50 protein-coding genes and 2 pseudogenes (2 of these 52 running past the window's edge) are annotated in these 57,671 nt (G+C 59.2%); 8 read left to right on the top strand and 44 right to left on the bottom strand.

The genetic code is table 11. The annotated features are described in order from the left end of the window. From IPM84_13835 to IPM84_13815, 5 genes are all read right to left on the bottom strand, one after another. Window positions 1–1,098 carry the 5' portion of a hypothetical protein gene (locus IPM84_13835; protein ID MBK9093823.1) on the bottom strand. Its footprint begins 885 nt before the window's first position, so only the first 1,098 of its 1,983 coding nucleotides appear in the window; the start codon lies at window positions 1,096–1,098; its stop codon lies beyond the left edge, outside the window. 115 nt (window positions 1,099–1,213) lie between these two features. Continuing rightward, window positions 1,214–3,205, bottom strand: coding sequence for a hypothetical protein (locus IPM84_13830; GenBank protein MBK9093822.1), 1,992 nt, complete (start codon window positions 3,203–3,205; stop codon window positions 1,214–1,216). Between the two features lie 111 nt (window positions 3,206–3,316). Continuing rightward, window positions 3,317–4,273, bottom strand: a complete 957-nt coding sequence (locus tag IPM84_13825) for a hypothetical protein (GenBank protein MBK9093821.1) — start codon at window positions 4,271–4,273, stop codon at window positions 3,317–3,319. 30 nt (window positions 4,274–4,303) lie between these two features. Continuing rightward, complete coding sequence (locus tag IPM84_13820; GenBank protein ID MBK9093820.1) at window positions 4,304–5,233, bottom strand: hypothetical protein; 930 nt, start codon at window positions 5,231–5,233, stop codon at window positions 4,304–4,306. Between the two features lie 128 nt (window positions 5,234–5,361). Next, window positions 5,362–6,849, bottom strand: a complete 1,488-nt coding sequence (locus tag IPM84_13815; GenBank protein MBK9093819.1) for a VWA domain-containing protein — start codon at window positions 6,847–6,849, stop codon at window positions 5,362–5,364. Between the two features lie 223 nt (window positions 6,850–7,072). On the opposite strand from IPM84_13815, the gene IPM84_13810 reads away from it, so the two are divergent. The 4 genes from IPM84_13810 (at window position 7,073) to IPM84_13795 (ending at window position 14,054) form a co-directional block, all read left to right on the top strand. Continuing rightward, a complete protein-coding gene (locus IPM84_13810; GenBank protein MBK9093818.1) occupies window positions 7,073–8,614 on the top strand; it encodes a hypothetical protein in 1,542 nt (513 codons plus the stop codon). A gap of 5 nt (window positions 8,615–8,619) precedes the next feature. After that, entirely contained in the window at window positions 8,620–9,675 is a 1,056-nt protein-coding gene (locus IPM84_13805; GenBank protein MBK9093817.1) for a hypothetical protein, read from the top strand. A 44-nt stretch (window positions 9,676–9,719) separates the two neighbouring features. After that, the gene (locus tag IPM84_13800; protein ID MBK9093816.1) at window positions 9,720–10,523 is read left to right on the top strand and encodes a class I SAM-dependent methyltransferase; all 804 of its coding nucleotides are present in this window, start codon (window positions 9,720–9,722) and stop codon (window positions 10,521–10,523) included. 282 nt (window positions 10,524–10,805) lie between these two features. Beyond that, window positions 10,806–14,054 (top strand): hypothetical protein, encoded by a 3,249-nt coding sequence (locus IPM84_13795; GenBank protein MBK9093815.1) that lies wholly within the window; start codon window positions 10,806–10,808, stop codon window positions 14,052–14,054. A 227-nt stretch (window positions 14,055–14,281) separates the two neighbouring features. Here IPM84_13795 and IPM84_13790 read toward each other — a convergent pair whose 3' ends face one another. The 36 genes and pseudogenes from IPM84_13790 to IPM84_13615 all read right to left on the bottom strand — a co-directional run bounded on the left by IPM84_13790 (window position 14,282) and on the right by IPM84_13615 (window position 52,127). Continuing rightward, window positions 14,282–14,674 carry a response regulator gene (locus IPM84_13790; protein MBK9093814.1) on the bottom strand — a complete coding sequence of 131 codons (393 nt, stop codon included), beginning with the start codon at window positions 14,672–14,674 and terminating at the stop codon, window positions 14,282–14,284. Between the two features lie 8 nt (window positions 14,675–14,682). Beyond that, on the bottom strand, window positions 14,683–16,560 hold the full coding sequence (locus IPM84_13785) for a PAS domain S-box protein (GenBank protein ID MBK9093813.1): 1,878 nt from the start codon (window positions 16,558–16,560) through the stop codon (window positions 14,683–14,685). A gap of 129 nt (window positions 16,561–16,689) precedes the next feature. Beyond that, a complete protein-coding gene (locus IPM84_13780; protein ID MBK9093812.1) occupies window positions 16,690–21,585 on the bottom strand; it encodes a hypothetical protein in 4,896 nt (1,631 codons plus the stop codon). A gap of 77 nt (window positions 21,586–21,662) precedes the next feature. Beyond that, complete coding sequence (locus IPM84_13775; protein ID MBK9093811.1) at window positions 21,663–26,792, bottom strand: hypothetical protein; 5,130 nt, start codon at window positions 26,790–26,792, stop codon at window positions 21,663–21,665. Next, on the bottom strand, window positions 26,789–28,006 hold the full coding sequence (locus tag IPM84_13770) for a hypothetical protein (GenBank protein ID MBK9093810.1): 1,218 nt from the start codon (window positions 28,004–28,006) through the stop codon (window positions 26,789–26,791). Before IPM84_13770 ends, IPM84_13775 begins: the two co-directional genes overlap by 4 nt. Before the next feature lie 601 nt (window positions 28,007–28,607). Beyond that, window positions 28,608–29,189: a DUF1003 domain-containing protein gene (locus IPM84_13765; protein ID MBK9093809.1), complete on the bottom strand. Its 582-nt coding sequence runs from the start codon at window positions 29,187–29,189 to the stop codon at window positions 28,608–28,610. 152 nt (window positions 29,190–29,341) lie between these two features. Continuing rightward, on the bottom strand, window positions 29,342–30,214 hold the full coding sequence (locus IPM84_13760; GenBank protein ID MBK9093808.1) for a DUF1295 domain-containing protein: 873 nt from the start codon (window positions 30,212–30,214) through the stop codon (window positions 29,342–29,344). A gap of 38 nt (window positions 30,215–30,252) precedes the next feature. Then, window positions 30,253–30,927, bottom strand: coding sequence for a DUF3159 domain-containing protein (locus tag IPM84_13755; protein MBK9093807.1), 675 nt, complete (start codon window positions 30,925–30,927; stop codon window positions 30,253–30,255). Continuing rightward, a complete protein-coding gene (locus tag IPM84_13750) occupies window positions 30,917–31,246 on the bottom strand; it encodes a DUF1475 family protein (protein MBK9093806.1) in 330 nt (109 codons plus the stop codon). The genes IPM84_13755 and IPM84_13750 overlap by 11 nt, the downstream gene beginning before the upstream one ends. Before the next feature lie 3 nt (window positions 31,247–31,249). Continuing rightward, the gene (locus IPM84_13745) at window positions 31,250–32,095 is read right to left on the bottom strand and encodes a DegV family protein (GenBank protein MBK9093805.1); all 846 of its coding nucleotides are present in this window, start codon (window positions 32,093–32,095) and stop codon (window positions 31,250–31,252) included. A gap of 112 nt (window positions 32,096–32,207) precedes the next feature. After that, on the bottom strand, window positions 32,208–32,516 hold the full coding sequence (locus IPM84_13740; protein ID MBK9093804.1) for a cupin domain-containing protein: 309 nt from the start codon (window positions 32,514–32,516) through the stop codon (window positions 32,208–32,210). Window positions 32,517–32,783: 267 nt separating this feature from the next. Beyond that, complete coding sequence (locus IPM84_13735) at window positions 32,784–33,461, bottom strand: hypothetical protein (protein MBK9093803.1); 678 nt, start codon at window positions 33,459–33,461, stop codon at window positions 32,784–32,786. A gap of 378 nt (window positions 33,462–33,839) precedes the next feature. After that, window positions 33,840–36,381 (bottom strand): annotated as a pseudogene (locus tag IPM84_13730) (restriction endonuclease). Continuing rightward, window positions 36,378–37,400: a Fic family protein gene (locus tag IPM84_13725; protein MBK9093802.1), complete on the bottom strand. Its 1,023-nt coding sequence runs from the start codon at window positions 37,398–37,400 to the stop codon at window positions 36,378–36,380. The pseudogene IPM84_13730 and the gene IPM84_13725 overlap by 4 nt, the downstream one beginning before the upstream one ends. Before the next feature lie 42 nt (window positions 37,401–37,442). Next, window positions 37,443–39,068: an Eco57I restriction-modification methylase domain-containing protein gene (locus IPM84_13720; GenBank protein ID MBK9093801.1), complete on the bottom strand. Its 1,626-nt coding sequence runs from the start codon at window positions 39,066–39,068 to the stop codon at window positions 37,443–37,445. Next, window positions 39,065–39,718, bottom strand: a complete 654-nt coding sequence (locus IPM84_13715; protein ID MBK9093800.1) for an N-6 DNA methylase — start codon at window positions 39,716–39,718, stop codon at window positions 39,065–39,067. Before IPM84_13715 ends, IPM84_13720 begins: the two co-directional genes overlap by 4 nt. Window positions 39,719–39,922: 204 nt before the next feature. After that, window positions 39,923–40,258, bottom strand: a complete 336-nt coding sequence (locus IPM84_13710; GenBank protein MBK9093799.1) for a XisI protein — start codon at window positions 40,256–40,258, stop codon at window positions 39,923–39,925. After that, entirely contained in the window at window positions 40,246–40,662 is a 417-nt protein-coding gene (locus tag IPM84_13705; protein ID MBK9093798.1) for a XisH family protein, read from the bottom strand. Before IPM84_13705 ends, IPM84_13710 begins: the two co-directional genes overlap by 13 nt. Window positions 40,663–40,941: 279 nt before the next feature. Continuing rightward, on the bottom strand, window positions 40,942–41,202 hold the full coding sequence (locus IPM84_13700) for a hypothetical protein (protein MBK9093797.1): 261 nt from the start codon (window positions 41,200–41,202) through the stop codon (window positions 40,942–40,944). 92 nt (window positions 41,203–41,294) lie between these two features. Beyond that, window positions 41,295–41,609: a DUF2442 domain-containing protein gene (locus IPM84_13695; protein ID MBK9093796.1), complete on the bottom strand. Its 315-nt coding sequence runs from the start codon at window positions 41,607–41,609 to the stop codon at window positions 41,295–41,297. 87 nt (window positions 41,610–41,696) lie between these two features. Further along, window positions 41,697–41,825 carry a DUF4160 domain-containing protein gene (locus IPM84_13690; GenBank protein ID MBK9093795.1) on the bottom strand — a complete coding sequence of 43 codons (129 nt, stop codon included), beginning with the start codon at window positions 41,823–41,825 and terminating at the stop codon, window positions 41,697–41,699. 289 nt (window positions 41,826–42,114) lie between these two features. Further along, entirely contained in the window at window positions 42,115–42,342 is a 228-nt protein-coding gene (locus IPM84_13685; GenBank protein MBK9093794.1) for a type II toxin-antitoxin system MqsA family antitoxin, read from the bottom strand. Window positions 42,343–42,403: 61 nt separating this feature from the next. Further along, a complete protein-coding gene (locus IPM84_13680) occupies window positions 42,404–42,550 on the bottom strand; it encodes a DUF4258 domain-containing protein (GenBank protein ID MBK9093793.1) in 147 nt (48 codons plus the stop codon). A 470-nt stretch (window positions 42,551–43,020) separates the two neighbouring features. Beyond that, the gene (locus tag IPM84_13675; GenBank protein MBK9093792.1) at window positions 43,021–43,779 is read right to left on the bottom strand and encodes a hypothetical protein; all 759 of its coding nucleotides are present in this window, start codon (window positions 43,777–43,779) and stop codon (window positions 43,021–43,023) included. Window positions 43,780–43,784: 5 nt separating this feature from the next. Beyond that, window positions 43,785–44,792 (bottom strand): site-specific DNA-methyltransferase, encoded by a 1,008-nt coding sequence (locus IPM84_13670; GenBank protein ID MBK9093791.1) that lies wholly within the window; start codon window positions 44,790–44,792, stop codon window positions 43,785–43,787. Between the two features lie 270 nt (window positions 44,793–45,062). Then, entirely contained in the window at window positions 45,063–45,467 is a 405-nt protein-coding gene (locus IPM84_13665; GenBank protein ID MBK9093790.1) for a nuclear transport factor 2 family protein, read from the bottom strand. A 221-nt stretch (window positions 45,468–45,688) separates the two neighbouring features. Beyond that, window positions 45,689–45,910, bottom strand: a complete 222-nt coding sequence (locus IPM84_13660; GenBank protein MBK9093789.1) for a type II toxin-antitoxin system HicA family toxin — start codon at window positions 45,908–45,910, stop codon at window positions 45,689–45,691. After that, the gene (locus tag IPM84_13655) at window positions 45,903–46,109 is read right to left on the bottom strand and encodes a type II toxin-antitoxin system HicB family antitoxin (protein ID MBK9093788.1); all 207 of its coding nucleotides are present in this window, start codon (window positions 46,107–46,109) and stop codon (window positions 45,903–45,905) included. The genes IPM84_13660 and IPM84_13655 overlap by 8 nt, the downstream gene beginning before the upstream one ends. A 386-nt stretch (window positions 46,110–46,495) precedes the next feature. Continuing rightward, window positions 46,496–46,705 (bottom strand): hypothetical protein, encoded by a 210-nt coding sequence (locus tag IPM84_13650; protein MBK9093787.1) that lies wholly within the window; start codon window positions 46,703–46,705, stop codon window positions 46,496–46,498. A gap of 223 nt (window positions 46,706–46,928) precedes the next feature. Beyond that, complete coding sequence (locus IPM84_13645; protein MBK9093786.1) at window positions 46,929–47,225, bottom strand: hypothetical protein; 297 nt, start codon at window positions 47,223–47,225, stop codon at window positions 46,929–46,931. 755 nt (window positions 47,226–47,980) lie between these two features. Further along, window positions 47,981–48,313 carry a DUF2442 domain-containing protein gene (locus IPM84_13640; protein MBK9093785.1) on the bottom strand — a complete coding sequence of 111 codons (333 nt, stop codon included), beginning with the start codon at window positions 48,311–48,313 and terminating at the stop codon, window positions 47,981–47,983. Beyond that, window positions 48,276–48,533: a DUF4160 domain-containing protein gene (locus tag IPM84_13635; protein MBK9093784.1), complete on the bottom strand. Its 258-nt coding sequence runs from the start codon at window positions 48,531–48,533 to the stop codon at window positions 48,276–48,278. Before IPM84_13635 ends, IPM84_13640 begins: the two co-directional genes overlap by 38 nt. Window positions 48,534–48,972: 439 nt before the next feature. Continuing rightward, window positions 48,973–49,287 carry a DUF2442 domain-containing protein gene (locus IPM84_13630; protein ID MBK9093783.1) on the bottom strand — a complete coding sequence of 105 codons (315 nt, stop codon included), beginning with the start codon at window positions 49,285–49,287 and terminating at the stop codon, window positions 48,973–48,975. Between the two features lie 11 nt (window positions 49,288–49,298). Further along, window positions 49,299–49,499, bottom strand: coding sequence for a DUF4160 domain-containing protein (locus IPM84_13625; protein ID MBK9093782.1), 201 nt, complete (start codon window positions 49,497–49,499; stop codon window positions 49,299–49,301). Between the two features lie 161 nt (window positions 49,500–49,660). Continuing rightward, window positions 49,661–49,990, bottom strand: a complete 330-nt coding sequence (locus tag IPM84_13620) for a nucleotidyltransferase domain-containing protein (GenBank protein MBK9093781.1) — start codon at window positions 49,988–49,990, stop codon at window positions 49,661–49,663. 168 nt (window positions 49,991–50,158) lie between these two features. Further along, window positions 50,159–52,127 (bottom strand): annotated as a pseudogene (locus IPM84_13615) (DUF262 domain-containing protein). A gap of 980 nt (window positions 52,128–53,107) precedes the next feature. Here IPM84_13615 and IPM84_13610 point away from each other — a divergent pair. Genes IPM84_13610 through IPM84_13600 form a run of 3 tightly spaced genes read left to right on the top strand, consistent with a single transcriptional unit; the run spans window position 53,108 to window position 55,329 of the window. After that, window positions 53,108–54,316 carry an ATP-grasp domain-containing protein gene (locus IPM84_13610; GenBank protein ID MBK9093780.1) on the top strand — a complete coding sequence of 403 codons (1,209 nt, stop codon included), beginning with the start codon at window positions 53,108–53,110 and terminating at the stop codon, window positions 54,314–54,316. A 5-nt stretch (window positions 54,317–54,321) separates the two neighbouring features. Next, the gene (locus IPM84_13605) at window positions 54,322–54,567 is read left to right on the top strand and encodes a hypothetical protein (GenBank protein MBK9093779.1); all 246 of its coding nucleotides are present in this window, start codon (window positions 54,322–54,324) and stop codon (window positions 54,565–54,567) included. Further along, on the top strand, window positions 54,568–55,329 hold the full coding sequence (locus IPM84_13600) for a hypothetical protein (protein MBK9093778.1): 762 nt from the start codon (window positions 54,568–54,570) through the stop codon (window positions 55,327–55,329). It abuts the gene before it with no gap. A gap of 118 nt (window positions 55,330–55,447) precedes the next feature. Here IPM84_13600 and IPM84_13595 read toward each other — a convergent pair whose 3' ends face one another. Continuing rightward, on the bottom strand, window positions 55,448–55,636 hold the full coding sequence (locus IPM84_13595; protein MBK9093777.1) for a hypothetical protein: 189 nt from the start codon (window positions 55,634–55,636) through the stop codon (window positions 55,448–55,450). Between the two features lie 50 nt (window positions 55,637–55,686). On the opposite strand from IPM84_13595, the gene IPM84_13590 reads away from it, so the two are divergent. Beyond that, on the top strand, window positions 55,687–56,073 hold the full coding sequence (locus IPM84_13590; protein MBK9093776.1) for a DedA family protein: 387 nt from the start codon (window positions 55,687–55,689) through the stop codon (window positions 56,071–56,073). 26 nt (window positions 56,074–56,099) lie between these two features. Here the strand turns inward: IPM84_13590 and IPM84_13585 are convergent, their stop codons facing one another. Beyond that, on the bottom strand, window positions 56,100–56,780 hold the full coding sequence (locus IPM84_13585; protein MBK9093775.1) for a hypothetical protein: 681 nt from the start codon (window positions 56,778–56,780) through the stop codon (window positions 56,100–56,102). Window positions 56,781–56,844: 64 nt separating this feature from the next. After that, window positions 56,845–57,671, bottom strand: the 3' portion of a protein-coding gene (locus tag IPM84_13580) for a PrsW family intramembrane metalloprotease (protein MBK9093774.1). Its footprint extends 394 nt past the window's final position; the window shows 827 of its 1,221 coding nt (coding positions 395–1,221); its start codon lies beyond the right edge, outside the window — the gene reads right to left on this strand; it ends in the stop codon at window positions 56,845–56,847.

Here is a 57,671-nt window from a genome sequence, read left to right as displayed (position 1 = left end):
ATTGCTGACGTCAATGATCTGCAGACCGATATGCTTGTCGGCCAAATAGGCCAGATCACCCACAACATCTACACCGTAGACCTCACCCGGCGTGTCGTACGTGCCGCGCCAGATGGGGTTAGCTGGATCTCCGACGTCAAGAATTAGCAGGCCACTACCCCAGTTGGCCACATAAGCCAGGCTGCCTACTACACTCACACCAAAGGCCGGTTCTGACGTTTCATAGGCGCCGCGCAGGGTGGGCTTGGCCGGATCGCTGACGGCGATGATCTGCAGACCCGCCTCAAGTGCGGCCACATAGGCCAGGCTGCCTGCCACGCTCACGCCGTAGGCATACCCTGGCGTATCGTACGCGCCGAGCAGGAGAGGGTTGGCCGGATTGCTGACTTCGATGATCTGAAGACCGCTGCTTCCATCGGCCACATAGGCCAGGCTGCCCACCACACTCACGCCAATGGCCTCCGGCGTGTCGTATGCGCCGCGCAGGATGGGATTGGCTGGATCGTTGACATCAATGATCTGCAAACCATTCCACCCATCGGCCACATGGGCCAGGCCGTCCACTACGCTTACGCCATAAGCAGTTCCCGGCGTATCGTACGCGCCGCGCAGGAAGGGCGTGACTGGATTGCTGACATCAATGACCTGCAGACCGGCCGAACCAGCAGCCACGTAAGCCAGACCACCCAGCACGTGTACGGCCCACACCATCCCAGGCAGGGCAGGACTCTGTCCAATCCGAACTGGATGAGCCGGGTCACTCACATCCAGGATCACCAGCCAGGAGCTGCTGCCAACATAGGCGTAGCTCCCCTGCACATCCACAGCCATGATGGCCCCGCCGATTTGCCCGACCAACTCGATCCACGCGGCAGGCGTTGGCGTTGGCGTCGCCTGGCGCGGCACATGAGGCAAGAACACCTGCGCCGCGCCAGGCGTGCTGGCACCCACGGCCCGGTCAACGGGCGAAGCCGCCAGCAGAGGCGTCTGCATCCTGCTCGCCAACAGCAGCATCGCCATCCCGGCGATGGCAGCCGCCACCGCCAACGATCCCCCCTTGCGGCCGCACACGCCAGGCATCAACGGCAACTGGTTCATACTGTTCCTCCTCTTCCTTGTCAGATGTCAGTCAGTCAGTTCATTCATTCATTCATGGGCGGGCACTTCCGCGCCATCCAGGAAACCCCGCGGCAGGCCGCTCGCTAACTATGCATCAGTGGATTCGCAGAATCAACAGGCCTCCCTCCCTGGCAGTCAAATAGACCAGGTCGCCCACCGCGCTGACATCAGCTGATTCTCCCGGGGTATCGTACGCACCGCGCAGGATGGGGTTGGACGGGTCGCTGACGTCAACAATCTGTAAGCCGCTCGATCCATCCGCCACAAAGGCCAGATTGCCCACCACACTCACGCCAACGGCAGTCCCCGGCGTATCGTACTCGCCGAGCAGCAAGGGGTTGGCCGGATTGTTGACATCTATGATCTGCAGGCCGCTTTTGCCAGCGGCCACGTAAGCCAGACTTCCCACCACACTCACGCGAGCGGCGCCCCCCGGCGTATTGTACTCGCCGAGCAGGGTGGGGTTGAACGGATTGCCGACATCAATGATCCACAGACCACTTTCATGATCGGCCGTATAGACCAGGTAGGCTAGGCTGTCCACCACGCTCACATCCTGGACAGATCCCGGCGCGCCGATCACGCAACACAAGGTGGGATTGCCCGGGTCGCTGACCTCAATGATCTGCAGGTCGCCCAAACCATCGGCCACATAAGCCAGGCTGCCCACCACACTCACGCCAATAGCCTCACCCGACGTATCATATTCGCCACGCCAGATGAGGTTGGTTGGGTTGCCCACGTCAATGATCTGCAGGCCGCCGTAGTTCCCATCGGCCACATAAGCTAGGCTTCCCACCACGCTGACATCGTAGGCCTCCCCCGGTGTAGCGTACGCGCCGCGCAGGGTGGAGTTAGCCGGATTGCTGACATCTATGATCTGCAAGCCATTGTGATAATCGGCCACATAGGCAAGGCTGCCTACCACCCTCACGCCCCAAATATACCCCGGCGAATTGTAAGCACCACGTAGGGTGGGATTGGCCGGGTTGCGGACGTTGATGATCTGAAGACCGCTGTATTTATCGGTAACATAGGCCAGGGTGCCCTCCACATTGACGCCATAGGCGCCGCCCGGCGTGTCGTACGTGCCGCGCCAGATGGGGTTGGCCGGATTCTTGACGTCAATGATCTGCAGGCCGCTATTCCAATCGGTGACAAACGCCAGACTGCCTTTCACGCTCACGCGAAAAGCAATCCCCGGCGTATCGTACGCGCCGCGCAGGGTGGGATTGGCCGGATCGCTGACATCTATGATCCGCAGACCAGCGTCACGTGCGGCCACATAGGCCAGGCTCTCCGCCACGCTCACGTCGCTGGCATACCCCGGCGCACTGTACTCGCCGAGCAGGAGGGGATTGGCCGGGTCGCTGACATCTATGATCTGCAGACCATCCCATTCATCAGCCACATAAGCCAGACTGCCCACCACACTCACGCCAACAGCCTCACCCAGCGTATCGTATGCACCGAGCAGGAAGGGGTTGGCCGGGTTGCTGGCCTCGATAATCTGCAGACTGGCCCCATCAGCCACATAAGCCAGACTTCCCGTCACGCTGACGCCTACGGCAAACCTCGGCGTATCGTACGCGCCGCGCAGGATGGGATTGGCCGGATTGCTGACCTCGATGATCTGCAGGCCGCTACTGCCATCGGCCACATAGGCCAGGCTGCCCACCACACTCACGCCCTGCACAAGCGCGGGTAGGGCAGGACTTTGTCCAACAAGCACAGGATGAGCCGGGTCACTGACGTTTAGAATCACCAAGCGAGGCCCAACGCCGACATAGGCGTAGCTCCCCTGCACATCCACGGCCATGATAACCCCGCCGATCTGCCCGACCAGCTCGATCCACGACGTAGGCGTTGGCGTTGGCGTCGCCTGGCGCGGCACATGAGGCAAGAACACCTGCGCGGCGCCAGGCGTGCTGGCAACCACGGCCCGGTCAACGGGCGTAGCCGCCAGCAGCGGCGTCTGCATCCCGCTCGCCAACAGCAGCATTGCCATCCCGGCGATGACAGCCGCCACCGCCAACGATCCCCCCTTGCGGCCGCGCACGCCAGGCGTGATAGACAAGTGGTTCATACTGTTCCTCCTCTTCCTTGTCAGATGTCAGTTCATTCATTCATTCATTCATGGGCGGGCACTTCAGGGTCATCCGGGAAACCCCCCAACAGGCCGCACCCTAACCATACGTCAATGGATTCGCAGAATCAGCAGGCCACCCTCCCTGGCAGTCAAATAGACCAGGTCGCCCACCGCGCTGACATCAGCTGATTCTCCCGGGGTATCGTACGCACCGCGCAGGATTGGATTAGCCGGGTCGCTGACCTCGATAATCTGCAGACCGGCCTCATCGGCCACATAGGCCAGACTTCCCGCCACGCTAACGCTTTCGGCAAACCTCGGCGTATCGTACTCGCCGAGCAGGAAGGGGTTGGCCGGATTGCTGACATCAATGATCTGCAGGCCGCTACTGCCATCGGCCACATAGGCAAAATTGTTCAGAAGACTGATCCCTTGCGCAAACCCCGGCGTATCGTACGCGCTGCGCAAGTATGGCAAGTCCGGGTTACTCACGTCAATGATCTGCAAGCCGTAATCCCATGCAACCACATAGGCCAGGCTCCCCACAACGCTGACATTCTGCGTCGTCCCCAGCGTATCGCACCTGCCGCGCAGGAACGGATTGGTCGGGTCAGTTACATCAATGATCTGCAGACCTCCCCCATCAGTCACATAGGCCAGGCCATTCATGACGTCAACACCATTCACGCTTCCCTGGACAATCGCTTCACCGCGCGAGGTGGGATTGGCCGGGTTGCTGACGTCAATGATCTGCAAGCCGCTCCCATCGGCTACATAAGCCAGACTGCCCACCACGCTTACGGCCATGGCATATCCCGGCGTATCGTACACGCCGCGCCAAATGGGATTGGCCGGGTTACTCAGGTCAATGATCTGTAGCCCGCTGGCCTCATCGGTCACATAGGCCAGGCTGCTCACTACGCTGACAGCGCTAACATGCCCCAACGAATCGTACTTGCCCCGCCATGCAGGTTCACCAGGATCGCTGACATCAATGATTTGTAGGCGGCTCTCTGCGTCGGGCAGAGGCCGCGTGTGTGACCAAGTGGGAAGTACATTGCCCAAACCACCAATGCGAGTTGCGGCGCCCCTCGCTCAGCGTGCCAACGACGGTGAGTATAGACTCAGGTCCAGGGATTGGCTTGTTCCGATGGCGAGCCGTGATACAGAGCCAACCGATCCGGTTTCCGATACAACCGCTCGCACGCCGCCTTCCCCAGCGGCCGTTGCTATCAGGGTCACATAAAACGAGTAGGTCTGCTGGCGTTTCATGGGACCAAACCAGCGATACACGCCATCCTCATGACTAGAGAATTCGAAGACTGCCGCCAGAGCAGCATCCTCCGCTTCTACGCACGGCTCACCTGATTCCAGACCGCCAGTCGGGACTGTAAGCCCTACCGTGGCAAGCTGAAGGTCTACCAACGGCGTTACTTCATAGACCAGGGTCACCGGTTGGTTCAAGGCCAGGGCGCCTGACAAATACAACCGGTTCTGAACCAGTTCCGGTTGGAACTGTACGACTGATACGTTTGGATTTGCGAGGTTCCAGTGATTAGGCGGTGGGCTATGGCTGAGCCAGATGTCTTCGCCTTCCACCAGCATATAAATCTTCTCACTACGAGCGTAATACGATCTAGCAAGAGTCTCCTTCCAACCCATAGCTTCCACGACATGATACCCGTTCTCTACAATCCGTGCAGTGGCGGTGATAACGTAGGTTCGACCCGGCTCCATGTCAATTGACGGTTCGCGAGATGCGTCGAGCAGATCCATGCCGGCCGGCACATAAAACCACCACTTCACATCGGTGAGGGCCATCAAGGTGCGCATTTTCAGCCGTAGCGCAAAAGGCTTGCCCAGGGCCGGCCGACCTTCCAATTCCAACGATGCCGTCAAAGGTGAACTGGGTGTCGAACAGGCAACCAGCAACAACGGTGTACACAGCCCCGCGGCCACGATGACAGCCGCGATCCAGCACCGCATCCGCATCATCGGCAGATTCCTCTTGCACCACGTTGTCATGATCTCCTCCCTGCATCTTTCATCGAGGCAGCGGACAGACCTGGCGCCTGCCCGCCAATTCGACTGCAAGAATACACCCTTCACCGGTGCGCCGACGATGCAAGCCGGAGGCTTGCGTTACTGGCCCCTCAACGAATCTCGATGGTCGGCGCCTCGTCGGGCAGAGGCGTCGCCTCACGGCCGCGTGACGGGCGCTCCGGCGCGGATGATTCCGGCAGACGGCCCGTCTCCTGCTGCACCCAGCGCGCCAGGGTCTCCTGGTAGGTGCGCATCAAGTCGGCGTCCTGCATCATCTGCGCCTCGCCGGTCAGGCTGGCGACATGGCGCAGCGCCTGCTCCAGGCGAAAGGCCAGGTCCCAGGCCTCCTCGTAGCGCCGCGCCTGGTACAGGCGGGCAATCTCCCGCAGCCCCTCGGCCGTGCGTTGAATGGTGACGTTGCGCAGCACTTCCAGGTCCCACAGAGGGTCATAGCCGGTGATGTAACCCGCGTCTACCGTGGCCTGTCCATCCAGCGATTCATCCTTCTGCGCAAACAGATCGCGATAGCGCAGCGTCACATCCAGCAGCGGCCGGCCGCCCCGGCGGCCAGGCGTCACTTCCAGGCGCACCATCACCACCTGGCTGTCGCCCGTTCCCATATCATGCAACTGCACGTTCAGCGGCCCGGCCGGCGGCGTGCCGTCGAAGCCCGTCACGCTGACCACCCGCACCCCGGCCTGCGGCTGCAGGAGAACCGAGACCGCCTCGGCCACCTTCTGCATCAGACCGGCCGCTTCCTCGCGAAAGACCTTGTCCATTTCCGCGGCCGAATCAATGAAGTGATAGCCGCCCTTGCCCTGGCGGGCCAACTGGCTGAGCAGCGCATCGTTGAAATCGTGGCCCAGGCCAATCGTAGAGAGGTAGATACCGCGGTCGTTGAAAGCCCGCGCATCCGCGGCAATCTGACCGGAATCGGTCACACCGTTGTTGGCGATGCCGTCGGTCAGCAGGATGACCCGGTTGTTGCGGCGGACATCGAAGTTCGCCTCCACCACCTGCAAGCCCAACATCATGCCCGCATGCAGGTTCGTATTGCCGTTCGTGGTCAGGCGCTCCACCGCGCTCTCGATCCAGCCGCCGTCGCCCACCTGCTGCGGGGAAACGAGCAGCTCGGCGCGGTCACTGTAGGTCACGATGGCAACCCGATCGTTGGACGCCAGACTGCGCAAGAAGACCCGCAGCGATTCTTTGACATACGGCATCTTCTCGGCCGCGCTCATCGAGCCGCTGCAGTCAATCACCAGCGCCAGGTTGAGCGGCGCAATGGCCTCGTTGGCCTCGCTGCGCGCCTGAATGCCCACCTGCAGCCAGGCCTCGCCGCCCTCGGCCGGCAAGCGGCCATTGCCCAGGCGCAGGTCGAGTCCCAGCGCCGTGTTGACCGGCGCCGCAAAGTGCTGCTCATAGTAATTGAGATACTCCGCCACACGCAGCTCCTCGGCCGGCGCAATACCGCCCGACTCGATCACACCGCGGCTGCGCGACTTCGCACTGTCCGGCACCGATCCCCCGCATGAACTCAACAGCAGGATCACGCCCATCAACAACGAACCAACCAACAGAAATTTCTTCGTAAACATGGTGCTCACTCCTTTCTTGCGCTGCAGAACCACCCGTGGGGGGCGCCAGCGTCCAGGAACCTGGCGGGCAAGACGCCCGCTCTCCCGGCCCGGTTTCAGATTTCATCGAGACGTTGGCTTTCGGGTATAATTGGCTTCGCCGGGCCGTTCTACGAGTGATTATAGGGCCGGCCCTGCACACTTCAAGAGCCAGTTGTGTACCATTTGGCGTACCATCGAACCCATGACCACATTTGCCGAACTTCTGACACAATATATGGTGCGCACCGGCGTCAGCGACAGCGAAATGGCGCGCGCCATCGGTGTGCGCCGGCAGACCATCTTCCGCTGGAAGGAAGGCCTGAGCGAACGACCGCGCCAGCGCGATGATGTGCTGGCCGGCGCAGCCAAACTGCGCCTCTCGCCCGAGGAGACCGACGCGCTCCTGCTGGCCGCCGGCTTTGCTCCCATCGCCGCTCTGCCGGTCGCCAGCCTGACCGCCCCCGCTGCCCCGGCCAACCTGCAACCCTCACCGCTCGCGCCCGCGCCTGTGGAACCGGCCCCCGCGCCGGCCGCCCCGCCCGCCCCGCCCGCCCCGCCCGTGAAAACAGCCACTCCAACCCCCGCCGCGACGCCGCGCCCTGTTCTGATCGCCCGCCTGGCGCTGGCGCTGATCGGCCTGCTCATCCTGGCCCTGGCGGGCGTCCTGGTTGCACGGCCGCAGCCCGGCAGCCGCGCCTTTCCCACGCCCCGCCCCGGCCAGGCGCTGATTCTGCTGGCGTCGCGGGTAGATTTCACGCGGCCGGCCGCAGGCGACCAGGCCTCGCTTCAAGTCCAGGCCGGCCTGCAGCGCGAACTGCACGCGGCGCGGCAAGGGGCCGTCACCGAGCTGATCGAGTGGCCCGCGGCCGTGCCTGACCTGACCGCGGCCGCCGATGCCCGCACCCGCAGCCGGGCCAGCCTCCTCCTCTGGCGTCGCGACAACTTCACCGACGCCGAAACCGGTTTTCCTGACGATCTGCAGCCCGTTCATTATGTCATCCTGACCGCGGACGCGGCGCCGACCGCCTCGCTTCTCGATTCCCTGCTGGCCGCGCCCGCGTCCCTCTCCTTTCCCATCCACGCCGGCCGCCCCAACGAGGTGCGCAGCCTGGCCTTGCTGACCCTGGGACTCCTGTCCAGTCAGCAGGACGCGTGGGATCAGGCCAATTCTGCCTTCAACCAGGCCGCGGCGCAGGCGCCGAGCGAGCATGAGGCGGCCGCCACCCTGGCGTTCCTATCAGGTTATGTCAATCAGCGCAGCCGCCCGGCCGATCTGCCCGCGGCCATTGCCTTCTACTCGCAGACCCTGGCCCTGACGCCCGCCAGCGGCGCAGCCCTGCTCAATCGCGGGCTGGCCTACGTGCGCCTCGATCGCCCGGCGCAGTGGCAGGCCGATTTCAACGCCCTGCTGGCGCAGCAGCCCGACGACGCCCGCGGCCTGGCTGCGCTCTGTTGGGCCTTTGCGCTCGACAACCAGCCCGACCTGGCCCTGCCCTATTGCGACCGCGCCATCGAGCAGCGGGCCTCGCCGCTGGCCTTCGACGGCCGCGCCCTGGCCCGGGCCAGCCAGGGCCATTGGCCGGGAACCGCGCAAGACCTACAGGCGTTCTTGACCTGGCTGGGCGGTCAAGCGTTCGCCGGCCGCGACGCGCTGGCAACGACCCACCGCGCCTGGCTGGCCGCGGCGCAAGCCGGGCAAAATCCCTTCGACGACGCGGTGCGCGCACGGTTACGACAGGAGTAAACGAAATGGACATACGGCAATTTGCGCTGCTGCAGGGCAAATTCTCCAACAAGATCTCCCCATCGCCCGCGGGCAATCCAGCCCGACGGCGTTGGCCGCAGCGGCTGCTGAGCCTTGCGCTGGCCCTGCTGCTGCTCTCTTGCCAGGCCGCGCCGACCCCACCGACGGTTGCGCCAGACCCGTTCGCGTCGAACCCCAGGGTCACGCCGATCAGTGCGGCAGGAGCGCCCGCCCAGGGCAGTACAGCGAACGAGCAGCCGCCGTCCACGTGGCAGATCTACGCCAGCACGGAGCTGAGCATCACCTTGACCTATCCCGCGCACTGGCGCCCGGCCGCCTCTGACGATATCGCGCTTTTCCGCGGGGAAGACGGCTTTTTCGGCCTGAGCGCCTCGCACATGGTCGCGGAGACCGCCGAAGCGGTGTGTGCGGAGTGGGTGAAGCGCGATCCCAACCCGCGCACCGGCAGTCAGCCGCGTGTCGAACCTCTGCAGGTGGCTGGGCAGCCGGCCTGTCTGATTCTGCCTTCGGAAGACCAGCAACAGCCGGATGGCGAGGCATTGTTGTTCGTGCAGTATCCCAGGGCCTATGAGCACAGCCGCACCCTGATCCTGGTCGCCGACATGGCGCACATCCGCCAGATTGGCGCGTCGCTGCGCTTTGCCCTGCCGCCCCAAACGCTCGATTCGCTGCGCGGCGCGTTGACTTACGTGGAGCTGGACATCTTCTCCGGCCGGCCCAATCCGGTCTGGCCGCTGCCCGACGCGCAACAGCACGAACTCATCACACGCTTGAGCGGCCTTGCGCCAGGCCTGGTTGCACCCTATCCCGACCGCCTGGGATACCGCGCGGTCTTGATTCACTTCAACCAGCCGCCCTATGGGATGCCAGAAACCATCGAAGTCTTTGGCGGCTCGGCCTGCTTCGAGCTGGGCGGCGCCAGAACATGCCGCGCCGATGCCAACCGCGGGATCGAACGCTGGCTGCTGCAAACGGCCGAGCGGTCGCAGATAGACGCCGGAGTGCTGGATGACATTCTGGCTGAGATTGATCGGCCATGAAGGCAACGGCTTGAGACAAGATTGAGCAGATCATAGGAGCAGGGATGGCGCGGTCGAGTATTTCCGAAAACAACCGTCGGCTGTGGGATGAGTTGGCCGGGCAGGCTGCGGCCAACCTGCCGGCGACAGGCGCGGAGGCCCTCGACGGCCTGACCGCGCTGGAGCTGGCGGAGGTTGGGCCGGTGGCGGGCAAGCGCCTGCTGCATCTGCAATGTCACCTGGGACTGGCCGCGCTGGGCTGGGCGCGGCGGGGCGCGCAGGTCACCGGCGTGGATTTCTCCACCACGGCCATCGCCGCGGCGCAGGGCCTGAGCCGCACGCTGCATCTGCCGGCCACCTTCCTGGCCGCGGACCTCTACGATCTGCCGGGCCTCTTGCCAGGCGCGTTCGACATCGTCACCAGCTCGTTCGGCGTCCTGAGCTGGCTGCCCGACCTGCCCGCCTGGGCCGAGATCATCGCCTCGTACCTGCAACCCGGCGGCTTCTTCTACCTGGCCGAATTCCATCCCCTGGGCCGCGTCTTCCGCGAGGATGCCCGCCGCGTGCGGGACCTGCGCCTGGCCTACTCCTACTTCACCACGCCGGAGCCGCAGGCCTGGGAAATCGCCAGCCCGGACAGCGATCGGCCCCTGGACGCCACGCGCAGCTTCGAGTGGAATCACAGCCTGGGCGAAATCGTCACTGCGTTGGCGGCCGCGGGCCTGCGCCTGGAGTTCCTGCACGAATTCCCCTTCTGCACTGAACAACTGCTGCCCTGCCTGGTGCAAGGCCCGGACAACTGGTGGCGCCTGCCCGATCATGACGGCAGCCTGCCGCTGATGTTCTCACTCAAGGCGGCGCGGCAGTGAAGTTGAACAAACTGTCACCTGGCGGAGAGGCGTTTTCATCGGAATTTCATCTTGGCCACGTATACTCGCCGAATGGGCACAGATTGCGCAAGGCGTCTTTGCTCCCCGTCGTAACTGCTCAGGCGGCCCCCCGGGCGCTATCGAGACCATTCTCACTGCCTGGCTGAGCAGTTACTCCCTGTCACAATTTACCTTCAGACACTCCCAGGTTGGCATTCAGTTGCTGTCAATCAACGCTGAGCATTCAGCTCCGAGCATTCATAAAGGACCTCACATCACCGCATGAAACAACGTCACCTTCTCACCCTGGCGCTGATTAGCGCGCTGGCCCTTCTCATGGGTATCAGTGGATTCTCCACAGCCGCCACGCAGGCTGCGCCAGAAGCGGCCGGCCGCGCGCCCACCAGCGACTGGCAGATTCAATACTGGGCGCCGCCCGGCATCACCCTGCGCGGGCTGAAAATGATCAACACCCAGGTCGGCTACGCCGTCGGCGGCCCGGACTGGGGCTACAACGGCAATCCCTATGTGCTCAAGACCACCAACGGCGGCGTGGATTGGGAACGCCTGACCCTGCCTGATACCGTCAGCGGCTGGCAGGGCGGCATTGACTGCCTGGATGCGCTGCGCTGTATCATCGTGGGCACCACGGGCCAGGCCAGCCGCACCACCGACGGCGGGCTGACCTGGTCCGTGCGCGGGGTCGCCCCGGACTACGGCGGCTACCTCTACAGCGCCTACTACGTGACCGACCAGATCGTGCTGGCCGGCGGCACCGATGGCAGTTCATTCCGCTCGGCCGACGGCGGCCGCTACTGGACCGAGTTCTTCCCCGGCGGCAGCGTGGTCGTTTGGGAATTCCAGTGCTTCGGCTACACCTGCTACGGCGCAGGCAACGGCGCCAGCCTGGTCTACTCCAACGATCAGGGCGTGTCATGGGGGCGGCGCTTTGCGCCCGCGCATGACCTGCTCGGCTTGAGTTTCATGGATGTCAACGCTGGCTGGGTGGCAGGCCAGCACGGCGCCATCTACTACACCAACAACGCGGGCAACGGTTGGACCACGCAGTTGACCGGCACCTTTCCCGACGATCTCTATTACACCACCTTCTACGACATCGAGATGTTGAACGCGTCCGAGGGCTGGGCCGTCGGCGGCAGGGATGACAGCGATGGCCGCATCTATCACACCAGCAACGGCGCTTCCTGGACGCGCGTCGCCATGCCAGACACCGGCTTTGTCTGGGAAGTAGATTTCGTGGACGCCACGCACGGCTGGGCGGTGACGCACGACGGCAAGATCCTGAGCTACGGCGGCCCGGCCGGCAATACCCCCACGCCGTCGCCCTCCGGCACCGTGACCGCAACGCCGACCAGCGGCCCCACCGCCACCGCGACCGACACCCCGACGGCCGGCCCCAGCCCGACGCCGACGCAAACACCGACCATCACCCCAACGCCCACCAGGACACCCACATCAACGCCAACCCCGCCGCAGGGTACCTGGCGCACGCAGTGGTACGGCAGCGACCTGGCGCACCTGAACGACATCGAATTCATTGATTCACTGACCGGCTGGGCCGTGGGTAACAGCGGGCAGGTGGTGCGCACCGTCAACGGGCAAACCTGGGCCTTCAGCCGCCTGGCGCCGGCCGACGACATGGAAGCCGTGGATTTCGTGGACGCCAGCAACGGTTGGGCGGCCGGCGCCAACGGCAGCATCTGGCGCACCATCAACGGCGGGCAGGGCTGGACCCGGCAGACCACGCCGACCACGCAGCGGCTCAGGGACCTGGTGATGACCGACGCCAACAGCGGTTGGGCCGTGGGCGAAGCCAACACGATCCTGCGCACTACCAACGGCGGCGGCGGCGCGTGGACCTCGCAGAGCAGCCCGCTCAACACCGACTGGCAAGCGCTGGCCGCGCTGGACAGTCAACACGCCTGGGTCGTTGGCAACCAGGGCGCGATGATCGTCACCAGCAACGGCGGCGCCACCTGGACCAGCCAGAGCAATCCGGCCCCGGCCTGGGTCAACCTCAACAGCATCGCGTTCGCCGATGCACAGAACGGCTGGGTGGTTGGCAAGGGCGGCGTGGCGCTGCGCACCACCAACGGCGGCGCAGCGTGGAATCTGCTGTATCTGACCGACTTCGATCTGAACGCGGTCGCCTTCTCCTCGTCGCAGAACGGCTGGATCGCGGGCGTGGATGGGCGTATGCGTCGCACCACCAACGGCGGCGCCAACTGGACTGCCATCGAATCGGGCGTGACCACCGCCATCGCGGCGCTGTCCGCGCCGGCCGATGACGAGGTGTGGACCGCCGGCGCCGGGCATTTCATCCTGCACAAACAGGGCAGCGCGGACATGGCCATTGCCGCGCCGTTCGGCGTCACCGAATTCAAGGGGGTGGATGCGGTGGATGCCAACCATGCCTACGTGGTGGGCGAGGAAGGCGCGATCGTCAAGACCACGGATGGCGGCGCGACCTGGAGCTACGTGCCCAGCCCGGCGCGACAGCTCGACCCGGGCCTGCCGCCGGCCTGGCTGCGGGGCGTCAAATTCCCGGAAAATGATCAAACCGGATGGGTGGCCGGCCGCTTCGGCGCGCTGCTGCGCACCACGGATGGCGGCGCCAGTTGGACGCGCCAATTCGTCAAAGATGGCGACGGTAACATCCACACCGGATTCCTGTGGGTGGTCGAAGGGTACGACAACAACCATGTCATGACCGTGGGCAAGGAGGGCTTCGTCTTCCGCACCAGCGACGGCGGCGTCACCTGGCAGTTCTCTCAGGCCAACATGGCCGTCAACATCCGTGACCTGAGCTATGGCACGCACACGGCCGTCTATGGCGCCACGCTGTACGATTCGTTTGTCACTAGCGCCGACGGCGGCGCGAGCTGGATTCGCCGCTACCCCGGCAGCAACGGTGATCTGTACAGCGTGGACTTCAGGGATGCCTACACCGGCTGGATCGTCGGCACGAACGGCGTCATCATGCATACGACCAACGCCGGCGACAACTGGGTCACACAGGCGAGCGGCGTCACGGCTGATCTCAACAATGTGTCGTTTGCCGATACCAACTTCGGTTGGGCCGTAGGCAACAATGGCACGATCCGCTTCACCGACAACGGCGGCGCCACCTGGAACGGCCAGACCAGCCCGGTCAGCGATCATCTGCTGTGGCTGGACATGGTGGATGCGACGACCGGCTGGGCGGTGGGCGTCAACGGCGCGATCATCAAGTACGAGGTGCCGCCGCCGCCACCCACGCCAACGCCGACGCCCACGAACACCCCCACACCGACCCATACGCCCACGCGCACACCGACGCCAACGGCCACCCCCACGTTGACGCCGACCCACACGCCGACGGTCACGCCTAGCCCTACGGCGACCATCACCCCAACCCCCACGCTGACACCGTCACCCACGCCCACCGAGACCCCCACGGTGACGCCCAGCCCCACAGCCACACCCCTCCCGCCGCCGCGCAACTACTGGTTTCCCGTGATCGTCAGATGATGAAAACAGGCGTCGGCTGATCGTTGGATCAGCCGACGCCTGTCTAGCGTCCTCCCCTTGCGCAGGCTGGCTGCACCACACAGCGCCGGGCAAGCCGAAATCACCCTCCCCGACACCCGCTCCTTACCCGGCGGGCCTGCGCAAGGTTGGCCAATTTTTCGGCGAACAACCCTCGCAGGGGCCAATGGACATCGCAGACGGCGTTGTGTGCCTCCGAGGTTGCCCTCTCAATCCACCCCTGCGAGGGGAATCTCTGTCGCCGACAAGAACGACTCGACTTCGGTCATGAAAGTTTCGGGATTGATCGGTTTTTCGATGTAACCGTTACAGCCCGCGGCCAGGATGCGCTCACGGTCGCCGGCCATCGCATAGGAGGTGACGGCCACGATGGGAATGTGCGTCAGCGCGGGGTTCCTGCGCAGCGCTTCGGCCACCGCGTAGCCGTCCATCACGGGCAGTTGAATGTCCAGCAGCATGAGCGCGGGGCACAGTTCTTGCGCCAGTTGAATGCCCTGGCGGCCGTCGCGCGCCGCAGTCACCCGATGGCCGCGCCGTTCCAAAATGAAAGTGGTCAGGTAGAGGTTCTGTTCGTTGTCTTCGATCACCAGGATGTTTGCCATGTGGCTCCTTACGCGTCCAGGGGCAGCATGAAGGTGAAGACGCTGCCCTTGCCCCATTCGCTCTCGACGTGAATTTCACCGCCCAGCAAGCGCACCAGGTTCTTACAGATCGCCAGGCCCAGCCCGGTGCCCTCATGCCGGCGATTCAGGCCGGTCTCCAACTGGCGAAACGGCTCGAAGAGACTGCCCAGGTCTTCCGGGCGGATGCCCATGCCGCTGTCGCTCACGCTCGTATCCAGCCACTTTCCCTGCACCCGGCATTCCAGCCGCACCCCGCCCTGCTCCGTGAACTTGATCGCGTTGCTGAGCAAGTTGAGCAGAATTTGTTCGACGCGGCGCCGGTCGCTGCAGATGTCGCCCACCTCAGCAGCTATGACTTGGTGGAGCGCCAGTTCCTTTTTCTGCGCCAGCGGCGACACCGCGCGCACGGCGCTCTCGATGACGCTGCGCATGGCAAACGGCGCGCGTTCCACGCGCAACTGCCCGGCTTCGATCTTGGAAATGTCCAGCACATCGTTGATCAGCGCCAGCAGGTGACGGGCGCTGTCGCGCACCATGCCCAGCTGTTTGCTCTGCTCCGCGTTGAGCGGCCCCGCCAGCCCCTGCAGGAGAATGCCGCTAAAGCCGATGATCGAGTTGAGCGGCGTGCGCAGTTCATGCGACATGGTGGCCAGAAAAACCGACTTCAACCGGTCGGCGTCCTGCGCTTGCAGCAGCGCATCGCTCAATTCCTCGGTGCGCTGCGCCACGCGCGCCTCCAGTTCCCTGTTGTAGGTCTCCAGTTCGGCGCGCAGTCGCGCATTCTGAATGGCACTCGCGGCCTGTGAGGCCAGCAGCTCCAACAGGCGCGTGTCGGCCGCCGTGTACTTTCGGTCATTGCCGATTTCAGCGACAGCCAACGCACCGATGATCTCCTCCCGATGAATCAAGGGCACCAGGGCCACGGCGCGCAGGTCAACATGCTGCAATTCGGATCGGCGGCTGCTCCACGTGCGGTAGTCGTCGACGATCTTCGCCTGGCGCTCGCGAATCACCGCGCCGGAGATGCCCTGGCTCACGGGAAAGCGTGAACCACGCGGCAGCGCGTAGGCGTTGGCGGCGGCCAGTTCCAACTCGTCTTTCGCTGCATCGTACAGGTAAATCGTCGCATCTGACGCCTTGAGCAGGCGCGCCGACTGTTGGGTGATGGTTTCGAGCAGGCGGGGCAGATCGGTTTGGGCCGTAGTCTCACGCCCAACCTCGTACAGGGCGGCAAACTCTTCCGCGCGGCGATGCACGGCCTCCTCATGCTGTTTGCGTTCGGTGATGTCGGTAATCGTGCCCACATAGCCCGTGATCTGACCATCGGCAGCGATCTCAGGCGTCGCCTGTCCCATCACCCAGGCCATCGTCCCATCTGACCGCACAAACCGATAATCCGAAAAAGAGGGTTTCTGCTGCGCCGTTGATTCCTGCCAGTCCCGGCGCAGCTTCTCTTGATCGTCTGGGTGGACCGCCGCCAGCCAGCCGTCGCCCAACGCCTTGTCCTGCAACAGCCCGGTGATTTCGCTCCACATGGGATTGACGTAGGTGGTGGCGCCGTCAGGATCGGTGCGAAAGATGCCAACGGGAGAGATGTTGGCGAGAGTTTGATAAGCCCGTTCGCTGGCGCGCAGCGTGTTTTCGGCGCGGTTGCGCAGCGCCAGATCGCGCCTGAGCAGCGAATAGATCAAAGCAGCGCTGATGACCACAAAGGCCCAGCCCTTGTAGGTCTGCATGATTGTTAGCGCGGCCACATCGCGCGCCAACGTCGCCAGAATACGATCCGACAGCGCGATCCAGAGCCCGCCGAAGGCCGCGTAGAGCAGCGCCACCCGCTGGTCCGTCGAGATACGAGGTAATTTCAACACCATGCGCCCCCTTTTCACCCGGGAGACAGGCGCAATTTACTCTCGGTCAACGGGATTGTCAAATCGAGTGCTGTGACACTTGGAATCCATTGGCTCATTCAAACGATTGCGGTCTCGATCGCCATACTACCTGCGCGCGTCGTCTAGCCGGCTTTGCGCATCGGAACGGCGCCGGTTGGCGTCGGCGATCCGGTTTCGCTTAGCGTCGGCAGCGCGGGTTTCCATCGTCTCCGCTTGCTGCTGGCCGTCTGCCCTGGCCTGATCTGCATCCTGCTTGCCCTGGACCCGGTCGCGCTCGGCCCTGGCATCGGCGTCGGCCTTTCGGCTGCGAGCATCCGCTTGGTCGCGGTTCGCCTGCGCTTGCGCGGCAGACACAGCGGCCGCCGCTTGCGCCTGCGCATCGGCCAGATTCTGGGTGGCGGCATCTAATTGCGCGTGTGCATTCTGCAAGGCCACCGCTTTGAGATGGGCGGCTTGTTCCTCAACGGCAGCCTTCTGGGCATGGGCGAGGGTCAGCTCGGCATGAGCCTGGTCCAGCACCGTTTCAATGTTCAAGCCGCCATCCATCTCGATCGGAAACAGCGTGACCGGTGGCTCCTTGCCGTCAAGGCGGCCGGCGTGCAGGTAACGGCGTGTGCTTTCCACGGTGACCAGACTGCGCGCCCAGGTCGGGTCGGGGTCGGGAGTATGCTCCCATCCGTTGGCAGCTTGCGGCACGGTGCAGTTCCAGGCAGCAAAGCGGGCGATGCGCCCGTGAAAGCCGGCAAAGACCCGCTGAGGATCGTCACGATTCACCAACGCCCCTGCTACTTCCTGATGGGTTTGGGCGCTATTCGGCGCGCCCAGAGAATGGCTCTCAAAAACCGTTGCGCCAGCAGGCAAGGAGATCTGTTCTTCGACCACTTTCTCGCCATCAACAAACGTGGAAACAAGGCCACTCCTGGCAAGCGTCCAGGTGACACGGTGCAATTCATTGATTCTCAGCCGGCGGTCTGACAGAACCCTATGTTCTCCAGTCAGCACATGTCCGTTCCAGCGCAGGTGCAGGGTCGGGATCCCGGTCTGGCTGTCTGCCTCATCCGGTTCAATCAGGCAGACAATTCGTTCCTCATCCTCATCGGTCGCCAGTTCGTAGAGACAAATGGGCATCTTAGGATCGGATCCAGTTCCTTCCCAGATCAGTTCAGCCGAAACCGTCCAACCTTGTTGCAGGTTGAAGCGGGTAGGTTCGAAGGTAAGAACATCGTCCGGGCCAGGCAGCTGAGCGCTTTGGCCCGCTGCTAACGGGTCAGAACTCTGCCCAGCCCCAAAGGACAACACCTTGCTGTTTGCATCGCCGCCTTGCCCTTGCACCTGGTCCGGGGTCATCCCCAAACTCGCAGCGGTCCACTGGACGCCGGCAAATTCATTCACCGCCACCATCTCTACATGCTGTCCATGCCAATGGGGATGCTTGAGGTCATGGTACAGGTCAATGTACCGGCCGGGTGTATCGAGGACGGGCACTTCCAGGGTCCGCCGTTCGGCCGCGACCCAATAGACGAAAGCCGCTTCCTGCCCAGAATTGTTCGTGTCTGCCAACCGGGAAACGGCAAGTCCGCGTGAGGGTCTGGGTGCTGGGTACAATGTCTTGACGGCCCCCAGTGCCTTCTCTATCCTGTCTTGGGGCAACATACGCACCACCTCATCTTCCGCGTCCAGCCAGAGCAGCGAGCCATCCGGGGCAACCGCCAGGGCGATGGGAAAGGGCGAGGCAACATGCGGCAGCAGAACCTGGAACGTCTTTGGCTCATCAGCCGCGACATTGCTCCAATAGAGCTCCCAGCCATTTGTCCAATACAGGATTTGTTTTTCCGGATCAAGGGCGATATCCCAATAGCCGGAACGGCCCAGAGGGACAAAAAAACCAAACAACTGCTGCCGCTCATCATGTTTGGACTCCCCTGGCGGAATCCAGGCCCGGCAAATGGCCCCGTCCGCCTCTATCCAGTAGAGGCCAACCCAGACCTTGCCCTCGCGTTTGGCCTTGGTGTGATTTCCCGAAAAATCACAGGTGAGCGCTCGAGGCGGACTCGGCAAGTCCGGCGCATCGGTTGCATTGTTTTGGTTTCTGATATGCCAAAGACCGCCATCCAAACTGATGTACCAACTGTCGTCTGGTCCCAGGATCAAATCTGTCGTCCGCAAGTTGGTCGGATAATAATGTTCGGTGATTGAGTCCAAACCGCCGATCCGCTCGGCGCCACCCAGGACAAATCCCAGTCGTTTGATTCCCCGAATATGAATGTCGCGACGCGCCTGCTGCCGGGCCAGCGCCACTGTTCGCTGCGCCTGCTTACGGGCCAGCGCGCTCTGGGCGGCGGCAGCCTTCCTTGCCGCCTGCATGTTTTGATGGTGCTCAACCTCTACCTGCTGCTGCATCTGCCTGACCAGCACGCTATCGGCAGGGGCATCGGGCAGATCGGCGCTGACGACGACGGCATCAGGCGGCGCCTGCCAGGCGTCGAACCCCTGGGCAAAGAGATCCAGGGCCGGCGCCTCGGCCGGGGTCGTGGATGGATAGCGATCGTCGCGAATTTGCGCAAGGGGGCGGGCGCTGTTCCACACCCGCACTTGCGCAACAGCGCCGCGGAAGCCCTCGCCCAGAACCCACGACCCAGCGGCGTTGGCATCCTTTTCCGAATGATCTGCCTGCTGCACCTGGCGCCCGTCGAGGATCTGGCACAGGGTCGTACCATCCCACGTAAGCGCGAGATGATACCATCTGTCTGGTCGCAGCAGCATGCCGCCGAATCGCAGCTCGTCGCCGGCGCCGCGCAGCTCGGAGGGCTGTCGAATAATCGTCAGGCCGGTCGTCCCGCCCTTCACTGCCACGATGCCGATGCGGGCTGTGGCCGCTTGTGATCCGGCCGCCCCACGCTCCGAAGCGGCAGGCACAATCGGCTGCGGCTCGGCATGGTAGGAGGAGACAACCAACGAGGCCTCGGGTTGTTCGATTGCGACGTAGCCTGGTCCATAATAGTGCCACTCGCCATTTAGCTTTTTCCCAATCTGATAGCCATTGGGCGCCACGGCGGCTCTGCGTCCACGCGCCGTATAGATAATGCCATCCTCGCCGTATGGCGCTTCGCCGAAGGCAAGGCTGCGCGGCGTCCAGGGCAGATCACTCAGGTCGTCGTGGCTTCCGGTCAAATTCACGGGTGTTCCGCCCTGCTCGTGGTTGGGATACAGTCGAAGAACCGACCCTTGCGGCACGCGAACGCTCTTGAAAGCCGGAAGCGCTGCGCGCGGATCATTGATCTGGGGCGCCAACGTCTGCTGGCGGAATGGCTCCTGCTGCGTCGTAAAGATCAGTTCTGTTCCTGCCAGTGGGGCATCCCGGCGCGGTTCGATGCGGGTGACGCCATCGGGAAGCTGTGACAGATCGCCGCGCAGAGTGGAATGCACAGCCTGTGCAACACTATGCCCGAAAGCCGCGATATGCTCGTGGAACCCTGGCCCCCATTCCCGCTGCTCTCTGATCAGCTCAAATCCTGGCGGCGCCCATATGGAACGATTGATGTTGCTCCGCACGACTCGTTCGACGGGAATGATCTGCCCATGGTGAGAAAGTGACAGAACCCCTTCGGTTTCATGCGGTGCATCCATAAATATCGCGGCTTGCGGCTTCCAGCCCAGAGCGCGCAGGTCAAAAATCCCATCCGTAAGAACTTCATAATCATCAACCGCTGTCACCGCGGCGATGGGCTTTCTGAACAAGAACAGCGCCCGCCGTTTGGGGATATTGAGGATGCTGAAATCCGGGACATCCTGCAACCAGGTCTGACCTAAGCCGCTGAACTTCGCCCAAGGCCCATCCGCCAGGCGATAGATGGCTTGCCCCTGCCGTGTTTTGGGCTGGTCGGGCGGGCGCTCTACACGCGCAATCCCTGCCGCAATCCCGGTCGTGTCCTTCGCTGGCTGGGATGCGGTCGCTCGCTTGATGACATAGCGTGTACTGCCTGGGCACTCGTGCAACCCGCTCCCGATCATCTCCGGAATTTCTTGGCTTTTGGTTGGAACCAGACGGAAATTGGGAGCCACCCAAAACTGCCAACGGACCGAATCAGCCGGCATTGGGACTCCTACAGGAAAGAGACGAACTTCTCGTTCCGAAGGATTCTCGGTTTTGGGCCCAATACCAATCACGCCCTCCACTCCATCTGGGGCGATGACGTAAAGGGCCGATCTTATAGGCCAGCGCGGGGATGACAGATCGGCTTGCTTCCCTGAAAGGATGGTTCGTCTTCCCTCATAATCTGGCTTTTCAAATAAGAAGAGGATGTTGTTTTCCGGGATGTCCACTGGTTTCGACGGCTGAAGGTTGATCCCCCATGCCTCAGGTAGACTCCCGGTCAGGTTTGGCGCCAGAAGAGTGAAGATGTTCGCACCGGACCCTGCATTTGCATCCTGGCGCAACTGCGTCACTTCCAGGGCCGCACCTGGGGGAACCCAGGCCGATCCGACCTGTGTGAGTCCAGGCTTTTGATCCGTAGTCTTCTCTTTTGTGTTATTCTCATTTGGCCGCTGCCAGAAATCAGGCAGGATCAGCACCTGGGCCTTGCCCTGGTAGCCCGCCCGCTCGAACAGAACCACATGATTCTGACGGCGATGACTGCGATCGAGCACGACCACCGAGCCGATCTGCTGCTGACCGGCAGGCGCCTGCGGCAGATCCTGGCGGACGGCAAAAGATTCGCCCTGAAAATCCGCCTCGCTGAAGAAGATGGCTTCGATATCTTCCGGCAGGCTGGCTGAACCGAGCTGCGGCAGGTAATCCCCGGCCATGCTCCTGTACAGGCCTTCTTTCAGACGCACGGGCTTACCGCCATAATTTGGCTGTGGATAGAGCCGGATGGCCCCATCCATCGGCGCCGGACAAACCCAGGCCTCAATGGTATAACCATTGGACAGATCGGGCATCTTGCCGCTCAGATCAATTTCGTGCTCATGACGCAAACGTAGAGCGTCGGTATTACTCATGATGGTCTCCGGTCTGCTGTGAATCCAAACTGCTCAGGTCTTGGCAGGAGTCATACTTGAATTCATGACGGATCAACTTATAACCAGGAAGTTGCCGCATGCCAGCCACTGCTGACGGTATCCTCTACCATATGCGCCGCGCGGCTGAAAAACTCCTCTATCCGGCGTTCAACTTCCTCAATATCAGCTTCGATGGCCCGCACCACCTCTTCCGCCTCGTGGGCCAGTTGGCTGAGCAGGACTTTGGCTTGATCCAGGCGGGCGGAAACCCAGCGGCGAGCTTCGTCCAACTTCCCTGCCACCCATTGCGCGGCCTCCGCGGCCACCTGGATGGCATAATGCGCCGCCTCGCTGACGAGGGCGGCAGCATCTGCGACGATGGCCTTGACGCTGGCAGCCGCATCGGCGGCAAATTGCAGCGCTTTCTGGCCCAGGTCTGCAACTTTTTCAAGGAGAGGCCCGGTCGCATCCAACGCCGCTTGCTCGGCATTCTTTGCCAAATTCTCGGCCTCACCAGCCAGATTTTTAGCGTCTTGACCGATCTCGCCCGCTGCCTTGTCCATCGTGTCCGCCACACCGCTCACGATCTGTTTGGCTTCACTTGCCGCTGCCGTGGCCACTTCAGCTACCTCCTTCGCGGCCGCGACGGCCACGTGCGCCACTTCCTGGGCGCCCTCTTCGACGAATTTCCCAATCGGAGCCAGGTATTGCTCGAAGATAGTCTCTGCCTCGTTGACCACGTGGTCCCATGCCGCCTTGGCCAGCGCTTCCAGAGTGCTAAACTCCTCCACCAACACCAGTTCCGGCAGGTGCAGGGAAGCGCCCTGAAATTTGAAACTGCCGTTGATGGTCAGTTTGAATTCCTTGCTGTCAACCATCAGGGCCACATGGGCGTCCAGATCGGTATCGAGATGGAATTGGGTCGCGGCCACATGCGGGATGATCGGCCCGATGTCGCCGTGCAGATGAATGCCCAGATCGCCGTGGGCTTCCAGCTTCCCTTCTTGGTGCCACCAGTGGCATTCCAATTCGGCGGTCACTTCGTTGCCGGCGCCGATCTTGAAATCAAAATCGAAGCCCTCTGCGGTGATATCGGCGTGAATGTCCGTTTGCAGGAAGCCGAAAAGCTGTGCGTGCAGGTCGGCGTGGAGGAAAGGTGCGCTGCGCGTGCTGAGGTGCAGCACCGGGCCGCCGGGCTTGAGGAACCAATCACCTACGTCCTTGGCAACGGCTGGGGTGACCGGCCTCTGCTGGCCGGCTGCCAGCGCGCCCACCTTGCTTTTCACCTGTTGGTTGAAGTCTTCGGCCGTCTTCGGCGTCTTGTGGATCCCTTGACCGTCCCCCCAGATCTTCAGAACACGGCCAATCTCGATCTTTTCAGCCTCCAAATGCCCCGAAAAGCCGGGAATGCCCTGCGTTGACAGATCCAGCACCGCAAATGCATCCCAATCGAAGATGCGCAACCCGCCGCGAATCCCGACGCCGGGCATGACTGTCGCGCCATCCGGCAAGTTGACGATGCTATCGGCCCAGTGAATGCGCACATCTCTAAACTCGACTTTAGAAAGGATGGCCTCGATATGCCCCAGGGCGCTTTCGGCGGCTTCGACAGCAGCCGAAACGCCTTTGGCGGCCTTATCCGCGGCCTCGCCCGCAGCCTTGACAGCACTCCCCGCGTCACCTCCGACCTGATCGGCTACATCGTCCGCGACTTCTTCGGCGGCCTCAGCACCTTTTGCCAGCAGCTTTGCGGCAGAGTCTGCCAGGTGCAGCCGGTATTGCACACCGGTGAGGGCCTCCAGCAGAACCGGTATGCTCAGCTCGTCTGTGCCAAATTCGACATAAAGCGGCTGGACGACTTCTCCCTCAACCTCAAGGACAAAGCCTGCGTCGCCATATACCAGATTCTTGTCATCCTTGTAGATCGCAAAGGAGCCGCTCAGACCCAGGTCCAAGCCGGACGGCTCGAATTGGAGGCCAAGATCGAGCGACAGGGGCTTATCCTGGTTGATGACCAGTTGCACACCGGGCAACTGGTAGATGGGCGTGAGCGGAACAGACAGAGCGAGTTCCGTCATTTGCACATGGCCCGTAAGCGACTCCTCCGCCAGGGCGATCCAGCCAGTCATCTGGAGCCGCTGCCCGACAAAGTGAATATCCAGACCGCCCATGATGTCAAATTCCGGCCCGGCTTCCGGGATCTCCAGATTTTCCTTGATCCGCAACATTGGGGAGGTGAGCACCAGGCTGTTGCCCCCCCCGGCATCCAGCTTGAGCCTGCCCGGAATGGAGACCTGCAGGGCGACCACATCGCCAACCGTCACCTGCCCATCCAGCTCGTCAACATCAATCACTCGCCGCACGATATTGTGCTGACCGAACTTCACCCGAGCGCCAACGGATACCCCCTGGCCCAACGTCATCGTGCCAGTGCCAAAGGGAAAGCTGGGCGCGCCGGCATCCTGCCGGGCATAGCTGGGCTGCATGGCGCTGGCAGCAAAGGCCGGCGGCTGGTAGGCGCTGCTGCTCACCGTCGAGAACAACAAGTGGGTGAGTTCGATATGCTCCAATACTGCCGCAACGACCTTGAGGAGCTTGTGGACCGGTTCGGGCAGAAAAGTGAGATCCTCTGAATTCGAATGAGTTGATTCGTCAGCGCTGTCGGCAAAGGCAATGCCAGCCACCAGACCCTCGTTCTCGCCGCTGCGCACCGCAACAAATGCTTTTGCCTGGCGATACTTGGACAAGGCTGTGAAGAGCAGGGTATTCTGTTGATCATTCTCTTGCCAGGCAAAGCCCAATTGCTTGAAGGTCAGCAGCTCATCAATCTTTTCAAGTATTTGTTCGACTTCATCACCCGCCAGATCTTTGAGGTCATCTTCAAGATGCTCCTGCCCCACCAGTTTCAGGACATCCTGGATGCCCAGGGTGCTCTCCTCATCATTGCCCAGCCAGGATACTTCCACCGCCCGGCTGACTGCGCCAGCTTTGGAACTATCACTTGCCTGATCTGGCCGGCTGCCGCCAGACTGACTGTATTCCGCCAGAAACATGCCCTGGCCCAGCGGCCGCGACCAGGCCACGGAGAAAGTCTTTTCGGTGCGGCTGTAGTCTAGCGCCAGATGAGATACCTGAAATACCGTATCCAGCGCCTCCGCCGCCGGCTTGGGAATATCGGGTAAGCCAATGGCGTCCGTCAGATCGGTGAGCGTGACGGGCTGCTTCGGGTCCGGGACGCTGAAATCAACAGAAAAGGTCTGTATGTCCTTTGAGATCATCACATTGGCATCCAGCCCATACCCGCCTTTTTCCAGGGTCCATTCGATGGCAAGCGCCGTCTCGCTTTCCCCTTGCTGACCAGCGCGAGCCATTGTCAATTGCAGAAGCACCCGGTTATCGGTCCCAGCCAATACTGGTATGTCATCGGGGATTTTCCAATCGGTGACAGCCTGGATCGTCAGCGATCGCGATGAGGCTGCGTATTCAAGGGAGAAAGAGTCCAGGGTGACATCCGGCGCCTCAGCCGGTACGGTCGCGCCAAAGAGTTGCGCGAGCTGGTTGATCAGCTCGTTGATGTGAATCCCGTCGCCGTCGCCGCCAACCTCTCCGCGGAAGACCCAGCCACCCCCGTCATAGCTCGCCAGCGCAGACATCTCGATCGCTGAACCCATTTTGAACTGGACCGAAAGGCTCGCATTTTTGCCGCCGTCCGACTCCTCTGAGAAAAAGAGGCCGATCTCATCCAGTTCGATCACGCCTGGCAACAGGTCAACTTTGCCGTCGAGACGCAGATGCAGATCGGTGGAGGATTGCTCACCATCGCGTCCGCTCACGGCATGGCTGACCCACGCCTGTGTCAGCCGCACGCTGTCGAGGCCAAACGGCAGCGGCGCAGGCAGCAGTTTGCCCATCAGGCCGCCGAGGTCAACGCCGTCCGGATCGTCCAGCCCGCCTTCGATCAGGGTCCAGGGCCGCACACGCACCCTGAACTGCTCGCCGAAGAAACTGGTTGTCGCCTCCAGCTCGATGGAAGCCGAGTCGCCAGACTTGCCAATCGGCGCCCAGACGGTGAAGTCAACCTCACGCAGCTCGAGCGGGCCGGCTTGCACCAGATACGCATCCTGGCTGGTGGAGTCGCCGGCGGCGAAGGTACACTGCACCCATTCCCCCGGTGCGTAGGCGAAACCGAGGAGGGTGATGGCGTCCGGCAGCGATAGCTCCTGCGCATCGAAGATGCTCACCTGCTCGCCGAGCAGCGCTGCCAGCGCTTTGCCCGCCTGTTTGAGCGGCGTGCGGGTGGCGAAGCGCGAGGTGTAGCGCACAGAGAAGAACTCATCAGGCTTGCCCATAACGCCCTTGTCGAGAACATGGGCTTCAAGGATGATGGGCTGGTCGGGCGCGCCGACTGCCAGCAGCCAGTAGTGGGAGAAATCGTTCGGATCGGTGAGACTGTAACGATACGCCAGTCCCGCCGGATGCACGTTTTCTGCCAGCGACGCAGCCTGGTTCGGGTGCAGCTCTCCCCACCACCGCTCAAGAACCAGCCAACCCGCGCTGACATCGGCGCGAATCTCTACGCGGTTGGGAGAGGTGTTCGGCTCTGGCAAATGGGTTTGCGGGATACCCGCCCTTCTCGCCTCCTCCAGAACCTGGTCGTCGGCTGCGCTTCCCGCCCGAGCCACGCTTGCGGCCAGGATTTGGAAGCCATTCTGTAACGGGTAGCGCGCAATGTTGACAACGTTGGGGTTATGCCGATCGTATTCATTGACTATCTGATTGTCGGGGACCGCAGCCAAACCATAGCTGATGACGATCGTCGCTTGCGTGAGGACGCCCTCCGCGGGCAGAATGTCGCCGGGAAGCTTCTCGAATACAGTACGCACGTTCCACTGCTCGGGAAGCGGCGCCAGGAAGAGCATCGTGACCAGATTGGCGCCCCTGAGGCCGAACTCCAGATAGACATCGAGTTCTGGATAGTTGAAGATATCACCTTTACCGGCCAGGCACAGCAGCTCGACGCCTTCCGGCGCGTCGGCCGGAGGAGCGATTTCGTGCACTTGTTCCAGAAGCACGTCGTGATTGCCAAAAGCAGCCAGCAGGACGTTGCGCGCCGGATTCAGATCCGGTATGTGCGGCGAAAGGGTGAGGGTTGCAGCGCGTTCGTCGTAGAGAAGCGCCCGCTTGAGTGCTTGCGTTGCGTAAGTCATGATTTGCCTCCACCCACAGCGCTGCCTCGCCCCGATGGCACAGCGGGCAAACCCCCTTGCGGCGTCAATGCACCGACGGCCGCTTTCACCTTTTCTTTCACCGCCTCCTGAGCCCTATCAAGTAGCCCAGTCGGCGCCGGTTCGTGAAGGATCTTCCCGTCCTTCGCATAGAGCCTCCACTTCTGGGCATAAAGATAGGTGTCGGTCCACTTCAGCATCTCAATCACGCGCTTGAATTCGCTCGTCCACGGGTTCTGCGCCTCTGTGGGGGGCGAAGCTGCGGCTGCGGCTGCCCCGCCCAATCGCACCGGTTTACCGTCTGGCGTGAAGCCCAAGAGTGGCGAACGATAACGCGTCTGCGGGTCATTCCATTGCAAGGAGGATGTCAACCAACCCAAATCGGTCGAACGTAACCTGCCTGCCGCTGCCTCTGCATTGAGCGCCTTCATAATTCCCTCTTTGTCACCCGACAGTTGCCAACCTACCGGCGCCAGCCCCAGCACCGTCAGCCCATCCATCCCGGCCAGCCAGGGCAAGTGCAGTCCGAGGATCGGCGTATCTTTCAGGTTCTGCAACCCCAGGGGCCTGCCCTGCTTAATCTGGTCGTTGAGTTTTTTGATCTGGGCGGCGCGGTAAATGGCTGTGGCGATTTTCACCACCACATCAACCAACTTGGTAGCGATGGAAACGACACCACCGGCGCCGAAGGCCGCCGCGGCCCCTGTGGCGGCTGTCGTAGCCATCTCCTTGCCGATTTGAATCCCTTTTTCCGCTTGATAGGAGTGAATGCCGCCATATACCGCGTGTTCAAGGAGAGAGAAACTGCTCTCCTTCGCCCTACTCACGTCATACGCTTCTTTGGCCAGCATGGCCAATGTGACCCCTTTCGCCAACAGCTTGACGCCAGCAACAATCGTTCCCAGGAAGGGAATGCTATCTGCCACAGCCTCGGCAGTGTCTTTAACGGCCGAAATCAGTTCGAGGTCGGTTGGGTCTCCTAGCACCTCAACCAGGGCGTCGAAAAACTCGCCCAAAGCTGCTGTTGACTCTGCGGTTCCTTGCTCTGGCAGCTTGGCAATTTCGCCCGGGCCGCTGTCATCCCCTTCTTTGGCAAGTTTTGTTACTTCTTTCAGTAGTTCATTGACCTGCTCATTTGTCTCTTTGTTCTCTTGCTTCGCCTCGGCGGCCGGACGCGCAAAGCGGTGCCCTTCCAACGATTGGGTGAGCCACCTGCTGAAAAGACTTGGGTTGATCGTAGCTGGGCCTATTTGGCGTTCTACACGCCGCTTCAGGGGGTAGGCTGTCCTTTCGCCTGCCGCCTTTGTCACAGGCTGCTGTTTGACTGGGGGGAGAGGGGTGTCTGGTCGTAACCCGTCAGCCGTTTGCACCACTCGCTGACTTACCGCAAACTGACGGCCGGGTCCAACTGTGGGTAACTGCGGCATATCTGAAGCTACCTCCTTCTGAAAGAGTGCATAAGTGTCATGCAATGCCTCCGTTACGGCGTCTACAAGAGAAAGGGGTAACCGTCACACAGGCATGATACTAGCAGCGAGTTAGCATTTCGTGATGTGGTTTATATTCCTATGTGTTTTCTTGCGGCGATCACTCTGTCATCTGTTGGTCAGAGTCAGCATCTTGTGGCGTGGTTTAGATTACAAAATCTGGTTCCATTTGCTGCGCAGCCTTCTTCCTTCGAGCGCGAGGCCCAACGGCTGGTGCTCAGGCGCTTGACCGAGCGCGACCGAAGGGGGCGCGAAAGCCAAGTCGCCTGGAGCACCGGGTTGGGCGGCTGGCTGTGCGTTGGATCTTGGATCAGGCCGTGGGCTCGTTTCTGCTGAGCGCCCGCCGCAGAAGGCGCTCAATTTCAGCCAGCACATCTTCAGGTTTGGTTTCCATTTCCAGGTCGGCAAGTTCGCTGTCTACATGGTTGGCGATGCCCATCTTGTCTTGAATGGCATCGAGCATTTGCAACACGCGTGTCAACTCATGTTCAGTCAGCAGCCCGATGTGCAAATCCAAGTCGGCGCGGCGCTCGGCTTCTTGGCTCAGGCGGTTCTGGCTGATCAGCACAAAAGTTGCCAGAAAAATCGCTTCCAGGGATACGACCATGGTCAACAGTCCGTAGGGGAAGGGATCGAAAGGACGCACCCCGACCCGTCCGGTGTTGAGAAGAATCCAAACGCTAAACCACACGAGATGCACGTACACAAACACCATGTGCCCCGAAAAAGAGGTGATGGCGTCGGCGATCCGGTCTTGCAGGCTGCGTTCACTGGCCGCCTTCAGGCGGAGGGCGATAATGGTGCGAATGTTCCGCTCAATGACCTTAGACAGGGCTGGATTGTCTCCGGCGTGGTCGGCTTGTTCCTCGTGGTTCGAGCGGCTCTGCTGCATCAGAATGTCCTTCCGTTTTGCTTCAGTCTTTCCCATCGCAACCTCCCCGCCATAGCTTACTGCATAACCGCATTGCAGCCGCCCAACGGTCGGCATAACCCGCGCGCGGAGCGCGTCAGGTGCATGCTGTGTTGGGCGGCTGTTGCCGTAGACTAGGATCGCAATCCAGGAATCAATACTGGCGTTCTCTTTTTATAAGACTCGTAATCTTCTTGACCACCCCATTTCTTATCCGCCTTATTTTCAAGTAATGGAACTCCACTGACACGAGTAAGAAGAAGTGTGACGAAAACAGGAGAAATCAGGGCGACCCACTGCCAACCTTGCAGCACGGGAAAAGCGATTACCGCTATGCCGATCCAAAGAATGATCTCACCAAAGTAATTGGGATGGCGAGATCGAGACCATAAACCTGTTTGAATAAACTTGCCTTTGTTTTCTGGGTTTGCGCTGAAGCGACTTTTTTGGGAGTCGGCCATAACCTCAATAGCAAAGCCGAAAATCCATATCAGAAAACCGACAATGGCAAATACATCCAGTTCTTTGCGGGTGGTTGTTGTAATGGCAACCAGCGCAGCAGCCATTGTGAACGTGACCCACAAGCCCTGGATCGTCCAAACGTTTAGGAATCGGATGAAGGAAGGTTTTAGCTCGTCAAAACGGTCATCCTTTCCTGCTTTCTTGATGCGACCGAACAAGAAACTGCCCAGACGGATTGCCCAGATGACTACAAGGGCCGATAGAAGGAGTGATCTGACATCAACGCCTGCGCTAAAAGTAATGGCAATGGAGATGACGGAAATATAAGTGATGCTCCCCGTCAGATCGAAGAATTTTTCAGTCTGTAGCAAATAGGCGGGAATAAATGCCAGCCACTGGATCAGAAAGGCCAGCCCGACTGACAAAGCAAATAATGGAACTCCAAAAATCAAAACCCCACCTTGACTGCCCGCTAAAGCGATTAGAAATCCAACCAATATCAAAATGGGAAATGCGATCAGTGCATTGCGATCTGTTGTTTTCATAAGTTTTTGTCCTTATAGTAGTCTTTGTTGGATAGAGATTAAAACCCGCGCCGTTGACCTTGCCAGGGGGCAGGAATGTTGTTACGAAATTCCTCCACACTGGGGCCGCGCAGCGTTGCGAGTCGCCAGGTTCCGTACAGGTAACTTACGATGAGCAGAACGATGGTCGCGGGCCAGCCTGTCAGCCCGTTGACGAGGGCGAGTTGGCTGACGTTGCGTCCTTGAAAAAGGGTCACTTGCCAAAAGAGACGCAGGGAGAAGAACACAATCCAGCCCAGTGTCACTTCTGCATAGGCAGGGCGGACGCGGGCATGCCAGTACCAGCCGAGCGGCCAGCGGCGGGCGAGGTAACTCGTCCATGCCACCATCGGCTTGCCGATGGCCAGACTGACCAACGCAAGGGCAAGCATAAGCACGCTGTTGACAATGTTAGGGAGAAAGTAGCCTTCGGAACGGCCGAGCAGGTAAGCCAGCGTGATTGCCAGCCCAACACTTGCCATGCCCGCCAGCGCATAGATTAGCGGTTGTTTTCGGCGAAGCCGGAGGACGGCGATCAACAAGGCCATTCCCAGCGCTCCGATCATCGCGGCATTGAATCCCGCCAACCCGTTCAGCAATAAAAACAGAATGGACGGCAGGATCGTATCCAGCAGGCCGACATTCCCCGCAACCGTGCGGAATTCATCCAGCAGTTCGCGCGCTTTACCAGGCATGTTTTCCCATCCAGAATTTGCGCCAGTCGTTTTCGCTGGTTTGCAGAGCAATGAAGGCGTACAGACTACCCGCCCAGAATCCGAGCGTCATCATGGCAATCGTCCACAGAATGGCGACGAGCAGTGATTTTTCGCGATAGATGATCCAGCCCGAGAACAGTATGAAGCCCGTGTACAGGTCCACGAGTGAGACGATGCCCCACGGCATGGCAAAGAGTTGACTGCCTTCGCCAAAGAAGTCGCCGCGCGTGAAGCCGTTGACGAGCACGGCGGTCATGGCAAGTATGCCGAGAATGGAAATGAGTTTTGCGAGTTTCATGAATTACTCCTTTGAGACGCAGGCAAATCCGAGCGCGCCGATGCCGAGATGCGCGCCGAGGACAGGCGTGATTTGCGCAATGAGAACTTCGCCTTGCGGAAAATAGGAAAGCGCCTGCTGATGCAAGGCTTCGGCTTCTTCCTGAACGCCCGCATGCAGGATGGCGAGTTTTTCGTAGGGCGCACGTTCCGACAGCCATTCGAGTAGACGGGCGGTAGCACGCTTTTGTGTGCGCGTGCGGTGCGCGGTGGCTTGGCCCATGTTCATGTGAAGCAAAGGCTTGAGTTGTAAAAGTTCGCCGAACGTTGCCAGTGCAAAATTCATCCGTCCACTGCGGCGAAGATATTCGAGCGTTTTTAGCGAGGCGAAGACGTGGGTGCGCTTCATCAGATTATTCAAGGCGGAGTTAATTTCCTGCGCTTCTTTTCCTGACCCCGCCAATTGCGCGGCGTGCTCGACGATGAATCCCAGCCCGAGGCTGAGTTGACCCGAATCCAGTACGGTGACGGGGATGCGCTTGAACTGCTCTGCAGCGATGCGCGCCGAGTTGACGGTGGCGCTCAACGTTTCCGAGATGTGAATGGACAGAATGGCTTGCGCGCCGTCGTCTGCCAGACGCCCGAAGGCTTGCGTAAAAACTTCTGGACCAGGAGCGGCTGTTTTGGGATGTGGATTGAAATTCGGTAATTGGGCATAGAACTCACTGCGCGTCAGGTCAACACCATCCATAAAAGATTTAGCGCCCACGTTAATCGTTAACGGAATGACAGTGATGGAATGTCGGCTGACAGTCCTATTGGGTAGATCACAAGTGCTATCAGTGACAATGCGTATGGTCATCTTTTCCATTAATCTCGCTCGACTTTGCTAATTTGCTCCAGCAAAACCGCCCAACGGTGGGCATCAGGCGCGGCGCCCAACCCGCGCCTGCATGCACGGGTTGGGCGCGAACCTTCTCGTGTTACTGCGCTCCGGGGGCGCCGTGTAGGAATGTCACGAAAACCAGCTCTTCATCTTCTGCCCGAATTGCGTGTGCTTCCCCCACGCTAAAAACCAACAGCGTGCCAGGCCCGCTGCGTTGCTCCCGATTATCGCCACCCGAAAACACTCCGACTCCCTTAAGAACGACGATATACACTGGCGAGTGTGGGGCCACATGCTCTTGCACTGACTGCCCGGGCTTTAGTGCAAATCGCAAGATGCGACCATCCTTATCAACAAAAAGAGGCTCAGCATAGGGGTCCTTGTCGTGAAAGATCGCAGTTGTCATGTAGCGGAATGGATAACATGAAACAAACTCCTTTCGGTGTGAGAAAACTTACTTGCTCGTCTGATCGGCAAGCCGATAGTTCCGTTCCAGTTCAACAAGACGCGTAACAAGTTCTGAATGGCCTTGAATGTGAAAAAAGCGTCTTGGCACGTTTCTCCCGACTGTCCGGGCCATGAATGGTTCGCCCCAAAAGCTCAACAAACACTCTGTTTTTTTTGCTTGCGCCCCCCTCCTCCCCGGTCGGTGTACGGAATGTTGGGCAGCACCTCACGCTTGTTTGGCAGTCAGATCCTTGTCTTCCATTTCCCAGGCATGATCGAGCGTGTGAAAGGCGGTGTGCCGTATCAGGTACCGCAGCGGCCACTTGCCGGCCAATTTACCCTGTGAGTGATAGTCCCGGATTGCGTGGCAATAGGCATCGCGATGCGCTTTCAGCCCCTCGCCCGTCAGCATCGCACCGTCGGGGGTGTGTACGCCAAGCCCCTTCGCCCAGTCCTGCTCGCTGGCAAAGATATGACCGACGATGCGGTCCCGATCACGCCCTCCCCCTCGCGGACCCTTCTGCATCTCAGCCGACACCCGCCTGCGCACATCGTCGAAAAACGCCCAGCACGCCTGCATCAGCGTCAGTTCACGTTCCAATTCGTCACCCGACATGCCTTGCTTGTCGATGCTCGAAAACGCGAACGAGATGCCCCAGAAGTCAGTTGAGCCCGTTCCTGAATACTGCTCGACCACGTCGACGTTCGTGATGGCGTCAAACTCCGCGTCCATTTCAGCTAGCTTTGCCACCTGTGAATATCGCGGAATATAGGAACGTAGCCTTTCGATTGCGTCCTCCCCGGTCTTCGCCCCGCGTTCGAGGCCGGGCCAATCAGGTGCTACCGCCACCACCTTCTTGCCTTTCGGGCCGATTTCCAGCGTCACTCGAGTATGTTTAGCCACGTTTCCTCCGATCACAATAGTTCCTGCCATTACCGCGATTCGCCACAGCTCAATCGAGAAAAGGAAGATCAATTACCTTGCCGCTGCCGCCCAACGCCAACCGGTCTCCAATCAAAGATCAGAGATCAGGTGTGTGGAAGGCGAGAGTTCTGCGGTCTCCAATCTCCGGTCTCCAATCTCCGGTCCACGGTCTCCAATCTCCGGTCTCCGGTCTCCGGTCTTCGGTCTCCAATCTCCGGTCTCCAATCTCCGCTCTCCAGCAGAGCCGCCCAATAACGCTCCGGTTCAGCGGCCTGTCCGCTGGAACCGATTGTTAGCCCGCAAGTGCGTACGCTCATGCTACCGATGCACTACGTCAGCGCGTACTCTTCGGCGTTTTCACTCCCTCGCCACCACAGTGTCATACAGCCCGTAATGGGTCAGCCCTGGATGGCTGTCTATGCCGGTGTAGCGGAGCGACGCGTCTTCGTAGCGCCGGAACGCGAAGACGGCCTGGTTCATCTGCTCGGTGTTGAACACCTTGAGTTGTACCAGCAGGTGGAAGTCCTTGACTGTCAGGCCGGTGACAGTCAGGAACAGATCCGGTTCCAGCTTGGTAATGACATCCTGTAGCGTGTTCTCACGGAAGTCGGTGAGGTACATAAACGCGGGAATCCGCGTGGCGAACTTGATCAGCTTTTCCTGGACCAGCTTGCGCTTGGACTTGTACTCCTTCTCCTCGTCGCTCAGCTCCTTCTTCTCCGTGCCCGTCAGGTCTGTCTTTTTGGCCTTGTTCTTAAGCTCCTTCACCTTCCCGCTCTTGTTGATGATGGTCTCGATGATGTTGTCGCCCAGAGCGCGCCAGCCTTCGATGCGCCCAACCGCGGCCATCGCCTCGGGGTTGTCCAGGATGCGGCGCAGGGTGTCGTTGTCCACGTTGACGAGCAGCGCGCTCTCCCACTTGCGGGCCAGCAGCGTGGCCGAGGTGCCGGCCATGGCGATGTCGAGAATGCCGCCCGCATCAATCTGCGTCATGTTCGCGCCGTCGTAGGCCAGCACGGGCAGGAACGATACGAGGTCTTTGACTGCGTTCTCCGGGTTCGGCTCGCTGGGCGACAGGCCGATGCCGTACTCCGAGAGCTGCCGCAGCGCGCGCGTGGGCGCAAAGTCGAACACAAAGCAGGCGGGCTTGAGAATCTCTTCCTCGTGCGGGTTGTCGCCGTTGGGATTCTTGATGGACCACGGCGACTGCACGCGGAACGCGGCCTGAAAGTAGGTCTCCGGCGACTTGAGGTTGCGCAGCATCAAGATCGAGGACCACTGCGGCACGGTGACGCCGGTGGTGAGCTTGCCGCAGGAGAGCGTGATGGTCTTGGTTTCGAAGCCGCTGCCGATGGCCTTGCGCACGGGCGGCAACGCAGCCAGCCCGATGCCCGCCGCCGCCCCTGCAGCGATGACAACCGCGTAGTCGTGCCAGAAGGTGTTGTGCTTCTCGGCCAGCAGGTTCGCCATGGCGTGGCAGGCCGCGACGTTGGGCAGGAACCAGAACGAGTGCTGCAGGTAGGGCAGCAGGCGCACATCCGAATACGGAAACGGCGGCCGCGTGCCCGTCTTCAGATATTCAACCGATTTGAGCGCGTAGCCGCCGCGGATGATGTCCAGCCACTTCTGCACGTCGTCTCTTGTGCTTGAACTGCGCCCAGACGCCCGTGCCTGATGCCTCGAAGAAGGCGTTGAGATCGAACTCGTCGAACTCGCCGGCGCTGGCGATGGCCAGCAGCTCGTCCGGCATCTGGTAGGTGAGCAGGCGCATTTGCGGCAAGGCGGCGTAGGGATTCGGCTTGCCCGGGCGTCTGGTCGCAAAATCCTCCTTGGCGCGCTGTTCGTCGGTATACGTCCAGTTGAAAATCTGCTCCTCGATGAACTCGCCCGTAGCCAGCGCCCTGAACGGGGTGCCGGAGAGGTAGAGGTACGCCGAGGTCGTGATGGGTAGGAATTCGGCTTCCTTCGCCGAGAGTTCGCTGATGTCTTCGTTCACGTCACCGAGGTCGCGGCCATACTCCAGCCGGGTTTCCTTCAAGGCGACAGTGTTCTCTTCACCCTCGAAGAGTTCCTTGGCGGTGTCACGCCAAGCACCGAAATGGTATTCGTCGAAGACCACGAGATCCCAATTCACCGTGTGGAGCCATTCGTTCTTGGGCTTGATGTTTCCCGCGTCATCCCGGCCCAGCAAATCCTGAAAAGAGCTGAAATAGACGACGGGCTTCCTGCGGTCAATCTGCGTCGGGTCGCTGCCGGAGCTGCGCGAGAGGTACTGCCAGCCGTCGAAGTCCACGTGGGATTCCAGGTCCGTCTGCCACGCATCTTCCACGGCGGGCTTGAAGGTGACCACGAGTACACGTTTGGCGCCGAGTTTCCTGGCGAGCTGGTAGGCGGTGAAGGTCTTGCCGAAGCGCATCTTTGCATTCCACAGGAAGCGCGGGACCGCGTGCATATCCTCCTGCCAGATGGAGTGGAAGTAGGCGTGGGTCTTGTTGACGGCCTCGGCCTGCTCGCGGCGCATGGTGAAGTCCAAGTGATGCGTGCCGGTGAAGCGCTGGCCGGTGCGCAGTTCGACCAGCACGGTCTGCACGTCCGCCACCGAGCAGCGCATCCATTCCAGCGCGTCCTTCTCGAAACCCTTCTTGGCGAGCGCCGCGCGCACTTCGTGATCGCTGAAGAGGGTGCCGTCGTCGCGCTCGGCGGACTCGTCGAGTTCGATCCGGTAGTTCTTGATGGCGGCAGTCTTGAGCTGCTCGGCCACGCGCTGCTTCACGTCGCGCGTGGTCTGGCCCACCTTGAGCAGACCCGCGTGCGCCTCGTCGTCGATCGCGTAGGCGTAGATGCGCGGCCGGGCGACGGGCTTGGGGGCGAGGATTTCGTCGATGGTGGGTTTGCTCATTGCGGCCCCTCGATGACTACCCAATGGCCGGCCTTGTCGGAACCGACACGTTGCAGCCGGCCCTGTTCGCGGAGTGTTTTGAGATGGCGTTCCACGGTTCGCGTGGCCTTGTTCAGCAGGGCCGCCAACTCCCTGGCGGACAAGTGGGGTTGCTGCGTCAGCAATTCCAGAATCGCGTCGCTTACACCGACATTTACACCGATATTTACACCGACATCTCCGGGGGCGGTGTTCATGGTCTCAGTTGCCACATCAATGTATTTGTACAGCGAATTGGCAATGGCATCGAGCATGAAGCCAATGAACGGGCGGCAATCCACCGCGCCGGCATGCGAATCCTGCAGCGCCTTGTAGTACAGCGCCTGGTTGTGGTGGACCAGGGTTTCGATCGGCATCCAGGCGAACAGCGGATTCCATCTGGAAAGAACCAGCGTCTGCCACAGCCGCCCGATTCTGCCGTTACCATCGCGAAAGGGGTGGATGTGTTCCAGCATGTAGTGGACGGCGGAACTTTTGATGAGCGGGTGCGCCTCGCTGCTCTTGCCCCAGTGCAGGAGCTGCTCAACGAGAGCGGGAACTTGCGCCGCCGGCGCGCCGCGATGCATCACCGTGCCGTCGCCGCGCACGACGGCCACGCGGACCGTGCGGAACTGGCCCGACTCCCCGATGAGTGCGTCGGTCAGGTGCGCGTGGGCTATCAGCAAGTCGCCCACCGACCAGGGGTCATAGCGGGTGATTTCGTTGTAGGCGTGCCACGCGTTCTGCACCTCTTTGATGTCCTTGGGCGGTCCCCAGACGGGTTTGCCGTTGACGACATCGGTGACCTGGCCCAGGGTGAGCCGGTTGCCTTCGATGGCGGTGGAGGCATGAATCGAGAGGATGCGGCTCAGCTTGCGCAGGTGCAGCACATCGCCGGACTGTTCCTCGCTGATCTTGACGCGCTCAAGCAGGGCGTGGATGTCGCCGATCTTTTCGTGCCAGCGAGGATCGTCCGTGTAGAACTTCTCCAGCGGCGTCATGGCCGGGCCTCCGGCTTGGGCGCGAGGATTTCCTCGATGGTTTTAGTCATCCTCAGAGGCCCCACTGAGATCCATCGGTCGGACAACTTTTTCGATGAACGCGATCTCACTGGCAGAAATGCCATATTTAGCGTAGAGGTTCTCGTCCGTCCACTTCTGCGTCCAATCTTGTGTTGGCACAAAGGTGTAGACTTTGCGCGTCGTGTCCTGGGATGGCTTGTGCAGAAGGATAAGGAGGCGAGTCAGCCGACAGGAGAGGTAGGACAAAACGCCTTCTGCCTCAGTCCGGGAGTCGAACGGACTAATACAAAGATAGGTCTCCGAAGAGATGGTACCCGGCTCCCCAATGAATGGTGTGCTGATGATCCTGTGCGGGTACGTGTCTCTGTTGCCGGTCCCCGGAGCAGCCCGGCCTGTGAAAACCTTCCACTTATCAATGAGGTGAGTGCCAGTCAAAATTGAGCTTCTGGCGACGTATCCCGTGCCGCCGTTCTGGTAGACCAGTAGGTCGCCGGATGCCTTGACAGCGTTTCCCTTGAATGTTGTGGTTAACCCGAACGGCTTCCTGGAACTAACCAATTGGTCGAAACGCTGACTGTCGGGCAGCGACAGCGAGTGGGTCTCACCACTTTCCACTGCAACGACTTTCTTGAGGATCGACAGCCCTTCATTGAAGCGGATGAACACGTCCACGCCCTCTTCTTGAAGAGGGCGACTGGTCGTCGAGACAGGCCAGTCCTTGAAATGAGTGGTGACGCGGCACTGCCCGGGATTGTCCCGGTCCCAGAGGAAGTAGCAAACGCCGCCCTTGAGGCCTACCCCAGGAAAGACATCCGACGCGCTGAGAAAATCGTCAATTGAGCGTAGGCGACTGTCCGCAAGCATCAACTCTCTGAATTCATCAAGACCCTTGCCGCCGGCGAACCAACGCGCAGGAATGATCATCGCCAGGTAGCGTGGCTCCAATGCCTTTGCTTGCTCCACGAAGAGATGGTAAATCGGGGCAGCACTCGTGCCGTACCCACCATCGTCAAGCTGATAGGGCGGGTTGCCGATGATCACGTCGAACTGCATATTGCCTCCAAACAACTCGGCCACGCGAGTCTTGATGTCGTCGGTGTGGATGAACGCATAGGCGTGGGTTTCAAGACCTTCGCCTCGATCAAGGGTCTTTGCGCTCGCGCCGCAGTAGGTACACTTGCCGTCAACCCACGTGTGCTCCATCCGCTCGAACCAGATATTGCCGGCGTCGCTGGCGAAACCTTTGGCAATGGAGCGCTTGCCATTGGCGTGCTTCGAGCAATAGACGCTGCGCCGCGCCAGCAGGCTGGTGATCTGTGTGATGCCGATGCCGTACACCTGCTGCGTCAGGATGTGGTTGACGCGCGTTTCCAGGTCCGGCATCTCGTCCGCCAGGCCCTTGGTCAGGCGGCTGGTGATCTCGCGCAGGAAGACGCCCGACTTGGTGCATGGGTCCAGGAAGCGCACCGTCTTGTCCGCCCAGAGGTTCGCGCCGCCGTGGTCCGCCGCCCATGCCGCGGCCAGGGTGTCCAACATGCGGTTGGCGAACTCCGGCGGCGTGAAGACCTCGTCGTTGGAGAGGTTGGCGATGCACGTCAGCACATCCGGGTTGTGGCCGCGCAGGGCAAAACCAGCCTGAGCGCTCATGCGGCCTCCTGCGGGGCGTCGCCGAACGCGGCGGCCAGTTCGCTTACGGTTATGGGCGGGTAGGTCTTGTGGGGTGTGAAGATTTCGTGCATACCGAGGTCGGCGAAGAGCGTACCTTCGGCGCCATAAGCCGCCGATTGGGTGAGGGTGTCGAGGCGGAAGTCGCGGCGCTGGAATTTGCCCCTGCCCAGGTAGCCCCATTCGGCAAAGGTGATGGGCCGGCCGTCGTGGGTGCGCATGGTCAGCGCGTCGCCGTGCAAAAGGTTCTGCGCCAGAACGTAGGACGCGGCCCGATAGAGTTCGTCCGAACCATCCAGATGCAGGTATTCGGCCAGGATCTCCAGCACATTGGCACGGCACTCGGCGATGTTGTCCGCCAGCAGTTCGATGCCGTAGATGCACATCAGCCCAAGCAGCGCATAGTGCCGCCGCTCGAAGTCCGACTTTCCGTACTTGAGCTCCACGGCGGCCAGCTTGCGCTGCAAAATCTGCACGAGGAAATTGCCGCTCCCACATGCCGGTTCCAGGAAACGGGAATCAATGCGCTCCGTTTCGTCCTTCACCAGGTCCAGCATGGCCTCCACCATCCACGCCGGGGTGAAGACCTCCCCGTGGTCGGCGACGCGTTGTTTGGACTTGATGGTGTTCATGGACCGATCCATTGCGGGCGATGCTTCCTTTTGGTTATTGCGGGCTAACACACGCGTCAGGGATGCTTTGCGGTTATGGGCGACCAACTGCGCCAATCCTGAAACGGCAAAGCGAGGAAGCAACACCAAAAGCCCTGATCGCAGCAAAGCATCCCCTGCACGCAATGTTCGAGCACAGCCCTTCAGTCTTTGCCTTTGCCGCTTTTAGTTCATGGCAAAATCTGTATGCTTGCGCATATAGACAGGCTGAAAGCCCAAAACAATCCGATCTTTAGGAATGCCTAGCTCCACTAAGTCTTCAGCGACGAGTTGGTCCGTCAAATTCTGTTGCAACCAGATTTTGTCGTCTTTTATATCAATGTGAACGACAACGCCATAGACACGTTGCCCGTTATCCCATCCGACATTGACCAACTGATAGTGGTCATGTTGGGTATCCACAAGTAACTGCGTTTCCACGCCTTCCTGTAAAAATTGTGGCGTCTGATAGTGCGCTAATAATTGTTGAACCCGTTTTCGATATTCCTCTATGGCAACCATTGAACAATCACCTCTCTTTCTGGATGATAGACAATCAACTTGAGTTGATACTGCTGGACCATATACTGCCCAAAAGGCAATTGGAAGAAGGTTTGATAGGCAACGATCGGAACCGCTAGAAACAGGAGACGATCTGGTTCAATATGGGCTAGCCCCTCCCGATAGTCGATATACTGTCCCAGTGCTTCATGAAAATCGGTGATGGCCGATGATCGCAGAAAACTTTTGATTTCCACCGCAATTTTCTCGCCATTGCGATCCGCTGCAATGACCCTTTCTGCACCGAGATCGATGCGTAGTTCGACCCCTAAAAACTGAATTCTCAACGGGTCAGCCGTAATGTCCCATCCCTCATCCGTCAAAGCTTGTCTTACCACATCATGATAAATATCTTTTGCAGACATGGTCGTTTCCTATAAATTTACTGATTCTTTCTCTCATTCTATCACAAATGGACACAGGACCGGAGCCGCCAACATCGCCAACCGGCCCAGATCCTCCCCGGTCGGTGTACGGAATGTTGGGCAGCGGCGCCACCAGCAGAGCCTGACCGTGCATAACAGGCTGCGCCCGTCCGCTGGAACCGGGGGTAGGCTCCGCCCTGGCCGTCCCACCGCCCAACCAGACCCGCCGCCTATGACGGCGAACTGCGACCTACGTCCACTGCCGGCAAGTTGCGCAGGTTAGGGATGGAGCGCCGGTGCGGAAGTTGGGACAGAGGACGCGGGCAGACGTGCGCTTGTCTTGGCTAATTCGAGCAGGCCGCGTAGCGCATCGTTGACCGCTTTCGTGTTTGGGAAGGCCTGTGCCAGATCCGGGTCAAGGACAACGATGTTTGAAGATTCCTTCAACCGCGCCGCGTATTTGCCGCGCACCATCGGCCCGAAATCTTCGCGGCGATACTCAGGACGTAGCGTATCATTGACCATGTCAGCCTTCTTCATATAGCTTTCTCTCGGCCCGTGTGGCAGGGCGGTAAGCTGGCTGTTCGCGCCTATTTTACCTGGTTTCTGTGGCTTGGTCTAATACTGCACTTCTACGTCGAAGTCCTTTGGGGCTGTAATACAGTCAATGTCTGGTTTGTGCCTTGCGCAACAGAAGTAGCGTTATTCATGGCAAGTTCATAAAGAACGTCTGGACAAAAATCAACATCATTCGGCCATATCAATGTCCCAGATACCGGATCAACAACAACTTGCTTGAAAAATTCAATGTCTTCCAGGGGCTTGAAAACACCTCCACGCCCTACTATCTTCTGGCGGAAATCGATGATTCCTTCCGTTTTATTCGTAAACCGAAGTTTCAAACGATATCCATCAAGATAAGATACACTCTTCACTCTTGGCAACATCGCAATCACTCCTATTTCAATGGCGGAATCTTACCCCCCCCCCCCCCCCCCCCCCCCCCCCCCCCCCCCCCCCCCCCCACTCCTATTTCAATGCGCAAGCGGTGAGATGCCGATTTGTCCTTCATTTTTGCCGTAAATGGCGTGAAAATGAGGAGGATTATGCTCATCGTAGTACATATAAATCGAGATTCCGAAAAACTGACTGATTTGAGGCATTCTTCTTTATCCCATGTACAATCAGCTTACTGATATCGATATTCTCCGCTCAATCAGGAACTTTCCGTAAAAGTCACCCAACGCCGACCGGTCTCCAATCTCCGCTTTCCGGCAGACCAGCCTAGCGGCCAGGTTCAGCGGCGGGCCGGTTACCCCTGACCTTGCATAACGGGCAGCGCGGCCCGTCCGCTGGAACCAATGTTAGGCCCCCGCCCATACCAGCACGACCCCACGCGCCAACTCGCCCATGACGGCGAACCGGGGCCGACTTCTGCGTCGCGGCGAGACGTTACGCAAACGCAGCCACCGCCACCGGGCGTTCTTGCGCCCATGCGCGCCGGTGCAGCTTGATGCGTTCAATCTCGTGCAGTGTTTCGGCGGTCAGGTAGCTTTCGCCGCAGTTGGGGCAACTGACGATCGGAATGTTCTCAATCACGAACAAACTGGCCCCGCGCCCGTAGCTGCGCGACACGCGCCGCACATGCGCACCATTCTTGCCGCAAATATCGCAGACCATAAGCTCACCCACTATTCACGAAAGACCGTAATCATCACCAGTTTGTCAGTTGCGCCGAACGCTACGACGGTCCGCCTGCGCCACCCAGGGCTTGGCCGTTCACCAGATATTTCCATTCGTCCGGCTGGCGGTCACGTTGGCGTTCGCTGATGTAACCGGCGAGGATGACGCTTTCGATGTCGAAGACGGTCAAACCATCAGCATCCATCTCGTCTTCGGCGTGCACGGATCAATTCACGCATCCGCTTCAGTTCGGCGTCATACATGCAGGCTCCCACGCGTAACGTCTGGTGAGGCTATTGTAGCACATTTGGAGGAAAAGTACGCGCTGATCGGTGGCTTTAGCGATGGTTCGTGTGTCATCTTCCCGGTTGACCCACAGTGTCACATTGGAGGCCTAACGCCAACCGTCAGCCGCCGGGGCCGCCAACATCGTCAACCGGCCCAGATCCTCCCCGGTCGGTGTACGGAATGTTGGGCAGCGGCCCCCCCAGCAGAGCCTGACCGGACCGGCCTGGGCGAACCAGCGACCCCTTCCATTCCAACCGCCTGCCTGTGGACGCCCCCGCCGAAGCTCCGCCCAACGGCTGGGCGTCAGCCGCCCGCCACCAATACGATCGGTAATCGTCAAAACTGACGCCTAACTTTGGCAGCTGGGCGGGGCGGCTGCACGCCGTGTTAGGCGCGATCCAATGGGATTGAGGTTTGCTTCTTGCTTCTTAAACGTTTCTCTTTCTCGAACGCCGATCTGATTGCTGATTCGATCTTGTCAGAATCCACCAAATACTTATCGAAGTCGTGCAAGTTGTCTCGGTTAAGATGTAATTGACCTTCTCCCACATTGCCTCTATGCTGTCCCGCCGAATAATACTGGCTGTGTTCTACTTCGTAGGAAGGTATCACCCAATGGCGAATAACGTCGCGCCACACCGCCAACCACACAAACACATCACAGCAAGCGGGCTTCACTTGCTGAAAGTTCATGTCAAATTGCTTCCGTGAATCCGACGACAATGCTTTCAAGTAGAGCGGTGCATCCGTCTTAAATTCAACGGCACGCGAAGCCTTAACCTCGATTCGGATATTCGGTGGCAAAAAGAAATCGTACTGACCTGAATATTCTGGATCAGTTTTCTTATTCGGGCGTTCCAGGGTGGGAGTAAGTTCTTTTAGATGCCCTTGTGCCCATACTTCGCCAAACCCTCTCGGAGCACCAATTTCAAACAAATCCAGATATAGATTCCGATCTAAGTAGTCATCTCGGAGTTGATAGTATTCATCAAGTGAGAGTTTGGCGGCAACCAATAGATGGGAAATGATGTATTCGTAATCGCTAAATGGATAGACGGATACCAGCTCTTCAAGCTTGTCTCGTATTTCTTGCGCATTGTCGAGTCGGTTCAACAGTTCATCGAGTTGCGCCTTGAGTTTTTCCACAATGGTTACTCCAACGAGAAAGCATATTGGATGCTCTTTGATTCTTCTTGCTCTTGTCCTAACAAGGATCGAAGTTGTAAGTCGGCGGCTATTTCCTGCTCAAAGGGATTGCTATTTTGCCAACCGGCCTTGCCAGTTCGCCTAAATCGCTCTAATCGTCTAAGGGCTATTTCGCAATAGACGGGATCAATGTCTACAGTGTAACAGTTCCTCCCTAGCATTTCTGACGAAATCAATGTCGCCCCCGAATGGCAGAAGAAATCAACAACAATATCGCCCTTAGATGAACTTGCCTTTATGATTCTTTCGCAACTTTTTAGCGGTTTCTGAGCGTAGCATCCATTAACATTTTCCTCCATGCGGTAAAACACTTGCTGAATATCTACCCACACATTGCCCGCACGGATATTTTCTGACTTGCTTCGCTCCATATTTTCAGTTACTTGACCATTGACTTCCTTGTAGTACCCTCGCAGAATCTTTGGTATGTCGGTATATTCAGCGTCTACATCAAAAATAGGGTTTCCCTTTGTGTAATACAATAGCTCTTGTCTAACCGCCATCCAGTTCTTTTGCGTTCCATATCCACGCTGGTTACGCATCGTGATAAAGCTTCGAGATTTGTAGCCCGTTCCTCGCATGGCAATCACAAAATCTGGTAGAGGTTGAAAATCTGATTTTTGATCTGCCCCCAACCAGATATACAGAGACGCATTATCAGATAGGGCGAAGTCTGTTGTCAAAATCCATTGCTTACACCATCGAATATACTCATCAAGTTGTCTCTGCTCAAAGGCCACCAGATTATACGGTGGGTCTTGGATTGCTAAGGCGGCTTTGGATTCGCCCATCAAGGATTTGATACCGTTCTTGTCCGTCGCGTCCAAGCATCCAATCTTATGCTTGCCTTGAGGGTCTACCCATATTTCGCCACGCGATAAGCGACAATGTCTGATAAGATAGTCGTGCAACTGCGGATTTTGATCTAATCTAGGAATGGGGAAGTTTTTCATGCAAAGATTCTATCACTAACCCAATCATGGGTCAACTCCATGAATTAACAAGAACCCGATGGAATGAGGTAATCTTTGGGGTACGGACGCGCCCAACGCCGACCGTCAGCCGCCGGGGCCGCCAACATCGTCAATCGGCCCAGATCCTCCCCGGTCGGTGTACGGAATGTTGGGCAATGCCCCCATTGGTCGCACCCCCCCGACCCGATCTTCCGCCCCAAACCGCCACTGCCGCTGTGACAGATTGGTACCTCTCTCCCCAGCCTGTACTCAACGCTTCGGAGTGCCAAGGGGCGGACGGTTCTTACGGTAGGAGTTTTTCAGGGCAATCTTGCCGGCGCGAAACGTGAACAGGTCACAGCCATCGACTTCGACGCGGGTGCTGTCCGCTCGTGTGCCCGTGAACGTCCATTCCGACACCCCCCGCTCCCCACAGACAAAATGGCGCGCGTTGCCCCAGTGCGCATTGGGGAAGGTCGCCCAAACCTCCGCAAAGCTAGCGCGCACGGCTTCACGGCCTGCGTACCGCCTGCCGCAGACGTCTGGTCCTGCAGAGGCTTCGAAGACACAATCCTCTGTCATGAACGACATAAGGGCATCGACATCATGGCGATTCCACGCATCGGCAAAGGCTTGCAAAAACTCCGTGGTGACTTCTGCAACTACATCCGGCATGATCTGCTCCTTCCTTTCTGTTCCCACACTGGGGAATAGTCCTACGCCCAACGCCAGGCATCACCGGCGCGGGAACGGGACGAGTGCCAAGTCCTCACGTGAAGAAAAGGGTAGGGTGCTGGAAGCGCCCCGTGCGAGAGGCTACGCCCCGCGTCGGGTGCATGCCGTTGTTGGGCGGCAGTGAACCATTCACAAGCTAATCTGTGACCGTCTGCTCAGAGTCAAGCGCGCAACGCTGCGATGAATTCATCGGCGGATACGCCAGCTTGCTTGAGAATGCCCGTCAAAGTGCCCGTCTTTAGCTCGCGATGGTTTGGCACAACACAACCGGATGCTCCTCGGCGTAGAACCAAATGGCTACCGCGCTGCCTTACCACGACAAAGCCCAATCGCTCCAGCGTTCGCACTGCTTCTCTCCCTGAAACAACAGGCAGTTTAAGCATATGCACCTACACGAAAAGTGGTCAACAATGGACGCCCAACAAAAGTCGTCGGGAATTCTTCTAAGTACAGTTCCGTCGCCTCCCGCAGATTGGATAAAGCTTCTTCGACAGTCTCGCCTTGCGTGGTTGTCCCGGTTTCAGGGTTGAGGGCAACATAGCCACCCTCGGGTGCTGGTGTCAGAATTGCGGTAAGTTCCATGATTCTTCCTTTTCGCGGCATCATATGCCGGGTTCCATACTCCACTCGCCCATTGTTCTTCCCGCCGGCCCGCCCAACGGCCCAGCGTCAGCCGCCGGGGTCGCCAACATCGTCAACCGGCCCAGATCCTCCCCGGTCGGTGTACGGAATGTTGGGCAGCGCCGCCACCAGCAGAGCCTGACCGGACGAGCCTGGGCAAACCAACGCCCCCTTCCTACTTCCTCATTCAGCGTTCAGCGTTCAGCAAAGCCGCCCAACGGCCCAGCGTCAGCCGCCGGGGGCAGGCTACTTTCTGAACAAACCGAGATCACTCCCGGTCGGCTGGAAGCGGATGTTCGGCGCAGCCGCAAGTTTACAGCAATTATTTGTGTAAAAAAGCACCACAACTACTCATCTATTTCATTCTTCCTCGATATGATCACCCTCATTGGATCTTTATCATCGAAAGAAATAATACGCTCTTCAACGTTAACGACCGTTTCTCTATCGTTAATATAGGATAGAAGGCGTCCTGTTTGCGAAGGATATGCTCGTTGGATCACCCGTAGTTCTGCCTCAAGGTATTCTATTTCTAACGAACCTGAAATTGTTTCCACAGTGGCCTCCTGAGATTCAAATTGAGCAGAAAACAACTTGGTGACGGGCTCCCCATTAAGAGGAATATCCTCAAAGAGGCTAGAAACCGGACGATATCATACTATCTGTTCCGGAACGAGGTATTTGAACAGTAAAATCTTGGCTCGATCTTTCAAGTAGGTCCCTGATTCCCTGCATTTGCTCATGCTCTCGCAATAGGTCGGCCTTATCACCAGCCGGTTGTCAGCTAGTCGCCGAATGAATTTGGTATTCCGCATCACCTTTGGAATACTCATCGATAATCTCTTGGGTGAGGCTTGGAGATTGATCTACTGGAACTCCTTGGAATCTTAGACCTAAGCGACCCATTCCAAATTTTCCACTCACAACAATAATATCGATTCCTTTGGCCCACGCCTTAATGGCATCTTCTGATATTTCCCTCAATAAACGAGTTTCAATATTATGGAACCCTGGCCTTCTTAATGGCTGGCTTTGTAAAACGTCTCGATGAAACTGCAACTGTAACTGATGCTCCAATATCGTCTCGTTTCTGAACCAATTGCTCAATCCAAGTTGTATCTTGTGTCGCCGCTCGCTTCCGACACTCAATAGTGATTAGAATTGGAACAGAGCCAACTTGATATCGAACTGAAATATCTACTTCTCTTGGCTCGCCTGTGATTCGATCTGGTATGTGGTCTGGCGACCGTATTGCAGCGCCTTGTGGCACCAAGTGACTTTCCAGAAGTGCGACTAACTTCTCAAACTCGCGCCATTGTGAGATTGTAGGGTTTAGTTCTTGGCATAATTTGTCCATTCCAAGGGGAGAGCATGAACACCATACCACAGATGGGTACACATGGCCTACCCCAGTAGTATGATCTGTGAGGAGTTTGTGAGCGGCCCAACGCCGACCGTCAGCCGCCGGGGCCGCCAACATCGTCAACCGGCCCAGATCCTCCCCGGTCGGTGTACGGAATGTTGGGCAGCGATACCACCTGCAGAGCCTGGCCGAACCAGCGACCTCTTCCTACTTCCTCATTCAGCGTTTAGCGTTCAGCATTCAGCATTGAGCAACGCCGCCCAACGCCGACCGTTACGCGCCCGCGCCGCCTGCACCGTCAATCGGCCCAGATCCACCCGGTCGGTGTACGGAATGTTGGGCAGCGGCCCCCCAAACACGACCTGACCGGACCGGCCTGGCCGAACCAGCGACCTCTTCCTACTTCCTCATTCAGCATTCAGCAAAGCCGCCCAACGGCTAGTGTCAGTTGCGCCGTACGCATCTTCGCTCAAACCGCGCTAGCTGGTTCGGCGTCAACTGCAAACGGTTGTTGGGCAGGTAAAGCCTCGACTGCTACTTGTGCCTTCGCGCGCGGAGCAGGCAGACCTCGTAGCAAACCTTCAACGCTCAAGTCTTCATCTATTTCCGGCCAATGAATCCCATAGCCGGCACCTGCTATCTTCCAGTTTGCGCGCTGTTGGGTCGTTGCATGAAGCAGCCGCGGATACCATACGATCGGCGCAATAATTGTCCGACCGTCTAGTAAATCTACGCGGAGTGAATCCCTGGTACACCGTACATTCTTAATTCGTTCGCCCGGTTGCACGTCCATACTCCTTATCCCACTTGGCAAGAAAATCGGTCTGATATGATGCCACGATTCTTTCGATCCGGCGTAGTTCACTGGCATTGAACCCTAAATTTCGTGCCAAAACAACTGGTTTAAGCCAGAACTTCGCCGACAAGTCATCCCGATCCACATGGACATGGGGCGCCTCGTTGATCAGATCATGGCTGTAGAAATAGAAGCGATAAGGGCCAATCAGTAGTACCGTAGGCATACGAAGATGTTACTTCTAGATTGACTTGGCGTCAATTGCGAATAGTACCACGAACAAAGCCCGTCACACCCGTAGAGCGGCGGCCGCGCCGTTCGGCTCAGCGTAGCCGAAGAGCTGCCCGGCGAATCAGCTGACGGATTCCCGCCCAACGCCAACCGTCAGCCGCCGGGGCCGCCAACATCGTCAACCGACCCAGATCCTCCCCGGTCGGTGTACGGAATGTTGGGCAGCGGTGTCACCAGTAGAGCCTGACCGACGGGCCTGAGCAAACCAGCGAACCATTCCAACCGCCTGCCATTGGACGCCCCCGCTGCAGAGCCGCCCAATGGCTAACGTCAGCCACCGGGGCCGTCAACGTCACCTTCGAGCCCAGCTCACCGGTTCCATCCAAAGAGAAAACCAGCAGCCCGACCCCCCAATAAGTCACAATACTGCACTTCTACGTCGAAGTCCTTTGGGGCTGTAATACAGTCACTGTCTGATTTGTGCCTTGCGCAACAGAAGTAGCGTTATTCATGGCAAGTTCATAAAGAACGTCTGGACAAAAATCAACATCATTCGGCCATATCAATGTCCCAGATACCGGATCAACAACAACTTGCTTGAAAATTCCAATGTCTTCCAGGGGCTTGAAAACACCTCCACGCCCTACGATCTTCTGGCGGAAATCGATGATTCCTTCCGTTTTATTCGTAAACCGAAGTTTCAAACGATATCCATCAAGATAAGATACACTCTTCACTCTTGGCAACATCGCAATCACTCCTATTTCAATGGCGGAATCTTACGAGGCGGCTTATCTGCACGCATGAGTTCCCAATTTTCCAATAACTCCTTTTGATGTAAAGCCGCCCATTCCACAGCTAACCCTAATACTCGGCCTGAAAGCTTGCCTTCGATCAGCGCAAGCGGTGAGATGCCGATTTGTCCTTCATTTTTGCCGTAAATGGCGTGAAAATCTTGAATTCTTCGCCTGTAGCAAGCAAAACCATACAGATGCTGTCCATCAAATCAATACCCGATTGGCTGGTTATGAAATCATCTGGGGTCTTGATTTTGGCGAAGCGGCGGGGATACGTTCAAGAGCATCCAAAATCATCTGCAGACGCTCCCGTAAGAGTGCTTGATCAGACATAGACTGCCTCGCGTTCGAGCCGTACTCGAAAAGTGGGACGCATATATTTGTGCAACCGAATAAGGTCTACGGGCCGCTCCAACCATTCTTCCAGTTCCTGTTTCATAATTGATGTCATCCACAAATTCGGATGCCTCGTTTCGAAAACAATGTCTATATCGCTTTCCGGGTGAGCTTCTCTACGAGCATAGGAGCCAAAATAACCTAGAGCAGTTAGGTGAAACTTTGGGCCACGCTGCTCTTTGAAGCGATGTAATCGCGTCCGTAGCTCGGCCTGGGTTAGTACTTTCTCCCTTGCCATCTCATTATGTATTTTCACCATTTCCCATATGCTTACCTCTCTTGTCATTTTGGCGTTACTGCCGAAAATGTCCACCACATTTAGAGGAGACGGTACCTTAATCAAGGTCATCTCCGTGTCTTGACAAACCCGTCCACCTTAACCCGCGTTACCGCATGGGCGGCGTTGGGCCCCCGTGTGCCTTTTACGTTATTCTGTTTCCACAATCCAATCCTCGCTAGACAAACCGAGTGAATCAATTACTGATTGCAGAAGTGATATACATCTTTTGCTGAGAGATTGACTTCGATATAAAAGCCATTCTCTATCTGTCGTTTGCGGCGGAACTTTCCGGGGTCTGCGCTTATGAACCGGGGTATTCACCAGCTAATTGGGTGAACAAATCTGGCTCAAGTTGGGCAATGGCATTCAGCGTATAGGCTTGCACATCCCGCCATGACTCCACAGAGAATCTTTGACCAAGAATAGTTACTGCTTTAGGCGTTCTGCCAGTGATATTATCAGGGTTGGCCGGGGCGGTTTGTTCTTCGCCAAAGTAAGGCCATACAGTTAGAGCTAGATTAGCCAGGGCTTTAGACCGCACGTCAATTGCCACGCGATTCCAAGTGGCTACGCCCTGAAAATACTTGTTGAGTTCGAGGTGACTGTTGGAGAGGCGTTGTCTCTTTTTGGGGAACGGGTCATTGGAGAGTTCAGCATTATAGGCCGTCAGCGTCAAGTTGCCGAGAGTGTTCAAATACAACTCATGGTCGGCTTGCCAATCTTCTCCAAGATGACTTTGCCACCAGTCTGTGAGAGTTTATGGCATTACGTGTTCGATGGTCAGGTTATCGAAGGCTGGTTGTTCTTTGTGTTGATAGGCAGACTCAAGCGTCTCCAATATGAGCTTTGCCTTGATAAGCCGTTCATAGCACCGTAAAGTTTCGAGTCAATCAATCGTATACGAAACTCAGTGTCTTTGGGATAGCCAATAGACTGTGGAACAGAGCGGACTCCATCGGTCAAGCCTCAAAGGAGTTTTTAGTTGTGCTTGCTGATATAACAAAGGAAATATTTTGTTGAGTTGACTGGTGGGAACGTTGCAAACAAACCGCCGAATCACGTAGTTCTCAATTGTCTGCAATATCCTGCGAAGGTCATCTGCTGAAATCTGACCTTGAGCGTAATCGTGGTAGCAGTTCAGCAAGAAGGGGTAAGCCGTTGTAACTTCTAGGCGCTTGAGGCGCACCAGAGCATTTCGCAGTCGAACGTCAGGCTCGTTTTCAGGCGTGAGGAATTTTTTGTAATAGCCAGCAAAAACAGCAATATCTTTGAGGGCTTTCAGAGCGTCACTTTTTCCGACCCGGTCTTTTAGCGTGAAGTAAACATCGCCTTGCTTTACGATTGACCCCGTGCGCATCAGATAGTGACGAATGCACTCCGTCAAGTTTTCGCCTAATGCTATCTGCATTGGCTCCCAGTATTTTGAATGCGTCGCTTCTTGCTCATCAACATGGATACGCATGAAAAAGTAGTTGCGAATAAGGTCCGATTGAGTAAGAGGCCGGCCTTTGGCGTTTAGGCTCTCAAAAAACTAAGTGGGGATTGTCGTCATGATCGAGTACGATGCTGACCACCGACAGTCGAGTTGAGACCACTTTGGTGAGGGCAGTAACTTCCACATTACTTTGTTTTAGCTTACGCTCGAAGAACTGGTAACATTGCAAAATGCGACCATCAATGTTTGTTTCTGCCGATTGTATTAAGACCTTGAAAGCATTTCGGTCAATTTGTGTCGGCAACAACTTGAAATAATCGCCACCCTTTTTGAATGGATTTACCAGCATCGTTTGCTCGATTTCTTGGGCTAAGTCATTGTCGCCTTTACTTTTTGCCGCGTCACGAAGCAATGTCAACAGAATGAAGATGGTCGTAAGTCTCTGTTGCCCATCAATCAAGAGAAATTTTGATACACCTTCAGGCACGGATACGGTCGGCATCGTAACTATGGAGCCAATGAAGTGGCTTGTTGGTTCTTCGTTCTCACATAACCAAATCAAGTCTTCCCACAACACATCCCATTCTTTCTTTCCTGACTGTAAGGACGTTGAAAGAGTGGAACGACGTATTGCTTCGTGCCTTCAATTATCGGCTGAAATTTAGTTTCTGATGCTTTCATGCTTTATCCCTACCTTGGGTGCGAGTGCATAACAGACACATTGGCAGTGGTTAAGCCGCCCAACGCCAACACCGTCAACCGGCCCAGATCCTCCCCGGTCGGTGTACGGAATGTTGGACAGCGCCGCCACCAGCAGGCCTGACCCGACCGACCTGGGCAAACCAATGCTTCCCTTCCATTCCAACCGCCTGCCCGTGAACGGCCGCCGAAACTCCGTCCAACGCCAACCGGTCTCCGGTCTCCAATCTCAGATCTCACGCCTCACTTTCAACCACAAATCTACCGCCATCCACGTAGGTCTCTGGTCTCTGGTCTCTGTTCTCCAATCTTCGGTCTCCAACAGACCCGCCCAACGGCCAGGTTCGAGCCCGGGGCCCTCCCACGGCGTCCGCAGTCCACCCCGATTCACCATTGACGAGACAACATCTTCCGACCCGAAAAAGGCTCGACCTATTCATCTGTCCGGCTGCCAACCGCGCGGTTCATCATGCAATGGAATCAGACTTCCGTTGAAACGGACGACATCTCGAATGTTTATAACTTCCCCATGAAAATGTCGCCTTCAGGAAACTCAACATGCGAAAGGCGCTTTGTAACCCATCCATGGCGCTGCTCGATTGGGAAACGGCAGTATGGAGACCGGCCCCTTGTTTGTTTCCTTTGCGAAGAGGGCGATGAAACAACCGGCGTCCGCAATACGTATTCTGGAACCTCGTCCCTCGCTGATCTCGGCTCCCGCAGTCTACAATCGTTCCTCTGGATTGTCAAGTTCTTTTTTCCGTCTACCGGCGCCGGTTTTTGACCCTCCCGCACACCAAATTCCGAAGTTGCCGCGCGGCGAACGGCTGTGGTACAATACATCACCCGTTGAGCCTCGAACATTTCTGCCGGGGCGGTGCGCCCAGCAGGCGCGATTTCAAGCGCTCGCCTGCAGCCGCGGCCAGCCCGGGCAGCTGCCATCAGCGAAAGAGAACAACACCATGACCGAATCACGTCCACAGACTGTGCTTTGCCTCGCCAGCTACTTCAAAGGGGCCGAATTCATGCGCACCTGCAAACGCCTCGGCGCGCAGGTCGTGCTCGTCACGCGCGAAAAACTCGCCAGCGCCGAATGGCCGAGGGAAGTCATCGAAGAATTTTTCTACATGCCCGAACTGGCCAAGCAACCCGACATCACCCACGCGGTCAGCTACCTGGCCCGCACGCGCCACTTCGACGTGATTGTCCCCCTGGACGACTACGATGTGGAACTGGCAGCCTCGCTGCGTGAGCATCTGCGCATCCCCGGCATGGGCGACACCACCGCGCGCTACTTCCGCGACAAACTCGCCATGCGCATGCAGGCCCGCGACCGGGACATCCGAGTGCCCGCCTTTGTCCATGTCCTCAACTACGACCAGGTACACGATTTCATGCAGACTGTGCCGCCGCCCTGGGTCTTCAAACCCCGCTCCGAGGCTGGCTCCATCGGCATCCGCAAGATCAACTCACAGGACGAGTTCTGGCCCTCGCTCGATATCCTGGGCGATCGCCAATCGTACTACGTGCTGGAAAAATTCATCCCCGGCGATGTTTTTCATGTGGACTCCATCGTCTCCGAACGCGAAGTCGTCTTCTCCATCGCCCATCGCTACGGCCAGGCGCCGATGAAAGTGCTGCACGAAGGCGGCATCTTCTCCACACAAACCATGCGCCCCGACTCCCCTGACTATGCGCCAATACAGCAGCACAATCGCCAGGTCATCGCGGCCATGAACATGGTGCGCGGGGTCACGCATGCCGAGTTCATCAAGGCCGACAGCGACGGTCAGTTCTACTTCCTGGAAATGGCCGCCCGCGTCGGCGGCGCCTATATTGACCGCGTCATCGAAGCCGCGTCCGGGGTCAACATGTGGGCCGAATGGGCCGCCATCGAACTGGCCTATGTCCGTGGCGAAACCTACCGGCCGCCCACAGCCCACGAGGGCTTCGCGGGCCTCCTCATCTGCCTGGCGCGTGACGAATGGCCCGACACCTCTGCTTATGACGACCCCGAAATCACCTGGCGACTACACAAGAAAAACCATGTGGGGCTGCTGGTCACTTCCACGGATTCGGGTCGGGTCCAGGCCCTGCTCGAATCGTATGCCGAACGCATGGTGGGTGATTTCCTGGCAACCCTGCCCGCGCCGGACAGCCCCCAGGATTGAGGAACATGATGAGACGATTCAATCAATTGGCAAGTCGTGGGCGCCGCCAGCCGGCCCCCAGGGCACTGGTGGGATTACTCTTGCTGCTATGGCTGACCGCCTGCCAGGCGGTTGTGCCGCCCACGCCGATCAGCGGTGGCGTGCAACCGGCGCCCCGGCCGCAGCCGGCCGCCACGCCCGCGCCCCAGCCGCTGCGCCTGGTGCTGCTGCACACCAACGATACCTGGGGGTATCTCTGGCCCTGCGGCTGAATGCCAGCCGTGGGCGGCGTGGCCCGGCGGGCCACAAAAATTATCGAGGCGCGTAACCACAACGAGTTCGTCCTGCTGCTCGATGCCGGCGACAGCCTGACCGGCGATCAGGCGCCGGCCACCACCACGCAGGGCCGCACCAGCGTTGAGATCATGAACCTGCTCGGCTATGATGCCCTGGCGCTTGGCCCGCAAGACCTGGCGCTGGGACTGGATGTCCTGCGCAAACGCATGAGCGAAGCGCGCTTCGCCGTGCTCTCGGCCAACGCCGCCGACGCCGCCACCGGCGCGGCCATCGCCCAGCCCTACGTCATTCGCACCATCGCCGGCCACCGCATCGCCATCATCGGGCTGAGCGACGCCGCGGAGACGCAGGACATCATCGTGAGCGATCCGGTCGCAGCCGCCCAGGCCGCCGTCGCCGCCGTGGCGGACCGCGCCGACATCGTCATCCTGCTCTCCCACGCCGGCCTGGCAGAAGATCAAACGATCGCTGAAACTGTTCCCGGCGTTGACGTGATCGTCAGCGGCGGCCCTGGTGTGCGGCCTGAGCCGGCCCGCCATCCAACCACCGGCACGTTGATCGTGCATGCCGACGAGGCGCAGCCCGGTCACGCCGGCCGCGTGCTCGGCCGCCAAACTCTCACCTTCGACGCCGCCGGGCAGCTCCAACAGGTGCAAATCGAATACATTCAGCTCGGCCCGGAGATTGCCGACGATGCGAAAATAGCCGCGTGGGTGGAGGGGGCAACCGCCAAGTAGTTTGACTCGCCCCCAAATCGCGGTTATACTCTCTGCCCGACATCTTCTCCGCTGAAGAACATCAACCTGGAGGTACTGTTTTGGAAGCCTGGATCGCCGAACACCTGGTGCCGTTGTTTCAGAACTTGTTCAATTCGATTGGATGGCCCGGTGTGGTCATCATCATGGCGTTGGAGAGCGCCAACATCCCGATTCCCAGCGAGATCACGATGCCGCTGGCGGGCTGGCTGCTGACGCCACGGGCCTTGTTTCCGTGGTGGGAAGCCGCGCTCATCACCGGCTTCTGGGGCGCCTTGGGTTGTACCATCGGTTCCATCGCGTCCCTACGCGCTGGGCTATTGGGGAGGACGTCCGCTGGTGGTGCGCTATGGCCGCTACATCCTGGTGACAGAAGAAGATGTGGATCGCTTCGATCACTGGTTCCAGCGCTGGGGCGACTACGTATCCTTCATCTCCCGCGTCCTGCCCATCGTGCGCACCTTCATCTCATTCCCGGCCGGCGTTTTCAAGATCCACTTCGCCAAGTTCACCGCCCTGACCTTCATCGGTTCCTTCATCTGGTGCGCGGCGCTGGGCCTGGTGGGCTGGGCGCTGGGCGATCAGTGGGAACAAATCCTGGGCATCATGGGCCCGGCCAAATACCCCATTGCCGCCTTGATCGTGCTCGGCCTCATCTACTACGTCTGGCATCACCTGACCGGGCCGGCGCGCAAGCAGGCGCGGCACGCGTCGGCCAGCGAATAGCCGCCGAATGAATTCGGGGCGATCGCTCAACCGGCAGCCAGCGTGGCAATACCGGCCAACTGTATGCGCTGCTCGGTAAAGATCACCACCCGCAAGTCCACACGCAAGAGCGCCCCATCGGCCAGGCGGCCGCTCCACACCAGCGAATCGGCCGCCTGGCGATAGGGGTAATCGCCCGGCGGCAGGCCGCCGATGCGCGCCCCCTGCTCGGTCTTGCCCTCATACGTCAGCGTGGTGCCGGGGATCGTGTCGCCGCGCGCGATGTTGTACGTCACCGGCACGCGGTAGGCCACGATCGGCTTCTCCGGGAAAGCTCCTGGCACGGGGCTGGCGTTGTTGATTGTCAAGTCGGCCGTGCCTGCCAGTTGCACCTTGTCCGCGGTGTAGTAGACCACACGCAGCCCCAGGTCAGCCTGAAAATCACGGCCCAGTGAACCTTGCCAACCTACGAAATCGCCGATCCTCTTGACCGCGCGCTGATCGTCAATCCACAGCTCCGCGCCGTCCGGCGTTTCACGCACATAGCGTACATTGGTGCCCTGCAGCGTCTGACCGACGGCAATGCTCTCCTCGGTTGGGCCAGAATAGTGCAGCGTGCCATGATCGTTGCGCACGCAGGCCGTCGTGAGCAGACTCAGAATGATGATGAGCAGACAGCGCAGCAGCCAGGCCCGTTGCCTGGCGCGATGATCATCGAGTAAACGCATACCTACCTCCAAAAATACCTATCTGAACGAGGCCCGGTGAGAAAAATAGCCCCCCACCCGTAGGTCACACCTCCGGCGTGACGGTGCTCTCCACCGGCAACGGCGCCAGGGCCATAACCGGCGGCTGGCCCAGGCGGCGGCCGATGTAGACGAACAGGCCGCTGTTGATGACGAAGAGTCCGGCCAGGGCAAAGACGAGCAGGGTGCCGCCCGCGCCCACCAGCAGGTTAGCGTTCAACGTGCCTTGCGCCTGCAAGACAGACGCCAGCCCGGCCACTCCGTTCCACAGGCCATGAATGACGACGGCCAGGCCGTAGAGGGCCGGCAGTCGCCAGCGGCGCTCGCCGCTGAGCCAAGCTTGCCAGGCCAATCCCATCAACCCGGCCGCCAGGCAATGTACCACGGCTGTGGCGGAGCGCAGCATCAGCGGCCCTCCCCAGGCAGGCAGCACCGTAACCACGTTGAACATCGTTTCGGTGATCGCAAAACCGGCGCCGGCTGCCACCCCCCACAGGAAGGCCTCACCGGGCGTCAGGCGTGCGCGTCCGGCCGCGATCAGCACCACGCCTACGCTCTTGCTGAATTCTTCGATCAAGGGCGCGCCCAGGGCAATGACCAGGCCGGCCCCAATCAGGACGAGCGGCGAACTAAGCAGCGATTGCAGAAAAGCCGGATCGCTGAGCACCTCAGGCCGGCTCAATTGCGCCACCAGTGTCTCCAGCCGCGCTGAGCCGCCGGGCGTCAGCGCCACGATCAACGCGGCGGCCAGGGCCAGCAGCGCGACCAGGATCACCTCGATGACGATGGCCAGGCCGGTCGCCAGCACCGCGCCGCCGGCCACCTGCAGAGCGACATCGCGCCGTTGCACAACCAGGCCCGATGGGCGCAGCA

Origin of the sequence: Candidatus Amarolinea dominans (assembly GCA_016719785.1) — a bacterium.
GTDB lineage: Bacteria > Chloroflexota > Anaerolineae > SSC4 > Amarolineaceae > Amarolinea > Amarolinea dominans.
The sequence above is the reverse complement of the archived record's forward strand: the minus strand, read 5'-3'. Positions and strand labels throughout refer to the sequence as shown.

Coding starts and splice junctions, on each gene's coding strand:
- IPM84_13805 (MBK9093817.1), top strand. CDS start 8,620: ATGGACATACGGCAATTTGCGCTGCTGCAGGGCAAATTCTCCAACAAG.
- IPM84_13800 (MBK9093816.1), top strand. CDS start 9,720: ATGGCGCGGTCGAGTATTTCCGAAAACAACCGTCGGCTGTGGGATGAG.
- IPM84_13595 (MBK9093777.1), bottom strand. CDS start 55,636: ATGGTACAACCCAAGGCGCCCCAGAAGCCGGTGATGAGCGCGGCTTCC.
- IPM84_13760 (MBK9093808.1), bottom strand. CDS start 30,214: ATGAAAACAACAGATCGCAATGCACTGATCGCATTTCCCATTTTGATA.
- IPM84_13700 (MBK9093797.1), bottom strand. CDS start 41,202: ATGAAGAAGGCTGACATGGTCAATGATACGCTACGTCCTGAGTATCGC.
- IPM84_13750 (MBK9093806.1), bottom strand. CDS start 31,246: ATGAAACTCGCAAAACTCATTTCCATTCTCGGCATACTTGCCATGACC.
- IPM84_13765 (MBK9093809.1), bottom strand. CDS start 29,189: ATGCAGCAGAGCCGCTCGAACCACGAGGAACAAGCCGACCACGCCGGA.
- IPM84_13740 (MBK9093804.1), bottom strand. CDS start 32,516: ATGACAACTGCGATCTTTCACGACAAGGACCCCTATGCTGAGCCTCTT.
- IPM84_13600 (MBK9093778.1), top strand. CDS start 54,568: ATGCCAGCCGTGGGCGGCGTGGCCCGGCGGGCCACAAAAATTATCGAG.
- IPM84_13620 (MBK9093781.1), bottom strand. CDS start 49,990: ATGGTGAAAATACATAATGAGATGGCAAGGGAGAAAGTACTAACCCAG.
- IPM84_13665 (MBK9093790.1), bottom strand. CDS start 45,467: ATGCCGGATGTAGTTGCAGAAGTCACCACGGAGTTTTTGCAAGCCTTT.
- IPM84_13660 (MBK9093789.1), bottom strand. CDS start 45,910: ATGCTTAAACTGCCTGTTGTTTCAGGGAGAGAAGCAGTGCGAACGCTG.
- IPM84_13815 (MBK9093819.1), bottom strand. CDS start 6,849: ATGTTTACGAAGAAATTTCTGTTGGTTGGTTCGTTGTTGATGGGCGTG.
- IPM84_13755 (MBK9093807.1), bottom strand. CDS start 30,927: ATGCCTGGTAAAGCGCGCGAACTGCTGGATGAATTCCGCACGGTTGCG.
- IPM84_13715 (MBK9093800.1), bottom strand. CDS start 39,718: ATGAACACCATCAAGTCCAAACAACGCGTCGCCGACCACGGGGAGGTC.
- IPM84_13585 (MBK9093775.1), bottom strand. CDS start 56,780: ATGCGTTTACTCGATGATCATCGCGCCAGGCAACGGGCCTGGCTGCTG.
- IPM84_13775 (MBK9093811.1), bottom strand. CDS start 26,792: ATGACTTACGCAACGCAAGCACTCAAGCGGGCGCTTCTCTACGACGAA.
- IPM84_13690 (MBK9093795.1), bottom strand. CDS start 41,825: ATGCCTCAAATCAGTCAGTTTTTCGGAATCTCGATTTATATGTACTAC.
- IPM84_13745 (MBK9093805.1), bottom strand. CDS start 32,095: ATGGAAAAGATGACCATACGCATTGTCACTGATAGCACTTGTGATCTA.
- IPM84_13705 (MBK9093798.1), bottom strand. CDS start 40,662: ATGTCTGCAAAAGATATTTATCATGATGTGGTAAGACAAGCTTTGACG.
- IPM84_13670 (MBK9093791.1), bottom strand. CDS start 44,792: ATGAAAAACTTCCCCATTCCTAGATTAGATCAAAATCCGCAGTTGCAC.
- IPM84_13795 (MBK9093815.1), top strand. CDS start 10,806: ATGAAACAACGTCACCTTCTCACCCTGGCGCTGATTAGCGCGCTGGCC.
- IPM84_13780 (MBK9093812.1), bottom strand. CDS start 21,585: ATGAGTAATACCGACGCTCTACGTTTGCGTCATGAGCACGAAATTGAT.
- IPM84_13610 (MBK9093780.1), top strand. CDS start 53,108: ATGACCGAATCACGTCCACAGACTGTGCTTTGCCTCGCCAGCTACTTC.
- IPM84_13810 (MBK9093818.1), top strand. CDS start 7,073: ATGACCACATTTGCCGAACTTCTGACACAATATATGGTGCGCACCGGC.
- IPM84_13720 (MBK9093801.1), bottom strand. CDS start 39,068: ATGAGCGCTCAGGCTGGTTTTGCCCTGCGCGGCCACAACCCGGATGTG.
- IPM84_13790 (MBK9093814.1), bottom strand. CDS start 14,674: ATGGCAAACATCCTGGTGATCGAAGACAACGAACAGAACCTCTACCTG.
- IPM84_13630 (MBK9093783.1), bottom strand. CDS start 49,287: ATGTTGCCAAGAGTGAAGAGTGTATCTTATCTTGATGGATATCGTTTG.
- IPM84_13635 (MBK9093784.1), bottom strand. CDS start 48,533: ATGCCTACGGTACTACTGATTGGCCCTTATCGCTTCTATTTCTACAGC.
- IPM84_13655 (MBK9093788.1), bottom strand. CDS start 46,109: ATGGAACTTACCGCAATTCTGACACCAGCACCCGAGGGTGGCTATGTT.
- IPM84_13680 (MBK9093793.1), bottom strand. CDS start 42,550: ATGGATGCTGATGGTTTGACCGTCTTCGACATCGAAAGCGTCATCCTC.
- IPM84_13695 (MBK9093796.1), bottom strand. CDS start 41,609: ATGTTGCCAAGAGTGAAGAGTGTATCTTATCTTGATGGATATCGTTTG.
- IPM84_13685 (MBK9093794.1), bottom strand. CDS start 42,342: ATGGTCTGCGATATTTGCGGCAAGAATGGTGCGCATGTGCGGCGCGTG.
- IPM84_13820 (MBK9093820.1), bottom strand. CDS start 5,233: ATGACAACGTGGTGCAAGAGGAATCTGCCGATGATGCGGATGCGGTGC.
- IPM84_13710 (MBK9093799.1), bottom strand. CDS start 40,258: ATGGTTGCCATAGAGGAATATCGAAAACGGGTTCAACAATTATTAGCG.
- IPM84_13605 (MBK9093779.1), top strand. CDS start 54,322: ATGATGAGACGATTCAATCAATTGGCAAGTCGTGGGCGCCGCCAGCCG.
- IPM84_13830 (MBK9093822.1), bottom strand. CDS start 3,205: ATGAACCACTTGTCTATCACGCCTGGCGTGCGCGGCCGCAAGGGGGGA.
- IPM84_13725 (MBK9093802.1), bottom strand. CDS start 37,400: ATGACGCCGCTGGAGAAGTTCTACACGGACGATCCTCGCTGGCACGAA.